49 protein-coding genes and 1 tRNA gene are annotated in these 54,675 nt (G+C 52.6%); 26 read left to right on the top strand and 24 right to left on the bottom strand.

From position 1 onward, the window contains the following. From NZM04_01480 to NZM04_01450, 7 genes are all read right to left on the bottom strand, one after another. Positions 1–415, bottom strand: a 415-nt coding sequence (locus NZM04_01480; GenBank protein ID MCS7062715.1) for an NAD(P)H-dependent oxidoreductase subunit E, incomplete at its 3' end; no start/stop codon positions are given. A 14-nt stretch (positions 416–429) separates the two neighbouring features. After that, positions 430–705 carry an outer membrane protein assembly factor BamE gene (locus tag NZM04_01475; protein ID MCS7062714.1) on the bottom strand — a complete coding sequence of 92 codons (276 nt, stop codon included), beginning with the start codon at positions 703–705 and terminating at the stop codon, positions 430–432. A gap of 4 nt (positions 706–709) precedes the next feature. Then, positions 710–1,360 (bottom strand): NAD(P)H-dependent oxidoreductase, encoded by a 651-nt coding sequence (locus NZM04_01470; GenBank protein ID MCS7062713.1) that lies wholly within the window; start codon positions 1,358–1,360, stop codon positions 710–712. Between the two features lie 102 nt (positions 1,361–1,462). Then, on the bottom strand, positions 1,463–2,980 hold the full coding sequence (locus NZM04_01465) for a glycosyltransferase family 4 protein (protein ID MCS7062712.1): 1,518 nt from the start codon (positions 2,978–2,980) through the stop codon (positions 1,463–1,465). Then, positions 2,951–3,023: transfer RNA gene (locus tag NZM04_01460), tRNA-Phe, on the bottom strand. Before NZM04_01460 ends, NZM04_01465 begins: the two co-directional genes overlap by 30 nt. Before the next feature lie 71 nt (positions 3,024–3,094). Continuing rightward, positions 3,095–3,709, bottom strand: a complete 615-nt coding sequence (locus NZM04_01455) for a hypothetical protein (GenBank protein ID MCS7062711.1) — start codon at positions 3,707–3,709, stop codon at positions 3,095–3,097. 29 nt (positions 3,710–3,738) lie between these two features. Then, on the bottom strand, positions 3,739–4,635 hold the full coding sequence (locus NZM04_01450) for a methylenetetrahydrofolate reductase (GenBank protein MCS7062710.1): 897 nt from the start codon (positions 4,633–4,635) through the stop codon (positions 3,739–3,741). A gap of 128 nt (positions 4,636–4,763) precedes the next feature. Here NZM04_01450 and NZM04_01445 point away from each other — a divergent pair, with 128 nt between their 5' ends. Then, positions 4,764–5,816: an LOG family protein gene (locus NZM04_01445; protein MCS7062709.1), complete on the top strand. Its 1,053-nt coding sequence runs from the start codon at positions 4,764–4,766 to the stop codon at positions 5,814–5,816. After that, entirely contained in the window at positions 5,806–6,312 is a 507-nt protein-coding gene (locus NZM04_01440) for a L,D-transpeptidase (GenBank protein ID MCS7062708.1), read from the top strand. Before NZM04_01445 ends, NZM04_01440 begins: the two co-directional genes overlap by 11 nt. A gap of 29 nt (positions 6,313–6,341) precedes the next feature. Here the strand turns inward: NZM04_01440 and ilvC are convergent, their stop codons facing one another. The 3 genes from ilvC to deoC all read right to left on the bottom strand — a co-directional run bounded on the left by ilvC (position 6,342) and on the right by deoC (position 9,325). Further along, the gene (gene ilvC, locus NZM04_01435; GenBank protein MCS7062707.1) at positions 6,342–7,373 is read right to left on the bottom strand and encodes a ketol-acid reductoisomerase; all 1,032 of its coding nucleotides are present in this window, start codon (positions 7,371–7,373) and stop codon (positions 6,342–6,344) included. 66 nt (positions 7,374–7,439) lie between these two features. Further along, positions 7,440–8,408 (bottom strand): class I SAM-dependent methyltransferase, encoded by a 969-nt coding sequence (locus tag NZM04_01430; GenBank protein ID MCS7062706.1) that lies wholly within the window; start codon positions 8,406–8,408, stop codon positions 7,440–7,442. Further along, entirely contained in the window at positions 8,408–9,325 is a 918-nt protein-coding gene (gene deoC / locus NZM04_01425; protein MCS7062705.1) for a deoxyribose-phosphate aldolase, read from the bottom strand. Before deoC ends, NZM04_01430 begins: the two co-directional genes overlap by 1 nt. Positions 9,326–9,442: 117 nt before the next feature. On the opposite strand from deoC, the gene NZM04_01420 reads away from it, so the two are divergent. Both NZM04_01420 and NZM04_01415 read left to right on the top strand, forming a co-directional pair. Continuing rightward, positions 9,443–11,620, top strand: coding sequence for a glutamine synthetase III (locus NZM04_01420; protein MCS7062704.1), 2,178 nt, complete (start codon positions 9,443–9,445; stop codon positions 11,618–11,620). Positions 11,621–11,830: 210 nt separating this feature from the next. Continuing rightward, on the top strand, positions 11,831–13,228 hold the full coding sequence (locus NZM04_01415) for a sigma-54 dependent transcriptional regulator (protein ID MCS7062703.1): 1,398 nt from the start codon (positions 11,831–11,833) through the stop codon (positions 13,226–13,228). 28 nt (positions 13,229–13,256) lie between these two features. Here the strand turns inward: NZM04_01415 and NZM04_01410 are convergent, their stop codons facing one another. The 4 genes from NZM04_01410 to NZM04_01395 form a co-directional block, all read right to left on the bottom strand. After that, positions 13,257–16,385, bottom strand: coding sequence for an efflux RND transporter permease subunit (locus NZM04_01410; protein ID MCS7062702.1), 3,129 nt, complete (start codon positions 16,383–16,385; stop codon positions 13,257–13,259). Continuing rightward, positions 16,382–17,569 (bottom strand): TolC family protein, encoded by a 1,188-nt coding sequence (locus tag NZM04_01405; protein MCS7062701.1) that lies wholly within the window; start codon positions 17,567–17,569, stop codon positions 16,382–16,384. The genes NZM04_01410 and NZM04_01405 overlap by 4 nt, the downstream gene beginning before the upstream one ends. 133 nt (positions 17,570–17,702) lie before the next feature. Further along, a complete protein-coding gene (locus tag NZM04_01400; protein ID MCS7062700.1) occupies positions 17,703–18,221 on the bottom strand; it encodes a nucleoside deaminase in 519 nt (172 codons plus the stop codon). Between the two features lie 19 nt (positions 18,222–18,240). Next, on the bottom strand, positions 18,241–19,314 hold the full coding sequence (locus NZM04_01395; GenBank protein ID MCS7062699.1) for a 3-deoxy-7-phosphoheptulonate synthase: 1,074 nt from the start codon (positions 19,312–19,314) through the stop codon (positions 18,241–18,243). Positions 19,315–19,405: 91 nt separating this feature from the next. On the opposite strand from NZM04_01395, the gene NZM04_01390 reads away from it, so the two are divergent. The 3 genes from NZM04_01390 to NZM04_01380 are packed head-to-tail and all read left to right on the top strand — an operon-like array spanning position 19,406 to position 20,830. Continuing rightward, positions 19,406–20,026: a type II secretion system GspH family protein gene (locus NZM04_01390; GenBank protein MCS7062698.1), complete on the top strand. Its 621-nt coding sequence runs from the start codon at positions 19,406–19,408 to the stop codon at positions 20,024–20,026. 9 nt (positions 20,027–20,035) lie between these two features. Continuing rightward, positions 20,036–20,587 carry a prepilin-type N-terminal cleavage/methylation domain-containing protein gene (locus NZM04_01385; GenBank protein MCS7062697.1) on the top strand — a complete coding sequence of 184 codons (552 nt, stop codon included), beginning with the start codon at positions 20,036–20,038 and terminating at the stop codon, positions 20,585–20,587. A gap of 9 nt (positions 20,588–20,596) precedes the next feature. Beyond that, positions 20,597–20,830, top strand: a complete 234-nt coding sequence (locus tag NZM04_01380; protein ID MCS7062696.1) for a hypothetical protein — start codon at positions 20,597–20,599, stop codon at positions 20,828–20,830. Positions 20,831–20,871: 41 nt separating this feature from the next. Here the strand turns inward: NZM04_01380 and NZM04_01375 are convergent, their stop codons facing one another. Continuing rightward, a complete protein-coding gene (locus tag NZM04_01375) occupies positions 20,872–21,468 on the bottom strand; it encodes an SIS domain-containing protein (protein MCS7062695.1) in 597 nt (198 codons plus the stop codon). 78 nt (positions 21,469–21,546) lie between these two features. Between NZM04_01375 and NZM04_01370 the strand changes: the two genes are divergently transcribed. The 7 genes from NZM04_01370 (at position 21,547) to NZM04_01340 (ending at position 30,309) form a co-directional block, all read left to right on the top strand. Then, on the top strand, positions 21,547–22,638 hold the full coding sequence (locus tag NZM04_01370; GenBank protein ID MCS7062694.1) for an LptF/LptG family permease: 1,092 nt from the start codon (positions 21,547–21,549) through the stop codon (positions 22,636–22,638). Positions 22,639–22,662: 24 nt separating this feature from the next. Next, the gene (locus NZM04_01365) at positions 22,663–23,151 is read left to right on the top strand and encodes a peroxiredoxin (GenBank protein MCS7062693.1); all 489 of its coding nucleotides are present in this window, start codon (positions 22,663–22,665) and stop codon (positions 23,149–23,151) included. Positions 23,152–23,229: 78 nt separating this feature from the next. After that, entirely contained in the window at positions 23,230–23,784 is a 555-nt protein-coding gene (locus NZM04_01360) for a nucleotide exchange factor GrpE (GenBank protein ID MCS7062692.1), read from the top strand. Between the two features lie 5 nt (positions 23,785–23,789). Next, a complete protein-coding gene (dnaJ, locus tag NZM04_01355) occupies positions 23,790–24,947 on the top strand; it encodes a molecular chaperone DnaJ (protein ID MCS7062691.1) in 1,158 nt (385 codons plus the stop codon). Between the two features lie 62 nt (positions 24,948–25,009). Beyond that, positions 25,010–26,908, top strand: a complete 1,899-nt coding sequence (locus NZM04_01350; protein MCS7062690.1) for a tetratricopeptide repeat protein — start codon at positions 25,010–25,012, stop codon at positions 26,906–26,908. 89 nt (positions 26,909–26,997) lie between these two features. Beyond that, a complete protein-coding gene (gene uvrA / locus NZM04_01345) occupies positions 26,998–29,868 on the top strand; it encodes an excinuclease ABC subunit UvrA (GenBank protein ID MCS7062689.1) in 2,871 nt (956 codons plus the stop codon). A 30-nt stretch (positions 29,869–29,898) separates the two neighbouring features. Next, positions 29,899–30,309 carry a hypothetical protein gene (locus NZM04_01340; protein ID MCS7062688.1) on the top strand — a complete coding sequence of 137 codons (411 nt, stop codon included), beginning with the start codon at positions 29,899–29,901 and terminating at the stop codon, positions 30,307–30,309. 164 nt (positions 30,310–30,473) lie between these two features. Here NZM04_01340 and NZM04_01335 read toward each other — a convergent pair whose 3' ends face one another. From NZM04_01335 to NZM04_01305, 7 genes are all read right to left on the bottom strand, one after another. Further along, the gene (locus NZM04_01335; protein ID MCS7062687.1) at positions 30,474–31,319 is read right to left on the bottom strand and encodes a zinc ABC transporter substrate-binding protein; all 846 of its coding nucleotides are present in this window, start codon (positions 31,317–31,319) and stop codon (positions 30,474–30,476) included. A gap of 198 nt (positions 31,320–31,517) precedes the next feature. Further along, on the bottom strand, positions 31,518–33,254 hold the full coding sequence (locus tag NZM04_01330) for an NADPH-dependent assimilatory sulfite reductase hemoprotein subunit (protein MCS7062686.1): 1,737 nt from the start codon (positions 33,252–33,254) through the stop codon (positions 31,518–31,520). A 366-nt stretch (positions 33,255–33,620) separates the two neighbouring features. Then, positions 33,621–33,938, bottom strand: a complete 318-nt coding sequence (locus NZM04_01325) for a hypothetical protein (protein ID MCS7062685.1) — start codon at positions 33,936–33,938, stop codon at positions 33,621–33,623. 144 nt (positions 33,939–34,082) lie between these two features. Continuing rightward, entirely contained in the window at positions 34,083–34,262 is a 180-nt protein-coding gene (locus tag NZM04_01320; GenBank protein ID MCS7062684.1) for a hypothetical protein, read from the bottom strand. A 51-nt stretch (positions 34,263–34,313) separates the two neighbouring features. After that, complete coding sequence (locus NZM04_01315) at positions 34,314–34,496, bottom strand: hypothetical protein (GenBank protein MCS7062683.1); 183 nt, start codon at positions 34,494–34,496, stop codon at positions 34,314–34,316. 404 nt (positions 34,497–34,900) lie between these two features. Next, positions 34,901–35,746, bottom strand: coding sequence for a hypothetical protein (locus NZM04_01310; GenBank protein ID MCS7062682.1), 846 nt, complete (start codon positions 35,744–35,746; stop codon positions 34,901–34,903). 25 nt (positions 35,747–35,771) lie between these two features. Beyond that, positions 35,772–36,887, bottom strand: a complete 1,116-nt coding sequence (locus tag NZM04_01305) for a permease (GenBank protein MCS7062681.1) — start codon at positions 36,885–36,887, stop codon at positions 35,772–35,774. 3 nt (positions 36,888–36,890) lie between these two features. Here NZM04_01305 and NZM04_01300 point away from each other — a divergent pair, with 3 nt between their 5' ends. Genes NZM04_01300 through rimO form a run of 3 tightly spaced genes read left to right on the top strand, consistent with a single transcriptional unit; the run spans position 36,891 to position 41,829 of the window. Further along, the gene (locus tag NZM04_01300) at positions 36,891–39,305 is read left to right on the top strand and encodes a DNA translocase FtsK (GenBank protein MCS7062680.1); all 2,415 of its coding nucleotides are present in this window, start codon (positions 36,891–36,893) and stop codon (positions 39,303–39,305) included. A gap of 15 nt (positions 39,306–39,320) precedes the next feature. Then, the gene (locus NZM04_01295; GenBank protein ID MCS7062679.1) at positions 39,321–40,394 is read left to right on the top strand and encodes a DUF4115 domain-containing protein; all 1,074 of its coding nucleotides are present in this window, start codon (positions 39,321–39,323) and stop codon (positions 40,392–40,394) included. Positions 40,395–40,410: 16 nt separating this feature from the next. Continuing rightward, complete coding sequence (rimO, locus tag NZM04_01290; GenBank protein MCS7062678.1) at positions 40,411–41,829, top strand: 30S ribosomal protein S12 methylthiotransferase RimO; 1,419 nt, start codon at positions 40,411–40,413, stop codon at positions 41,827–41,829. On the opposite strand, the gene NZM04_01285 is transcribed toward rimO, so the two are convergent. Together NZM04_01285 and NZM04_01280 are read right to left on the bottom strand one after the other, a co-directional pair. Further along, positions 41,818–43,701 carry an ATP-binding protein gene (locus NZM04_01285; protein ID MCS7062677.1) on the bottom strand — a complete coding sequence of 628 codons (1,884 nt, stop codon included), beginning with the start codon at positions 43,699–43,701 and terminating at the stop codon, positions 41,818–41,820. The two genes, rimO and NZM04_01285, sit on opposite strands and share 12 nt — an antisense overlap. Next, positions 43,688–44,077, bottom strand: coding sequence for a hypothetical protein (locus tag NZM04_01280; GenBank protein MCS7062676.1), 390 nt, complete (start codon positions 44,075–44,077; stop codon positions 43,688–43,690). The genes NZM04_01285 and NZM04_01280 overlap by 14 nt, the downstream gene beginning before the upstream one ends. 116 nt (positions 44,078–44,193) lie before the next feature. Here NZM04_01280 and NZM04_01275 point away from each other — a divergent pair, with 116 nt between their 5' ends. The 9 genes from NZM04_01275 to NZM04_01235 all read left to right on the top strand — a co-directional run. Next, positions 44,194–46,164 (top strand): O-antigen ligase family protein, encoded by a 1,971-nt coding sequence (locus NZM04_01275; protein ID MCS7062675.1) that lies wholly within the window; start codon positions 44,194–44,196, stop codon positions 46,162–46,164. A 17-nt stretch (positions 46,165–46,181) separates the two neighbouring features. Further along, positions 46,182–46,967: a ribonuclease PH gene (gene rph, locus NZM04_01270; GenBank protein ID MCS7062674.1), complete on the top strand. Its 786-nt coding sequence runs from the start codon at positions 46,182–46,184 to the stop codon at positions 46,965–46,967. A 114-nt stretch (positions 46,968–47,081) separates the two neighbouring features. Continuing rightward, positions 47,082–47,903, top strand: a complete 822-nt coding sequence (locus tag NZM04_01265) for a MotA/TolQ/ExbB proton channel family protein (protein ID MCS7062673.1) — start codon at positions 47,082–47,084, stop codon at positions 47,901–47,903. A 38-nt stretch (positions 47,904–47,941) separates the two neighbouring features. Then, positions 47,942–48,454 (top strand): biopolymer transporter ExbD, encoded by a 513-nt coding sequence (locus tag NZM04_01260; GenBank protein MCS7062672.1) that lies wholly within the window; start codon positions 47,942–47,944, stop codon positions 48,452–48,454. Positions 48,455–48,456: 2 nt separating this feature from the next. Next, on the top strand, positions 48,457–48,885 hold the full coding sequence (locus NZM04_01255) for a biopolymer transporter ExbD (GenBank protein MCS7062671.1): 429 nt from the start codon (positions 48,457–48,459) through the stop codon (positions 48,883–48,885). Positions 48,886–48,896: 11 nt separating this feature from the next. After that, positions 48,897–50,294 carry a DUF4159 domain-containing protein gene (locus NZM04_01250; GenBank protein MCS7062670.1) on the top strand — a complete coding sequence of 466 codons (1,398 nt, stop codon included), beginning with the start codon at positions 48,897–48,899 and terminating at the stop codon, positions 50,292–50,294. 137 nt (positions 50,295–50,431) lie between these two features. Continuing rightward, complete coding sequence (locus NZM04_01245; GenBank protein MCS7062669.1) at positions 50,432–52,024, top strand: VCBS repeat-containing protein; 1,593 nt, start codon at positions 50,432–50,434, stop codon at positions 52,022–52,024. A gap of 718 nt (positions 52,025–52,742) precedes the next feature. Then, on the top strand, positions 52,743–53,090 hold the full coding sequence (locus tag NZM04_01240) for a glycosyltransferase (GenBank protein MCS7062668.1): 348 nt from the start codon (positions 52,743–52,745) through the stop codon (positions 53,088–53,090). A 436-nt stretch (positions 53,091–53,526) separates the two neighbouring features. After that, a partial coding sequence (locus NZM04_01235; protein MCS7062667.1) for a hypothetical protein occupies positions 53,527–54,675 on the top strand: 1,149 nt, incomplete at its 3' end.

Raw genomic sequence — 54,675 nt, 5'->3', positions numbered from 1 at the left:
CGCAATCGGCGAGGCATTCGACGAATTCGACGGAGTAGTTGTGGTCTGGGGTGATGGCGAGGCCGTGGGAGTCAGAAGGCTGTGTGTTGAGACGTTTGCAAAGGTGGTGGTAAAGGCTGTAGGAGCCGGCGAGTGCGCAGGAGAGGGTGCGGCAGATTTTGATTTGGATTTTGCCTGCGGGGTGTTGGCGGAGCATGGGGTAGAAGGTGACGAGCTCGAGGATGTTGATGGGCTGGAGCTGGAGTTTTTCGGCGATCCACTCGATGCCTTGGGGGGAGATGTAGCCGAAGTGTTCTTGCCAGTGGTGGAGGAGGGGTAGGGCTGCGCTTCGTTTTGAAACGGGATAGCGGGCAATGATGGCGTCGGCTTCAGCTATGAATTCAGGGCTGATGGGGTGGGGTGTGGGAGCGGACATAGAGTGCAGAGAGACTAGAAGGTTCCTTGTTTAGAAAAGAGTTTGTCGTTGATGAGGATAATTTTCACCTGACGTTCTCCAGCTTGGTAGATGAGGGCGGTGGAGCGGATGCCGAGGGTTTCGGAGATTTCTGTGTGGTGGGGTTTGCCGAGGATTTGGGTGATTTGTTTTTCGGACATGCCGGGGGTGAGTTGGGAGAGGTTTTCGTTGGTGAGGCGATTGGAGGTGCATGCGGAGGGGATGAGGCTGAGGAGGAGGGTGAGGGAGAGTGGCAGGATGGGGGTGGGCATGTTTTTATTTTCGGATGATGAGGGTGTCGGGTGGGAAGCGAACTTTGGGGGCTGAGGCGTATTTGTCGTTGGGGGAGCGGTAGCCTGCGGCGCAGGCGACGGCTGTGGTGTAGCCGATGGCTGGGAGGTTGAGGATGCGGTTGTAGGCTTCGGGGTCGATGCCTTCCATGGGGCAGGTGTCGATGCCGAGGAGGGCGGCGGCGGTGATGAAGTTGCCGAGGGCGATGTAGGTTTGGCGGATGGCCCATTCGGTGGCGATGGCGGCGCGGGGGCCGTTGACGACGTCTTTGAGGATCATTTGGCGGTAGAATTCGAGGGAGTCGAGGGATTGTGCACGGGTATGGGCGATCGTTTCGATGAAATGGGCGACGTCTTCTGTGGAGATGCGAATTTTGGCAGCGAAGACGACGTAGTGGGAGCAGTCGGTGACTTGGGGTTGGTGCCAGGAGTGGGTGCGGAGTTCGGCGCGGAGGGCGGGGTCGGTGATGACGAGGAATTTCCAGGGTTGGAGGCCGTAGGAGGATGGGGTGAGGATGAGGGTTTGCTCGAGGCTGTGCCAGAGGGGGTCTTCGATTTTTCGGGTGGGGTCGAATTGTTTGGTGGCGTAGCGCCAGCGGAGGGCGGAGAGGAGGGTGTCTGGGGAGATGGGGTTCATGAATGTGTGTGGTCTTTGAGGGGTGAGGATAGCGGGGAGTGGAGGGATTTCAAATTTGAATTTTTGAGGCGGGGGAGAGGGAGGAGTTGTTGATTGTGTTATTTAGGCGAGGTCGAGGATGCGGGCCTTGATTTTATCGGCGATGACTTGAGGGGAGTAGAGGGTGAGGATTTTTTGGCGGGCGTTTTGGCCGATTTGACGAGCGTAGTCGGGGTCTTCAGCGAGTCGGATGATGGCGTGGGCGGCGTGATCGGTGTCGGCTTCGGCCCAGCGGCCGTGGGTGATGGTCTGGTAGGGGCAGTCTGGGGTGAGGGGTTTTAGGGTGTAGGAGATGGGGCAGCCGCAGTCGGCATCGAGGAAGTCTGTGTTTCCGGACCAGTTGGTGGCGATGACGGGTTTGCCGAGGAGCATCATTTCGGCGAGGTTGAGGCCGAAGCCTTCGCTGCGGTGGAGGGAGATGAAGGCGTGGACGTGGGATTGGAGGGCGAGGAGGTTTTGTGGGCTGAGGGGTTGAGTGATGAGGGAGATGTGGTGTTTGAGGTCGGCGATGGCGTGTAGGAGTTGTTGGTGGAGGTGGGGCTGTTGTTGGGTGTGGTGGGTTTTGATGATGAGGTGGAGGTGGGGGATTTTGTTTAGGGCGCGGCGGAAGGCTTGGATGGTGGCGAATGGGTTTTTTCGCTCGAGTGTGGAATTAAGGTCGAATGTGGTGAGGATTAGAAATTTTTTTTGTGGGAGATCGATGGGGGGAGGGAGGGAGGAGGGGTGGGGGTGAGGATCGAAGATGGGGTGAGGGATGACGAGGATGGGTAGGGAGAGGCCGAGTTTATTTGCGGCTCGGGCGATGGCGTCGCGGACGAAAGTGGTGGGGCACCAGATTTCATCGAGGTGGGTGAGTTCTTGGGACCAGCGTTGTGGGAGGTCTTCGAGTTCCCAAGCCCAGTAGCCTATGGTGCGGTAGTTGGCTTTGAGGAGTCTGGGCCAATATTTGCGGATGGCGTGAAATTCGGGGGCGTTGCAGTGGAAGAGGTTGATGGTGTGGTGGAGGGATTTGGTGGGGGGGAGGGGGAATGGGGGGTTGAGTTTTTCGCAGTTTTGGGGGAGAGGGATGCGTGAGAGGGTGTGGGGGATGGAGTGGAGTTGAAGGGTCTGGGCGGTGAGGCGTGCGCCTTGAGCGATGCCGTGGACGTAGTCGAAGAAACCGAAGAGGTTGATTCCTGGGGTGCGGTGTTTGGTTGGGATGAGAGAGGGGATGGTGTAGAGTGGGTCGTGCTGGACGTGTATGAGTCTGCAGGTGTGGAGGTGTGTGCGATTGGAAGCATCGGTAGAGGTGAATTGGAGGAGCTTGATGCCTTTTCTGAGGTAGATGGAGGCTTGGAAAGAGACTTTGTGGGGGTGAGGTTGGTTTGGTTGGTGGGAGTAGGTGATGGAGCAAGGGATTGTTTTTTTTCCGATGCGAACTTGTAGGGCTGCGGGTAGGTCTGATTTGTTCTTTGCGAGGCAGTAACCATGTATTGGGATGGGGATGGTGTTGTGAGTGGAGTGGAATAGGGGCGGGGACTTGAGCCGAAAGAGCAGTGCCATAGAAGGGAGTGGCTGGACGCGGAATCGAACCGCGGACACAAGGATTTTCAGTCCTCTGCTCTACCAACTGAGCTATCCAGCCTTTGTGTAATGGGGGTGAGGTTATTAACCAGAGTTTTTGGTGGAAAGCAAGTGGTTTATCTGGGAGAGGGTTTAAGGGGTGTTGTCGAGGGTGAGTTCGAGGGTGCTGTTTTGTTGGCTAAGCCAGGCTGTTTCGATGTGTTTGCGGATCTTGGTGAGGTCTTCTTTGTTGTGGAGACGATATTCGACTGTGCGAGCGTGTGTGGTGGCAGGGTAGTTTTTGTGAACTTGTCGCCATATAGGCTCGATGCCGGCGGTATCGGCGGCGAGCTCGGCTTTCTCCTGGAGGCGCTGCACGGCGCCTTTTATGACTTGACCGCTTGCTCCTTTGAGGGGCACGTATTTTTCTAGGTAGTAGAAGCGGATGAGGAGATCGGAGGTGGTGGCGATGTTGAGTTCGGTGACGCGGAAAAGTTCGTCGGAGATGTATTCGTGTTGGGCGATGGTGGTGACTTTTGTGAGATCGATTGTGAGTTTTCCTGCAGGGAGGGAGAGGCGCCAGAAGGTGATTTTAGGGTCTTTGGGAAGGTGCTCGTCTTTGTCGGCTGTGGGGCTTGGCTGGCTCGGGGATTGGGCTTGAAGGAATGAAGGGGAGAGGAGGAGAGTTACGCTAAGGAGAAATAGAGTGGGTGTGCGTCGTGGAATCAACATGAGATGATTATGGATTTTTTGGCTGAGGTGGGGCAAGTTTTTAGGATTGGCGTTTTGGATGGGAATCAATCGGCTTGGAGGAGTGCCTGGGTGGTCTCGTATCGGAGGAATGGGGTGATTAAATAGACGGCTGGGAAATGTTGTAGGATTTCTTTTTGAAGCGTGAGCGCATACTCGACGCCGAACCGCCATGCATCGGTTTCGGGAAGATGGCGGAATTTTTCACGGACGGAGTCGGGAATGGAGATGCCGGGGACGTGAGAGTGGAGGAACTCGGCGTTGCGAGAGTGAAGAATTGGCATAACGCCGATGAATACAGGGACGCGATAGGGAGCAAGAAGAGTCGCAGTGTTGCGGATTTTTTCGACTGAGTATAGAGGCTGGGTCATGATGAAGTGGGCGCCTGCGGAGAGTTTATCATCGAGTTTACGTAGCTGAGGAGTGAGGTTGTCGGTGTTGGGGTTGAAAGCGCAGCCGATGATGAACTGGGTGGCGTGGGAGATAGATTTTCCGGATGCTGCATGGCCTTGGTTTAAGTTGTGGAGGGTGCGAATGAGTGTGATTGAGTTGAGTTCGTAGATGGGACGGGCGTTTGGGTGGTCGCCTAATTTTGGGGAATCACCAGTGAGGGCAAGGACGTGACGAAAGCCGAGTGCGTATCGGCCGAGGGCTTCGGATTGGAGGGCGATGAGGTTTTTATCCCGGCAGGTGAGGTGGAGGATGAGGGGGATAGAAGATTGAGAACGGATGGCTGTAGCGGCGGCGAGGTTGGAGACGCGGAGGAGGGCGAGAGAGTTATCTGCGAGGGTGAGGGCGTCAGCACCGGATTTTTCGAGTTCTGAGGCGGCGTGGAGGTAGCGGGTTAAATCTGGATGTTTAGGGGGGTCGAGTTCAACGAGACGCAAGATTTTTTTTTGGTAAAGGGTGAGTAGGGAGGGCTCGGGGGGGGAGGGGAGAGGCATAATTATTTTTTTATATTATGATATGTTAATATGTTCTGGGTTAAAAGCCAAGTAGGAAGAGCAGCAAATTGGAAGATGATGAAGAAACTTGCGGGGGCTGAGGCGGGGCTCCATAAAGGTGTAATGGTATGAGTAGTGTTGGTGAATCAAAGCCGTTATATTCGACTGGCAAAGCGGAGCTCGATGCAAAAGTAAAGGAGTTGGTGGTTGCAGCAGGGATTCCAGAGGTTGCACAGCGAGATTACGAGGAGATGGTGATCAGCGTGCTGAGGCTTGCGTTGGAAGGGCAAAGTCCTGCGGATCGGCGATTGATTAATCAGGCACTGAAGGAAATACGATATGCGAGTAAGGTGTTTGCTCCTTATCAAGGGGTGAAGAAGATTTGTATATTTGGCTCTGCTCGTATCTCACCGCGAGCGCCAGAGTATCAGGCAGCAAAAGAGTTTGCGGCAATGATGCGAGATGCGGGGTATATGATTATCACGGGTGGTGGTGATGGGATTATGGGGGCAGCGCAAGCAGGAGCGGGGCGGGATAGAAGTTTTGGGTTGAATATACGGCTTCCTTTTGAGCAGAAGGCGAATCCTACGATTGAGGGGGATCCGAAGTTAATTAACTTTCGTTACTTTTTCACGCGGAAGCTTCATTTTGTGAAGGAGACGCATGCTATTGCGTTGTTTCCGGGTGGCTTTGGCACGATGGATGAGGGCTTTGAGGCGTTGACGTTGATTCAAACTGGGAAGTCGCGAATCTTGCCGATGGTGTTGATCGATGCGCCTGGAGGGAATTTTTGGCATACGTTTGAGAAATACTTACGGGAGCATTTGTTGAATGATGGTTTAATCTCTAAGGAAGATTTTAATTTGTTTAAGATCACGGATGACCTTAAGGTGGCGCAGCGTGAGGTGTTGAACTTTTACTACAATTTTCACTCGTATCGTTTTGTGGATCAGACGTTGGTGATTCGGATGCAACGGGAAGTGCCACCTGGTGCGCTGAGGCGGATTCAGATGGATTTTGAGGATATTCTTATTGATGGCGGAGATTTAAAGGTCTGCCCTGCTTTGCCACAAGAGATCAATGAGCCGGAGATAGCTCATTTGCCAAGGTTGTGTCTTAATTTTGATCGAAAGTCTTATGGTCGATTGCGGCAACTTATAGATCGGATCAATGAATTTTAACGGAATGCTCCACAGGGTGCCGGTAGCAGAAGGGGAAAGATGGCTGCGTGTCGTAGCGGCTGAGCAGCGGCTAGAATTGCGGCAGGGGAGAGAAGAAATTCTGCGAGTCTATGTCGTGAGCACTTCGCGATTTGGGCTTGGGGAGGGTGTGGGTAGTCATTGCACGCCGCGGGGATGGCATGTGGTAAGAGAAAAAATCGGAACAGGGGCACCTTGGGGGGCGCAGTTTATAGGCCGACAGTGGACTGGCAAAGTGTGGCCGAGGGATTTTGAAGAAAATGAGGGGCAAGATTGGATTTTAACGCGAATTTTATGGCTAGCTGGGCTAGAGGAGCGAAATAAAACCACTTATGAGCGCTATATTTACATCCATGGGACGGCAGATGAGCAGCATTTGGGCGCTCCACGAAGTATGGGTTGCATCCGAATGAGTAATGATGACGTGCTGGATCTTTATGATCGGGTTGAGGTTGGCACGCGGGTATGGATTGAATGAAGATAGGTGATGGAAGGGGATATTGGTCGTTAGCCTGCGAAATTGGCTTGTGCACCTTTGATATTGCGTTTAGGCATCCAGGGCATAAGGGCACGCAGTTTTTTTCCAATTTTTTCTATAGGGTGTTGTGCTCCTTCTGCGAGGAGGCGGTTGTATTTTTTTCTGCCGGTTTTGTGTTCATTGATCCATTCTTTGGCGAATTTTCCGGATTGAATGTCTTTGAGCACTTTGGCCATTTCGGCTTTGACTTTGCTGTTGATGATGCGTGGGCCGACGGTGAGGTCGCCGTATTTTGCTGTTTCAGAGATGGAGAAGCGCATGCCGCTGATGCCTGATTCGTAGATGAGATCGACGATGAGTTTTAATTCGTGCAGGCACTCAAAGTAAGCGCATTCGGGTTGGTAGCCAGCTTTTACGAGTGTTTCGTAGCCAGCGAGGATGAGGGCAGTGGTGCCGCCGCAGAGGACGGCTTGTTCGCCAAAGAGGTCGGTTTCAGTCTCTTCTTTGAATGTGGTTTCGATTACTCCTGCGCGAGTGGAGCCGATGCCTTTGGCCCAGGCGAGGGCGATTTTTTTGGCTTGTTTAGATGGGTTTTGATAGACGGCAATAAGGGCAGGCACTCCGCGGCCTTCGAGGTATTGACTGCGGACGAGATGGCCTGGTCCTTTGGGAGCAACCATGATGACGTCAACATTTTGTGGGGGGACTACTGTTTTGTAATGGATGGTGAATCCATGAGAGAAGAGGAGCGTTTTGCCGGGGGCGAGTCGGGGGGCGATGTCTTTTTCATAGACGCTGGGGATGACCATATCGGGGACGGCGACGAAGATGATGTCGGCCGCTTCTACGGCGTCAGCGGTGTTGAGCACTTGGAAGCCGTGTTTTTGGGCGACAGGGATCGATTTGCTGCCTTTGTATAGGCCGATGATGACGTTGGCGCCTGAATCCTTTAAATTTAGGGCGTGGGCGTGGCCTTGAGAGCCGAAGCCAATGACGGCGATGGTTTTATTTTTGAGGAGTTCAAAGTTTGCGTCTTTATCTTTGTAAATTTTTGCTGGCATAGGTTTATTACATTAGCCGACAGTGGCAGCTGGAAGAAAGCAGAAAAACATTATGGGTGGATGTTTTTAGTGGTGCTCTTTTAGTCGCACGAGGATGGATCGCACGAGCACCTGAATCCATTTGTGTGGAGAGCGGCTGGTGAAGCGTTGTTTTTTTCTAATGAGAGACAAAGTCGAAATAACCTGCTGAATTTTTTCTGCGGAAACTGTAAAGGTGATAGGATTATGCCGGCTCTCGGAAAAAGGATCCAGAGGTTTTCGCGCGTTTATTCGGATCGTAGAGTCAGAAGGCTGCGTGTAAATTTGCAGAGCCTCGAATCCAATATGTCTTAGAGCTTGGCTCAATGCCTCGGGGTGGAAGTGAACGATGTGGGCGCGATGGAATCTGGAATGGAAGGAGTGGCTGAGCGTAATTAGGTTAGGCACTTCGATGACGATGTAACCACCTGGCGCGAGCCATTCATAGCAGCGCTGAAGTGCTTGTAGCGGATTCGGCAGATGCTCTAAGACGTGAAACGCTGTGACGAGATTGCAGGCTCCAGATTGTATAGGGGAATCGTGGATGCTGGCTACGTGTAGCTTGGCTTGGTGGGCAAGATTCTTTAGGCGGGCTTGTGCAGTGTTGATGGCCTTTGCATCGGGGTCAAAGCCGAGAGCCTTCCAGCCCCGCGCGGCGAAAGCCTCAACAAGATAACCATAGCCACAGCCGACATCTAGCATCGAGCCAGATGCGGGAAGCGGAAGGGTGTTGAGGATAAACTGAAAACGTTTTTGGTTGACGCTAGCGATGCGTCTGAGGCGAAAGGCTGCCTCGGGGCGGCCTTTATACTGCTTGCGATAAGTGGTCTGGTGGTATTGCATGAACGCCTCAGCGGATGGGAGCGGATCAGTGTAGGCTGTGCCGCACGAGGTGCAGAGGTGGGTGATTTGCGGGCGAAAGAAGTTATCTACGCGTGTGAGCAGAAGTCCGTCATGGGAGTCGCAGAATGGGCAGGGCGAGTGTGCGTGGTGTGCAGGGAAGAGACGATTGGCCATTAAGGCAATGAGAAGTAGTCGAGGCTTTGGTAGCGGCCATCGATAGTTTTAGCGATTTGCAGGAGCACATCGTTGAGCAAGGCGCTGGCCCCGAATCGAAAGAGGTCTGGCGTGAGCCAGTCGTCGCCGAGTGTTTCTTTAACCATTACGAGGTAGGCTAAAGCTTCTTTTGCTGTGCGAATGCCGCCTGCGGGTTTTATGCCGATTCGAATTCCGGTGTCGTAGAAGAAATCGCGTATGGCTTCCAGCATAACGAGTGTGACAGGAAGTGTGGCCGCTGGAGTTACCTTGCCGGTGGAGGTTTTAATAAAGTCGGCGCCTGCTTCCATAGCGATTTGTGAGGCGATGCGGACGTTGTCGTAGGTGACGAGTTCACCTGTTTCCAGAATCACTTTGAGATGAGCAGAGCCACAAGCGGATTTGATAGCGGCGATTTCATCGAAGACCTGGTTGTATTCTCCTGCAAGGAAGGCGCCTCGATCAATGACCATATCGATTTCGTCTGCGCCTTCGGAAACTGCCAGCCGTGTATCTTCCAACTTTACGGAGAGCGGCATCTGGCCGCTTGGGAAAGCGGTGGCGACGGCAGCTACACGCACGGTGGAGCCGGCGAGTAACTTCTTTGCATGCCGGACGAGATTGGGATAGACGCACACGGCTGCGCAGGATGGGACTTGGTAGCGTGGATCAGCGGGTTGCAGTGCTTTGCGGCAGAGGTGAGCGACTTTGCCGGGGGTGTCTTTGCCTTCGAGCGTGGTTAGATCCATCATGGAGACAGCTAGGCGCAAACCGGCTAATTTTGCGGAAGACTTGATACTTCGTTTGGTGAACGAAGCAGCACGTTCCTCAACCATCACTTGATCGACAGTGGGCACATTTTTGTATAGGCGAGGGGTAGCTAAGATCGGGGCATTCATGGATACTTTCTTTGCCTTAGCAGAAATCGAAAGCAGATAAAGCCTACAAAATAACGTTTTTTGTAGATGGATGGCATGAAACCTGCTTTGCCATGCGACGCAAAACAACTAAAAACTATGAGCACACTCAATCCTAGACAAGCGGCTATCCAAGCCATCGCAGCAAATAGGTCCGTTACAAGTCAAATTCCTAACTACTCCGTTGAGGAGATATATGGCACGAATGTGTTTAGCCTCAGCGTCATGCAGCGTGTGCTTCCCAAAAACACTTTTAAGGCTATAAAACGCACGATCGAGACCGGAAGCAAGCTCGACCCGGCAGTCGCTGACGTCGTGGCCAGTGCGTTAAAAGAATGGGCGATAGCTAAGGGCGCGACTCACTATGCTCACGTCTTTTATCCGCTTACTGGCTCTACTGCAGAGAAACATGACAGCTTTATTGTGCCGACTAGCACCGGTGGAGCGATAACGGAATTTTCTGGCAAATCGCTTATTCAAGGAGAGCCGGACGCTTCGAGTTTCCCATCGGGCGGCATTCGTAGCACATTTGAAGCTCGCGGCTACACGGCATGGGACGTTTCTAGCCCTGCTTACATTCTTGAAAATCCTAACGGCACGACCTTGTGCATTCCTACAGCTTTCGTTTCATGGACTGGAGAGGCCTTGGATAAGAAAACACCTCTTCTCCGCTCCATGCAAGCGATTGATAAACAAGCGCGGAGACTGCTCGCACTGCTTGGACACAAGGAGATTAGCATGGTCTGTTGCACAGCTGGACCTGAGCAAGAGTATTTTCTGATTGATCGAAATTTCTATCTAAACCGACAAGACCTGCTGATCACTGGGCGCACACTTTTCGGCGCTAAGCCTCCTAAACACCAGCAGTTCGAAGATCAATACTTTGGCGCCATCCCAGAGCGCGTCCTGGCATTCATGCACGAAGTAGACTATGAGTTATATAAGCTAGGAGTGCCCGTTAAGACACGCCATAACGAAGTTGCACCCAATCAATTTGAGATTGCCCCCACGTTCGAATACGCCAACGTCGCTACCGACCATCAACAGACTATCATGCACACCCTTCGCCGCGTGGCCAAAAAATATGGCCTTGCCTGTCTCCTCCACGAAAAACCTTTCGCGGGTGTGAATGGCTCGGGTAAGCACCTGAATTGGTCTATTGGCAACTCTACACAAGGTAATCTCCTCGAGCCTGGAGATACACCTCATACTAACATGCAGTTTCTCCTCTTCTGCTCGGCCGTGATTCGCGCCGTCCACAAATATGGAGCACTTCTACGCGCTGTTGTTGCTCACGCCGGTAACGACCACCGCCTTGGTGCCAATGAGGCGCCGCCTGCAATTATCTCTATCTTCTTAGGAGAACAGTTGACCGATGTCTTCGAGCAGATCAAAAGAGGTAACCTCACAGGCTCAAAAGAAAAAGGCACGCTAACGGTCGGAGTAGATATTTTGCCCCCGCTGCCGAAGGATGCGGGGGATCGCAACCGCACCAGTCCGTTTGCGTTTACGGGCAACAAATTTGAGTTTCGCGCTGTCGGCTCTAGCCAGTCCATCGCGGGCCCACTAGTTGCGCTCAACACCATCGTAGCAGAATCTCTCGAATACATCTGCGACGAGCTTGAGAAAGCCACTGGCGGTGATCCAACGAAACTCAATAGCGCAGCACAAGCAGTCATAAAGGACATCATGGTCAAGCACGGTGCGATCATCTTTAATGGCAATAATTACTCCGAGGAATGGCACAAAGAGGCAGAGCGCCGCGGTCTTCCCAATCTCAAGACAACGGTAGATGCGCTTCCTGTTCTTACACAAAAAGAAATCGAAGACCTCTTCGAAAAATACGGTGTTCTCAGCAAACGCGAGCTCCACAGCCGTTACGAGATCTATCTTGAGCAATACGTGAAAACCATTACCGTCGAAGCCAAGACAGCCGTAAAAATTGCCCAAACGCAAATCCTCCCAGCCATCCTCCGTCACCAAGCTAATCTTGCGGCCTCTGTAGCAAGCCTCAAAGCAGCAGGTCTTAAGCCCGATATGGACCAGCTCACGCAGGTTACAGAGTTAGTCAGTCGGCTAGAGAAAAACATAGCCTCCCTCAATCAGAAGATCGCCCATCAGGTGGAGTCAGGACTTCTTGCTCAAGCCAAGCATCTCAGCACTGTAGTGCTATCAGCACTCGACGAGCTTCGCCAGACAGTAGATACGATTGAAGAGATTATCGATGACTCCCTTTGGCCCCTGCCCACATATCAAGAAATGCTCTTCATGATCTAAATAAAAAGTTAAGAGCAACAATATCCGCATAACAAAGGCGACACTCGGCCTCGGGTGTCGCCTCCTTATTTCCTGGTATAAAACAAAATTGCCCTTTTAGGGAAAATTTGGATTGACAAAAAATGCCTATCAGATAAATTTGCATATGCTAAAACAGCAAGAATAAGAAAAAAAGTTTCAAATAACTCATCCACCAACTGAAAAAATATCATGAAAATAGATAGAATTCTTCTGATTGACGATGACGATAACGTTCGTCGTGGCCTTACCGAACATCTTAAACGAGAAGGATATACAGTCCTAGGCGTAAGCTCAGAGCTCCAAGCGCGCGAAGCCATTGAAAAGGAAGAATTCGATCTGATTATCTCAGATCTCATGTTAACCAACGGCCCTTGCATAGATTTTCTCCGATGGGTTCGGCAGACACAACCTCGCGTTCAATTTATCATCATGACGGGTTATGCGTCGATCGAGACGGCGATAGAAGCTCTGCGCCTCGGCGTTTTCGATTACCTCCTCAAGCCCATTAACATGCGAGAACTCTCCATGGCCCTGCAGCGCCTTGAAACTTACGAGACTCTACGCATTGAAAATACCTATCTCAAAAAAGAACTCACCGAGAGTCTCTACCAAGATCAACCCGTCTGGGGCAAATGCCAGGCCATGCAAGAGGTGGTAAAGCTCATCGACCGCGTTGCCCCCACAGACGCCACAGTCCTCATTCAAGGCGAAAGTGGCACTGGGAAAGAAGTTGTAGCCTGCTCCATCTTTTCAAAGAGCACACGCGTTAATCAACCCTTTGTCAAGGTTAACTGTGCCGCTGTGCCAGAAGCTTTGCTTGAATCTGAATTTTTTGGACACGAGCGAGGCGCTTTTACCGGAGCGATCCAACGGCGCATAGGCCGATTTGAAATGGCCAACAACGGCACAATTTTCCTCGATGAAATCGCGGAAATCCCACTTTCCCTTCAAGTAAAGCTTCTCCGCGCGATTCAACAGCAAGAATTCGAACGCATCGGAGGCAACAAAACTATCAAGGTCAACATCCGCATATTAGCTGCTACCAATCGCGACTTAAAGGAAGAAGTCCGAAGAGGTCGCTTTAGAGAAGACCTTTATTACCGGCTAAACGTTGTCCCGATCGTCCTACCTCCCCTTCGTGAACGTGGACAGGACATCGAAATCTTCAGCGATTATTTCCTGAAACGTTTTGCGCAGAAACACGGCAAAAATATTCTCGGTTTCACGCCCCAAGCACGCGCCAAACTCGCCTCTTACGGTTGGCCAGGCAACGTGCGTGAACTCCAAAACGTTATCGAACGTGCAGTGATCTTAGCTATTCCAAACTCGCATCTCGACGCCAGCGACTTCGTGCTCACTGGATCACCTCGTGAGACCGGCACGTGGATGAGCGGCCCTCTACCGACGATAGAGGAAATGGAAATGCGCCTCATTGCGGTCATGCTAAAACGCACAGGCAACAACAAATCCCAGGCTGCAAAACAACTCGGCGTCAGCGTCCGCACTATCCGCAACAAGCTTGAGGAGTATGCAGCTAAGGGACTTAATATTAACGCCATCGCTGATGCCAGTGAAGGCATGTTCTGAAGCGCATCACCACCACTTCTAGCAAGTCCTACGCTGTGCTTGGCTTGAAGCGTTCGCTCCAAGCCAAGACGCGATATGCACACGGCACGACAAAAAGCGTAAAGAGAGTAGAGACTAAGACCCCACCGATGACCGTCACCGCCATAGGCACGCGGCTCTCTGCACCCGGCCCCCAAGCCAAGGCTGCAGGCAAAGCTGCTACGATCGTCGTAAATGATGTCATCACGATCGGCCGCAATCGCACCGCGCCAGCTCGCAAGATACTCTCTTCAAGTCCAAGTCCGTCTCGCGTGCGGCTGAGGTTTGTGAATTCGACCAATAAAATGCCGTTCTTCTTCACAATTCCCATAAGCAAGATCAGGCCGATGAAGCTGTAGATATTAAACGTTTGGCCTGTCACAAACATAGCGCCGAAAGCACCGCTCACGCTAAAGGGTAAAGTCAACAAAATCGTAAACGGGTGCACGAAGCTATTAAACTGTGAAGCCAGCACCATATAAGCTACCACTACGCCCAGAAACAGCGTGAAACTTAAATCCGCAAAAGCCTCCTTGAAAGCCTGTGCGTTATCAGAAAGGACAAGGCGATATCCTGGGGGCAAGACTTCCTTTGCGTAATTTTGCACCCGTGCCAGAGCCTCGGCTTGAGTGATGCCAGGCGCGTTGTTGGCGGAGATCTGGATTGCGCGCTCGCGGTTACGTCGTGTGATAACTTGGAAAGAATCTCTTTTCTCGACCGTTACGACGTCTCGCACGGCTACCAGCTCGCCGTAAAGGTTGCGCACTTTTAGTGAAAGCACATCTTCCAAAGTCTGCCGTTGTTTATCCTCTACTTTTACTCGCACGTCATAGCGCCGCGCGTCGTTGGTAAACTTCCCTGCACGCACGCCACCGACGGCTACATTCAACGTCCTACCCAAAGCTTCCATTGTCACTCCACGGCGGGCAGCCTCGACGCGGTTGGGAATGATGTGCCACTCGGGTTGGCCAAGCTTGAAATCCGTATCAATGTCCACTGCAATCCTCTCTCTTTTCATCATCTCGATAAACTGGTCTGAGATCTTTTTCAAAGTGTCATGGCTCGGGCCTTGCAAAGAAAACTGAATCGGCAAGTCCCTGGCTCCGCTGGTGAAACCTCCACGCGAAAGATCAACTGGTTGGACGAATAAATCTTCTATGCGGTTGAGGTCGCGGCGATATTCCTCGATAATAGCTTGTTGGCGGAGCTTTCTCTGGGAAGGCGGCACGAGTGTCACAAATGCTATGCCTGTATTCACCTCACCGCCGCCAAAGCCGCCTACCGCAATGAAATATCTTAAGGTGTCTTCTCGGCGCTTCAGATAAGCCTCGACTTCCTCCATCTTTCCCACGGTAAATTCAAGGGAAGAGCCCACTGGAGTCTGAAACCGCACAAAGATGATGCTTTGATCTTGCGCTGGAGCAAACTCCTTCGGGACCCAACTGAGGATTTGAAGCGAAATGAAAAAAAGAGCAGCACATCCGGCAAGCACTTTCCAACGATGTGCGATTGCGATCCGAAGCGCCTCGACATAACGGGCGCTCAGCCAGTGAATCAGTGCATCTACACCGCGCGTTAAAAAGTTCACGCGTCCTACTTGTAAAAATTGAGAGCAACGCATCGGCGTCAATGTGATCGCCTCTACATACGACAGCAAGACGGCTGCAGAAAATGTCACGGCAAATTGAAACAAAAATTCCCCTACGATTCCTGTGGTAAAAGCCAGTGGAAAGAAAATCGCCACAATGGAAAAGGTGGCAGCCAATGCTGGAAAGGTGATCTCTCGAGCTCCATCCAAAGCCGCTCGCCAGGAACTTTTGCCCATCTCTTTGTGACGGACGATATTTTCTAGCACCATGATCGCGTCATCTACGACAACGCCGATGGAAAGGGAAAGGGCCAGTAGCGTAAAAAAGTTTAGTGTAAATCCGCTGAAATACATGATAATGAAAGTCCCTAAGACAGATGTCGGGATTGCCATGATGACGTTCAACGTAGAAGTCCACGATCCCAAAAAAATCCAGCAGACCAAAGAAGTCAGAATCGCGGCCAAAATTAACGTGAACTCCGTCTCGTGCACAGCTTCTCGAGTGAAGACGCTTTGATCAAAATTCACCTGCATGTTGATCGATGGTGGTAATCGTTTGCGAATTTCTTCGACACGTTGTTTCACACGATCGCTAACAGCCACAGCATTTGCGCCGGGCAATTTGCGAATACCAAGGCCTATGCCGCGAAACCCGACCACATGTTCCCCTGGTTTAAGCTGAGCACCGTATTTTTGGGTGTAGATCGTCTTGTCGAGACCGATTTTTGAAACGCGGCGGATGTCATTGAGGTCATCCTCGATGCGAGCGACGTCTCGGAGACGGATCGTTGTGTTGTAAATGGGGCGACCGCCGCGCTGGGTAATCAGAATCTCGCCCACCGATTCGGGCGATAAGCCTTCGCCCATCACCCGAAGATTGATTTCCTGTTGAGGGTTCTCAAGATAACCTGCGGCGACCTCGATATGCTCACTTTCCAGGGCGCGTTGGACATCGAGAGCTGTAAGTTCATATTGCTCGAGTTTATTGCGGTCGATCCACACGCGAAGATTTCGTTCTGAAAAGCCGCTCAAAATGATTTCACCTACGCCCGGCAAGGTCTGAAATTGATCGCGCAAATTGAGGTCAGCATAGGCGATCAGCTCCGCAAGGCTCATCGAGTCGCTATTAACCCCTATCCACATAATCGGATTATCGCTGGGGCTGTTGCGAGTGATGATCGGGTTGTCGGCTTGATCGGGCAACCGCACACGGCTGACTCCGGACTGCACCTCAAGTATAGCGGCATCAGCATTTGTGCCGGGGTAAAGTTCAAGTGTGATATTGGCAATGCTCTGACGTATGGATGAGTTGATTTCTTTAACGCCGACGACGGAGACAAGGGCTTGTTCCAGACGATCGACTATTTCAGTCTCCATCACCTCGGGTGCTGCGCCGGGCCACGTCACGCTGATGTTAATCGACTGGGCTTCTATATCGGGAAAAAAGCTTATACCGAGACGATTGAAGGTGATTGCACCAAATATGATCAGGGCGGACATCAGCATCCAGGCGAAGACGGGACGTCGGATGGCGATTTCTGATAAAGTCATAAACGCGATCCTCCTGCAGCGACATGAAGGCGTTCATATTCGATTAAAGCTTCTGTCTCTGCGCTGATCTTTTGGCGTTGAAGATCGAGTTTACGACGCAAGGCATCAATGACGTCGAGGTTTGTTACACGGCCGAGTGTGTAGTCCTCTTCTTGGACTTTGAGGTTTTCAATGGCGAGGCGCTCGGCTTCGCGGAGTTCGACAATTTGGGCAACAAGAGCATTAAAATTGCTAAAGGCGGTGCGAACTTCTTGATCGGCTGTGCGACGTAGGCGCTCGAGAGAAAGGCGTGATTGTTGAAGGGCTGCTTTCTGTTCTTTGACTCGTCCGCCGATCTCGATGAAATCAAAGATAGGAAGTGCCGCAGATAAAAAGACATTCCAGTCCCGCGGCGCTTTTGGGTCCTCGTAAAGATAAATATGGGTCTCAATATTTATGGATGGATAGGTTTCAGCTTGTTTGGCTTTGAGAAGAGATCGTGCTGAGCGTTCCGCTTCGATAGCAGCGAGGAGGTCAGGACGAGTCTCTGTCTTTTTTAGGTATTCCTCTAGTGCCTCTAGTCTTGGCCAACTCCAATTGTCTCGTAATGTCCAGGATGAAGCGGGTAGGCCGATTAAAAATGCCATCAATTCTCGTGAGGCGTGTAGGAAACCTTGAATGCGCTGAGTCGTAACGCGTAAATTAGCCACTTCACTTTTTGATTGAAGCAATTCACCGGGACGGGACTGGCCGAGTTCCACGCGACGTTTTAGGTCTTCTACACGGCGATTGAGGACTTGCTCCATTTCAGCCAAAAGTTTCAGGTCTTTTTCGTAATATAAGATTTGGCGTCCGAGCGTAATGATATCGATATATAGCTCCTGCCGCGCTCGCACCTCGTCAAAAATGCGTCTGCGGATTTCAGCACGGCCTGCAGAGGCAGCATGGAATTCGCGGAAACCATTAAATAGAGGCTGGCGTATCCATAAAGACAGACTGGTAGAAGTCTCTTTGGGCTCCGCACCGAAAGCAAAGATCGGTCGGTCTTGCCACTGCGCTCCTGTGCGGATGACGACTTTAGGGACTAATGTTGCTATGGCTTGTTGATAGCGACCTTCCGCTGCGCGGATTTCTTCACGTGAAATTCCTAGACGCTCACTTTGTCGAACGGCACGTTGATAACATTCTTGCAAAGATAAAGTCAAAGCGTGTGTAGTAAGCGGATTTGAAGCAAGAAGGGCTATTGAAGAGAAGAATATTATGTGATAAGTGCAGAAATAGTTCATGACGTAAACATTTTACATTATAAATAAAGCCTGTCGAGTGCGGCTAAAAGTCTCACAGGCGTTTTTCTTGAAAGAATGCTTGGAGAAGCTCGCGGCAAGGGGTTTCCAAAATGCCGATACTTACTTCTAAGCTATGATAGAAAGAGGGGATCGTATGTAAGGCTGTAGCCCCGCCTAAGCATCCTAATTTTGGATCGGGGATGGCGAAGACGACACGCTTCAGCCTAGCCATGATGCTGGCCCCGGCACACATCGGGCAAGGTTCTTTAGTCACGTATAGAGTGGCTTCGTTCAGACGCCAGTCGCCGATGTGGGCAGCAGCTTGGCTAATAGCAAGGATTTCAGCATGAGCTGTGGGATCTTTTAACTGCTCCACTTGATTGTGAGCTTTTGCAATGATCGAGCCAGCAAATTCAACAACTGCACCTACAGGGACTTCATCGAGTTCCCAAGCTCGACGCGCTTCATTGTAGGCGTGGATCATAAAGTAAAGATCATCGTGAACTAATTCAGAGGTGTGGAGGGGAGGAAAAGGGCAGCTACGTTTCTTCGTATCTTTTCTATGGAGCATCGTGAAATTACAGGCCGCCTCAAGATTGAGCTTTGCGTAGAATGGTAGCGCCTTCGATGAGCATTTGCTCGGTCATTGGCCAACTGATGCACGGATCAGTGATGGAGACGCCATAGATGAGTTTTTCGATAGGGGCAGGAGGTTGATTGCCTTCTTCTATGTAGCTTTCGATCATAGCGCCTATAATTTCGTGGTTGCCCTTAGTGCGTTGATCGAGAATACTTTGCCAGACAATTTGTTGTTTAACGGGGACTTTGTTGGAGTTGCCATGGCTGCAATCAATCATCAGCGTAGGAGGTAGATTGGCTTTGCGTAGAGCTTCTTGAGCCGCGTGGATTGAGCTGGGTTCATAATTCGTGCCTTGTTTTCCTCCGCGTAAAATGATGTGGGTATCAGTGTTGCCGCGGGTTTTCACGATGCAGGTGCGACCTTCTTCATTGATGCCTAGAAAACTGTGCGGGTTGCGGCTGGAGACCATGGCGTCTATGGCGTTTTGCACACTACCATCGGTGCTGTTTTTAAAACCGACAGGCATCGAAAGGCCACTGGCCATTTCACGGTGAGTCTGTGATTCAGTCGTGCGAGCTCCGATAGCAGCCCAACAGACGAGATCGGCGATGTATTGAGGCACGATTGGGTCGAGCATTTCTGTGGCAGTGGGCAAACCAAGCTCAGCAATTTCGAGAAGAAGCTTACGGGCAATTTCTAAACCGCTGTTGATGTCCGTTGTGTTGTTGATGTGGGGATCGTTGATTAATCCTTTCCAGCCGATTGTTGTTCGCGGTTTCTCGAAATAAACGCGCATCACTAGGTAGATTGCATCTTCAATCTTCGGACGGAGCTGAACAAGTCGCTGGGCATAATCCATAGCTCCTGTTACGTCATGAATCGAACAGGGGCCTACGATTACTAGCAGTCGTCGATCTTGGCCACGGAGAATAGCCTTAATAGTCTCACGGCCTTGATGCACGATTTCTGCCGCACGATTTGAGATGGGGTAGCGTTGGTGGATTTCCGCTGGTGTGATCAACGGAAGAAAATCGCGCACTCGCAAGTTTTCAAGATGTAGCGCTTTGGAAGCGAGGGAAGACATACATGATTAGACTAACACAAGGCACTGCTATTTACAAAAGCTAATCCTGGTAGGATGCTCGTATAGGCGCCCATGCAGGACTTTGCGAACTTTGAAAACACGTTGCAAGCCGCGTAAAAACTTCTTAGCATCCAAATTACTGCCACGCCTAAACGCCATGTCCCTACTCTCAAGAATGTCGAGGAACCCCAAGATACAAGCTTTTACGCTCGTTGAACTACTTGTTGTAGTCGCCATCATTGGGATACTTCTCTCGCTGGCGGTTGCCGTGGTTCCGATGGTCATGAAACGTGCCAAAAGTGTAGAAGCACTCACAATAGCTCAAAATATGGTCAACGGCTTTACTCAATACTTAGCCGAATATCAAAGATGGCCTCTTGCAGTGGGTAGTCAGGTTGAGCCAACACAAGCATACGCGATGCTTTCTGGAGCAGAAGCCTCGCCTCTCAACGCACGGCAAATTGTCTTCGTCGAATTCCCCGTTAAATACCTAGATAACCCCAATCCAAAACTAGCAACTAAGGTTCTTGATCCGTGGAAAAACGATTTCCAGATCCGTATCGACGATAATCTCGACGGAGTCATCACCGACCTTCCAGATGTTCGCAATGTAAGCGGCTACGTTTCGATTAATGCGACTGCGGCAGTCTGGAGTTTAGGTCCGAAAGGTTTAAAAGAAACCAATCAACGCAACTTCATCGTCACGTGGTAGGATAAACGCATGTCCCTTCCAAAAATCTCCCTTACACGACAGAAGGCTGGCTTTACGTTAATCGAATTACTCGTAGCTATGGCAGTTGTGGGCCTACTGGCAGGCATAATAGCAGGCATAGCACCACTCGCTCTCGAAAAAGGGAAACGCAGCCGAGCTCAAGCTGAAATCGCAGCGCTTGAGCTAGCGCTACAAAGCTACAAAGATGAGCAAGGCGATTACCCTGAAGCCAGTGTTCCTCAGGCCGGTGAAGCTTACACCACAGAAACGAGTGCTTACATTTCAGCTGGCAACATACTCTACGGCGCGTTGCGTGGAGGAGATCCCAACATCCCCCCTCAGGCCACGCCCAGCTCTCCTTCCATTCCCGTCTATTATCAAGCCAAACTCAACCATGTCTCCTCTACACCTCCCTATCATTTTATCGATCCTTACCGCCGTCCTTATGGTTACTCGAGTCTCACGCAGGCACGTTTTAACCAAGGCCTCTACGACCTTTGGAGCCTTGGGAGTAAGCCTGAAAATGTCCATCAATGGATTAAAAACTGGACGGGCAACTGATTCCACAATATGCCGATTCCTGATCCCGCGACTCCATCACTTTCTCACCAGGCACGACGTATTGCTCACGACATGGCGAATGATCTCGCCTGCATCGTGCTTGAATTTTCACTTATTGAACAAGACGTTGCCTCCATTCCTTCAGTCCAAGAAAATATTAAACAAATTCGTTTAGCTATAGATCGCCTTTCACAAAAGATGCGTGAGCTATCAGCCACCTGCCGCGCGCTTGCCGGCGATTGATTTCGCACCTTCAGATTGGCGCCGGCACCCTCTTTTGAATCTTACTCATAAACTGCATCTACGCATTCTAAAATGCAGTGCAATGCCCACGTGTGCATCTCCTGAATGCGCGCCGTCATCTCGCTGGGAACGATCCATTCCAGATCCGCATGTCCTGCGCACATGCCTCCTTGTTTCCCTAAAAAAGCAATTGTCTTAAGGCCTTTTCTCTTTGCCACTTGCAGAGCAAGAAGCAGATTTTTAGAATTTCCACTCGTAGAAAAAATAATCAACGCATCACCCTTACGGCCCAATCCCTCTACCTGCCGCGCAAACACATCCTCAAACCCATAGTCGTTAGCAATGCAAGTTAAAGCAGTGCCATCCGCACATAAAGCCAATGCAGGTAATGAAACCCTATTCTTGGCGTAGCGCCCAACAAACTCCTCTGCCATGTGCAGAGCGTCAGCCGCGCTCCCGCCGTTGCCAGCAGTCAAAATTTTCCCCCCTTCCCGCAATACCTCTACCACGCACACAGCAATCTTCTCTATCTTCAAAAGAGCTGACTCCGAAGCTTTGACGACTCGATCCAGACTTTCATATTGCCTCTGAATGAGCGAAGAAAAAACTGACACATTAACATTGGCTGACGCTTCCATGCCGGCCACTATGGCTAGTGTTACGCCTCACGAAAACAACAAACATCCTACCTCAATATGCCATAATACCATGATACCATGATAACTCGTATCGAACGTTATCTTCTGCAATCCTTCGCTCTCCCATTTATTTTCAACCTTCTAGCGCTCGCCTCCCTGTGGATTATCGCCGATCTATTTGGCACCCTAGACGATTTTCTTGAACACAAAACACCCCTTGCCCGCGTCATTTCTTATTACACCGCACAACTCCCACTCCTCACATATACTACCCTCCCGATAGCGCTTCTCTTCGCGATACTATATTCCTTAAATCAACTTCGCCGACGCCAAGAGCTCACTGCGATCCTCGCCTGCGGAATTCCAATCACAACCCTAGCGCGTCCTTATCTGCTTCTGAGTGTCGGTGCTACAACTATCCTCTATCTCTTTCAACAATCTCTTATTCCCGAAAGCCAAGCAGTGCGACGCGCTATACTCGATGAGATTCGTTCCCGCAACAGAGATGACGACTGGCTCTTCAACCTCATCCTGCGCGATCCTGAGAAAGATCAAATATGGTTTTTTGGACGCTTTCATAGACGTGACCACTACGCTGAAAGTGTAGAGATTCTACAACGACACAACGGCCGAGACCTCTGTAAATACTTCGCCCGGCGTGCCTCATGGGACGGCCAATCGTGGCACTTGCAAGAAGTGAAAACACTCCACTATTCCCCACAAAACGCCACCAACCAAGAATCCTGGGATGAACAACTCTCCGTCCCGACCCTCACCCTCAACCCCCACACAATCTTATTAACCAAGACACCCGCCCCGTTCCTCACCAACCGCGATCTACAACACGTCATCGACATCCACACCCGCACTCACCACCCTGATCGGTTTCTTTACATGACCGAATATGCTTTTCGCTACACGGCCCTGTTCATCCCCTTGATTTTTTCCACAGCCGCATTTGTGGCAGGCTTTGCAGAATTAGCCTCACGACGACCAATCAACGTCACCGCAGCAATTTTCATCCTGCTAGCCTACTGGCTCATTCAGGAGCTTAGCCGCGCAATGGGCTCCAGCGGGAGGTTCCACCCTTATCTCGCAGCCGCCCTCCCTGTCATCCTCTTCCTGTCTCTTGCTAGCATGCAATTCTATTGCAAAATAATCCGCGCTTAAAAAAAGCAGAACCACAAACGAGCAATGAAAACAAAAGACCCTATCGCATTGCAGCCCGGATCCCGTGCACCTGACTTTTCAGCCCTAGACCAGCACGGAAAACTCCACACCCTGCACTCCCTTCTTGCAACAAAGCGGCCACTTGTCCTCTATTTTTATCCCAAAGACCACACCCCTGGCTGCACACGCCAAGCCTGCGCATTTCGAGATCTCTACTCTTCATTTGCAGCGATCCCCGTTACCCTCTGCGGCATCAGCCCTGATTCCACTGCCTCCCATGCGCGATTTGCTGAAAAATACCAACTCCCCTTCACACTACTATCTGATGAAAATAAAACCATCGCCCAAGCCTATGGCACCTACGTTCAAAAAAAACTCTATGGCAAAGTGCACATGGGAATCGAACGCACCACCTTTGTCATCTCACCAGACGGCAGCATACGATACATCTTCCGACGCGTCTCTCCCGATAGCCACCCACAAGAAATTTTAGAAACGCTGCGCCAAGCCTAAAAAGCGGCTTACATATACAACTAGTCAAGCAAGCATTTTTCGCTACAATACCTTTTGATTCTTGTTTACCCAGCGCCTATGCAAAATTCACATGCCTCTGATAAAACCGACAAAAACAAAATCGGCCAGCCTCCACCCGCATCAGATTCAATCCCAGAACCAGCATTCACACTCATAGCTACGTCCGTCCTCAAAGCCCTAGACCAAGCGCAAGAAAAACATCTCCGCGTCCTGGCCGAGTGGGACAACGCACGCAAACGCCTCATTCGCGAAAAAGAAGAGGCCATCCGCTACGCCGCAGAGACCCTTCTAGAAAACCTCTTACCCATCATAGACAACTTCGAACTAGGTCTCCAAGCCGCTGAAAACGCCGGCGACCAAAATATCCTACTCGGATTCAAAATGGTCCACGGACAGCTCCAACAGTTCCTGAAGGAAAACGGAATCACACCCATCGATGCAGTCGGGCAACCTTTCGATCCTCACCTACACGAAGCCTCCCAACACATCCCCACCAATGAATACCCTGAAGGAACCGTCATAGCACAAATCCGTCGTGGCTACAAATTGCACGATCGCTTACTGCGACCTGCCTTAGTCAACGTCGCCCAAAAAATGCCTCCTAGCTCATAGACACTATGCCGGCCGCAGAAGAAGATTACTACCAACTCCTCGAAGTCCCCCGCAACGCCTCGACAGAAGAAATTAAAAAGGCTTACCGACGCCTTGCCATCAAATACCACCCCGACAAAAACCCTGGCAACAAAGCCGCTGAAGAAAAATTCAAAAAAATTACAGCAGCTTACGAAGTCCTATCCGACCCCGAAAAACGCGCCGCCTATGATCGCTTCGGACACGCAGCCTTCTCCGGCGCAGGAAGCGGCGGCTCTGGGGGATTCAGCGGCTTCCATGACCCCTTTGAAATATTTCGCGAAGTCTTCGGCTCAGCAGCCGGCGGCTCATCCTTCTTCTCATCCATCTTCGAAGAAGCATTCACCGGAAGCACAGTCGGACAATCGCAAGCCCGAGGCGCAGACTTGCGTTACGATTTACAAATTACCTTCGATGAAGCCGCACGCGGCTGCGAAAAAGTCATTCGAATTCAAAAAATGGACACATGCCTCACCTGTCACGGCAGCGGAGGAGCGCCCGGATCCCGACGCATCATATGCCCAGTATGTCATGGCCGTGGACAAGTCCGCACCTCACAAGGATTTTTTTCTGTCGTCCAAACATGCCCCCGCTGCCATGGCACAGGCCAAATCTATGAACAACAATGCCCAGCCTGCCACGGAGAAGGCCGCTCTCTACGGCAAGTAGATATCCCCATCAAAATACCCCCAGGCATACAAGACGGCACGCGCCTCCGCCGCAGCGGAGCCGGCGAAGCAGGATTAAACGGAGGCCCGCCCGGTGATCTTTACGTCGTGGTCCACGTCCAGCCGCACTCAATCTTCGAGCGAGACGGCAATGACCTCTTCGTCCAAATCCCAATCCCCTTTGCTAAAGCCATGGTCGGTGGAGAGCTCAAAATTCCAACTTTAAGCGGTCCAGCCATTCTAAAGTTACCTCCAGGCACCACCACCGGAAAAATCTTTCGTTTCCGAGGACGCGGCCTTCCAGATCCGCGCACAGGCGAGCAAGGTGACCTCAACGTTCGCGTCACAGTCGAACTTCCCACCAACCTCACTGCAGATCAGCGCGCAAAACTTCAAGCCTTTCTCTCTGCATGCAACGAAAAGAATTACCCCGCCCACTTTGACTTCATGGAGAAAGCTAAGCCATTCCTCAAATAAACTCACACAAACAACGCAATTTTCCCTCACCACCGTATCGTCCCACCTCCCCTCCATAACACGTGAAACGAGCGCCCGCTCAGCAACCCATACCCCTACAACACACCCTCGCAATCACAATCCTCATCCTCATCACCTTTGGGCATAACCTCACCCACCACTTCGTCTGGGACGACGAGCTGATGACCCTTGTCCAAAACCCCTACCTTAACCCAGCGCGATTAGAAAATCTCTCTGCATTCTGGTCAGGCGCCTACACCCTAGCGACAGGCCTTTACACACCACTCATCTACTCCGCTTGGCTTTTCATCGCGATTCTCTCGCAGTCGATATTTCCCCCATCACCTGCAGCTCCAGCAGGTCTTCATCCCACGATTTTCTCAGCCTTCAGCCTCCTGCTGCATCTGATCAACACATTACTCGTATACAAACTAGCAGCACACCACCTCGCAACACCCCCACTTTCCCCCCACACACCCCAGCAGTCCTCAAACCAAGCAAATAAACTACGCCCGCTTCTCGCCAGCCTTCTATTCGCAGTTCATCCCGTGCAAGTAGAAACAGTCAGTTGGATTTCTAATGCCGGCACCCTCCTCGCAACCCTCTTCTGCCTACTTGCCCTCGGCGAGCTAATCAAAACACCAGCCCCACCTTCCTTACTCTCAGCCACATACCTCAAAGCTTCACTTTATTTTACCCTAGCGCTCACCTCCAAACCCCAACACGTCAGCCTCCCACTCTGCGCCTTCGGCATACTCCTCGCCTCACAAAACTTCACCATCAAACGTCCGCAAGTCCTGCTCCTCATCCTCTGGCTATCCATCGGCCTAGTTTGGACTCTTATCACCAAACAATCACAGCCCGATTGGCTCATCGAGCACTTCCCCTCCCTTCACCAACGCCTCTGGATCGCCTTCGATGCCATCGGATTCTACGCAAAACACCTCCTCTTCCCCTACCCCATCATCCCCGACTACGGACGCACACCGCCTGTCGCCCTTCAATCGCACGGCTACGCAGTCACTGGCCTTCTACTACCTATTCTCCTCGCATTCATCGCCTGGCGCATACCGCGCACGCGTCCCACAATACTGCTCATATTCTCCGCCAGCACTCTGCTTCTTCCAGTGCTCGGCCTGATCCCTTTCAGCTCCCAAAACTTTTCCACTGTAGCAGACCGCTACCTCTACCTATCGATGTTCCCGCTAGCATTAGTCGCCACCCAAGGACTCTCACGCCTACCTACGCTAACTTTCCCCATAGCAGCCATCATCCTTACAGCTCTCCTCTACACCGCTCCACAAGTAACCCACTGGAAAAACAACCTCACACTCTACCTCCACACCGTCCGCCACAACCCCAACAGCGCCATCTTTCTCCACAACCTAGCCCGAGAATTTCAAAAACAAGGCCAAAATCAAAAAGCCCTCCCCCTCTTAGAGCGCGCCTACCAACTCAAAAAAAAATCGCGCCGCTACGCCCCACAAATCAGCAAAAGCCTCGCCTCACTCTACCTCGACCTCGGTAAACTCGATGCCGCAGAAGCCACCCTCCGCGAAACACTCACCATAGCCCCCGACCCAGCCGAAATCTGGATAGAAATCGCCATCATCTACCTCCGCCGACGAGACCTGCCCCAAGCCAACGAAGCCTACAAAAAAGCCATCACCTCCACAAATCAACCCCTCCCCATCATCCTTCGCTATTTTAACGCCCTAACCCAAGATAACCTAAACGCCCTTGCCCTCAGCCTCATACAAGAAGCCGCACAAAAACTCCCCCCACATCCAGACATACAAAACGCCCTAGCAGTCGCCCACCTCAGAAACGGCAACCCCACCCAAGCCCTCCTCCACATCCAAGAAGCCATCCGCCTAGCCCCACAAAATCCCGGATACCACCACAACCTTCGACTCATCCAACGCGCCCTACCCCCCACTCCCCTACCCGCTCAAAGATAACCCCCCCAAGCCAAAACCACCCAACGGTTACGAAACTTTCACAATCAAATCATTGGCCCACCCTCCACCTCGACTATCATCACCCATTTATGCCAATTGAGGAAATCCGCATAGTCGGTGCACGCCAACACAACCTCAAAAACCTCAACCTCACCCTACCTCGCAACCGCCTCATCGTCATCACCGGCGTCAGCGGCTCCGGCAAATCTTCACTCGCCTTCGATACCCTCTACGCCGAAGGTCAACGCCGCTATGTCGAATCCCTCTCCGTCTATGCCCGACAATTCCTCGATCAACTCGAAAAACCTGACGTAGACGCCATCGACGGCCTCTCCCCAGCCATCGCAATCGAACAAAAAACCGTCAGCGGCAGCCCCCGCTCCACCGTAGGCACCTCGACTGAAATTCACGACTTCCTCCGCCTCCTCTTCGCCCACGCCGGCACCCCACATCACCCCAAAACAGGAAAACCCCTCGAGCGCTGGACCGTCCAACGCATCGTCGATGAAATCCTCAAATGGAATGAAGGCACCCCCATTCACATACTCGCACCCCTCGTCAACAATAGCGAAGGCGAATGGCGCGACATCCTCGAGCGCGCCCGCCGCGACGGCTTCGTCAGAGCAAGAATAGACGGAATAGTGCGTGAGCTCGAAGGCCTCACTAGCCTCGAGCGAGGCCGCCGACACACCGTCGAAATCGTCGTAGATCGCCTACGTGTCCATCCAGCCGCACGTGAACGCCTCACCGATTCCATCGAGACCGCCCTCAACTACGGCGAAAAACGCATCCTCATCCTACGCGGCGCACTCTCAGAAAATCCCCAAGAATGGTGGGTAAGCACGCTCAATTTCGACCCCGAGACAGGCTTTACGTTTGCCGAGCTTACCCCACGACACTTTTCTTTTAATAGCCCAGACGGAGCCTGCCCACATTGCCACGGCCTCGGCACAGAACTTGCAGCAGACCCTGAACTCATCGTCCCCGACCCCGAAAAAACACTCGAAGAAATGCCCATCGCCCCCTGGCGCCGCCAAAATGCCAGCCTCGCAACGGGCTATCAGACCATCCTCGAAACTCTAGCCAAACATTTCCGAGAACCCATGACGCGCCGATGGAAAGACACCAGCGAAGCCTTCCGCAAAACAGTCCTTCACGGCAGCGGAAACACCCCACTCCTCCAGACAAACAAACCCAACGTATTACGCCCATTCGAAGGCGTCATCCCCCTCTGCGAACGCCTCTACCAACAAAGCGAAAGCGAGCTCACCAAACGCCGCCTAGAAGCCTTCTTCTCGCGAAAACCTTGTCGTGTCTGCCTCGGCGCACGACTACGCCCAGAAATCCTAGCCGTTCGCATCCCCTCAAAAAATCAAAAAAACTTAAACATCCACGAAGTCAGCAACCTCACCATCAATGAACTCCTCCAATGGCTCGAAGACCTTCAACTCACCAACTACCAGCAACACGTCACACGAGAAATCATAAGAGAACTCCGCTCCCGCCTAACCTTCCTCAAAGAAGTCGGCCTAGGCTATCTCACCCTCAACCGCGAAAGCAGCACGCTCTCCGGCGGTGAAGCCCAGCGCATCCGACTCGCAGCCCACCTCGGCTCGCGTCTCACAGGCGTCCTCTACATACTCGACGAGCCCAGCATCGGCCTCCACCAACGCGACAACGACCGACTCATCCGTGTGCTCCAACAACTCCGCGATCTCGGCAACACCGTCATCGTCGTCGAGCACGATGAAGATATGATGCGCGCAGCCGACCACATCGTAGACATGGGCCCCAAAGCCGGCGCACGCGGAGGAGAAATCGTTGCGCAAGGCACGCCCCATGAAATCATGAGCCATCCCCAGTCACTCACAGGACGTTTTCTCAGCGGAGAAGAGCGAATCCACGTGCCAAAAATCCGCAGAAAACCATACATCGGCTGGCTGCGCGTAATCGGAGCACGCGAAAATAATCTCAAAAATATCACCGTCAGCTTCCCCCTCGGCCTCTTCACATGCGTTACAGGCGTCAGCGGCTCAGGCAAAAGCACACTCGTCAATGACGTCCTCTGCCGCGCCCTCTTCCGCCGCATCTACGGCAGCAAAGAAAAACCAGGTGACCACGATCGAATCGAAGGCTCAGAAGAAGTCGATAAAGTCATCGTCGTAGATCAAAGCCCCATCGGCAAAACGCCCCGATCCAACCCCCTCACCTACGTCGGCGCATACAACAGCATCCGCGATCTCTTCGCCTCCACACCCGTTGCCCGCGTGCGCGGCTACGGCCCAGGACGCTTCAGCTTCAACGTCGAGGGCGGCCGTTGCCCCCACTGCCAAGGCGATGGAGTCATCAAAATCGAAATGAACTTCCTCCCACCTACTTACGTCACCTGCGAAGTCTGCAAAGGAAAACGTTTCAACCGCGAAACCCTCGAAGTCCTCTACAAAGGACGCAACATCGCAGACATCCTCGAAATGACTGTCGATGAAGGCATCAATTTCTTCCGAGCTATCCCCGGCGTTAGCGATAAACTCCTCGCCCTCGCCCAAGTCGGCCTCGGCTACCTCAAACTCGGCCAACAAGCCACCACCCTTTCCGGCGGTGAAGCCCAACGCATCAAGCTCGCCGCTGAACTCGCCAAAAAAGCTACCGGCCGCACCGTTTACATTTTCGACGAACCCACTACAGGCCTCCATTTCACTGACGTCCAAATGCTCATCGAAGTCTTCTACAAACTTCGTGACGCCGGTAACACCCTCATCGTCATCGAGCACAACCTCCACCTCATCAAATGCGCCGATTACATCATCGATCTCGGCCCGGAAGCAGGTCGCGACGGCGGTTACTTAGTTGCGTGCGGCCCACCAGAAAAAATCGCACAACACCCCACCAGCATCACCGGTCACTATTTGAAAAAAGTCCTCAATCAAGAATTCCCAAGCGAAGCCCAAAGAGAGAGTTGACGACAGCGGTTATAAAAATAAATTTCCCATGTGCATCTCTCGATACGTCCTTCTCTACTTAGTCAAATCACTAGCGTAGCTTTAGCTTGCACACTACTTGCAGGGTGTGCGACTGAGCCATCCCCCGGCACGAGCACCGTCCTCGGCGGTGCAGCCATCGGTGCAGCCGTCGGCGCCGGTATCGGATCCGTCGCAACCGATGGCGACGACCGCGCTGCAGGCATGGGGGCTCTAGCCGGTGCTGCAGCCGGCGCACTCGCTGGCGTCGCCGCCAATCAAGTAAATCAAAAGCGCACCGTCTATCCTGTCGCAGAACGTGACAAAAAAAATCCGCGCTACGTCATCAGTCCCTTCGACAATAGCAAGCTCTACGTCGGCAACATTGCTTCTGGCGAAAAAGTTCGCGATCCACAAGGTCGCGTTTTTGTCGTGGGAGAGTAATCTCAAAAAACCGCCCGCGTTTTGCGGCTCTCTATTATCTTATATCACAGCACGCCAAGAAACTAATCACGCCTATCATAAGGTGAGCAGAAAACCCTATCTCTATAGCTCTACTTAAGCCATCGAACGCAACGGCACCGATAACCTCTCCATCTTGGGTCTATCTAGCTCCGGGGCTTGGTAAGCGCCTCCACGATCGTCTCCATGTTGTAACGCATCATTCCCTCATACCGATCCACCTCATAGCCACGTCGCCGTTCTCCACGCGCTCCGAGGGCATCCGAAAAAAGCTCGCCCCCAATCGTCACGCCTGCTTCTTTGGCCACGCGTCGAATACCGGATGGATTGACGCTGCTCTCCACAAAAATAGCAGGCACCCGCTGTTCATTTATCCATCGGACAAGGCGCACTATGTCCGCAAGCGATGCTTCCGACACCGTTGAAATTCCCTGCAATCCTACCACCTTAAAGTCATAAGCTTTTCCAAAATAATGAAACGCATCGTGGCTGGTCACTAGCACCCGCTGCTCCTTCGGCACACGCGCCGCCTGCTCACGACACCACGCGTCAAGCTGTTTCCAACGTTCCGCCAGTTCTTCTGCTCTCTGCCTGTAATACAGAGCTCCTTCTGGATCGACCTCAGTTAAGACTTGCTCGACTACTGCAATCCCTTCACACCACAAACTCACGTCATGCCAGACGTGTGGATCGTAAAGTTTCCCTTTCGCATCCAAAGCTATGAGTCGCTCTATCGGCAGGCGCTCTGCAAGCGCGACCACTCGTTTCCCCTGCTTAGACAGAGCCTCCAACACGCTCGTCATCCGCCCTTCAAGAAGCCATCCGTTGTAAAACACCAACTCGGCCTCTTTGAGCCATTGCACGTCTTGCAATGTCGCTTTGTAACTATGCGGATCGACCCCGGGAGCCATAAGAGCGCGACACCCCACACGCTCTCCGCCTACTTCCCTTATAATCTCAGCAATCATGCCAGTCGTGCACACGACTCGCATGCTTTGAGACCTTTGTTTTTGCTCCACTGCCGTGCTTCTCACGACGCCTAGCCACACGCTCACTCCCAACAAAAGCAACCAAGGAAAACAAACACATCTGCTTATAGCACACATAACAATGTGTAGCCTAAGCTACAACTTTTATTTAAAAAGCAAAGACACGATTTTTCGGAAAAACCTTTGTATAAAAGACGCAGCTTACTCCGTCTCTACAAACTTCTTCCCACTCTCACTGCTTGGGATATGGAATTGCTCAGGCCGCGGAGCTGGCCCGTTCTTATGCGTCCGCCCCCAGTAAGCAGAAAACGACTCGCCGGGCAATCGTTCTCGTGCATATTCGCTGAGATATTTCTTCACCGCAGAGGGAATATCTGATTCAGATAGCACTTTCTCTTCGAGCCCAGCAAGCCGATCGCCGACGTGCGAACCCCCTACATAAAACGCATATTTTCCAGGAGCACGTCCTACAAAGGCAAAGTCAGCATTGTAAGGGCGTGAACATCCATTTGGGCACCCACTCATGCGAAACAAAATCCTCTCTTGCGACAACCCAAGCTCAGCCATCACAGCATCAATTTTTTCCATCACTCGAGGAAAGACGCGCTCACTCTCTGCTAAGGCTAATCCACAGGTCGGCAAAGCCACACAGGCGTGCGCGAGTCCTCGCGAAGGAGACAGATCGATCGGGTTCAAGCATCCGTGGCGCGTTAAGATATCCTCCACGACGGCTCGCTCTTGAGCCTCTACGTCGGTGATATAAACGTTGCAATTCGGTGTGAAAACGAAGGTTTTTTTCAACGTAGTGGCCAACTCCCGCAAGGCAGCCCGCATTCGCCGCCCCTCTCGGTCTTTCACACGTCCCATCTCGACCCACAATCCATAGAAAAACCGTCCATCGCCTTGCTCGTGCCATCCGAGATCGTCCGCGACGGTTGTAAATTTTACAGGGCGCGGCGCTTCATACGGGGTCCCTGCAGGCATCCGTTTCACCACTTCTTCGCGGAACCAATCGACGCCCTTGGTTTCGATCACGTATTTTAGACGTGCACGTTTACGATCCGTGCGGTTACCGTGATCGCGTTGTGCGGTGACAACGCCAATTGCGGCGGCTAGCGCATGCTCGCGTCGCACGTAAAATAGCGGCTTAGCGAGCACGGGATACGTATCCAGTTTCCCATGGCTCATCCCAAATCCGCCGCCGACTGTGACGGTGTATCCCTCCACTCGGCCATCATCGCCTATATGAGCAATGAAGCCTAGATCCTGGGTGTAGATATCCACATCATTTCGTGGCGGAATCGCAATACCGATCTTGAATTTTCGAGGCAAATAGTGGCGTCCGTAAATCGGCTCTTCCACTTCCTCTGCGGGCTCTTCGCCGAGCCGTTCGCCGTTGATCCAAATGTCAACATAAGCTGACGATCTTGCCAAAAAGGTGTCGCTGATCTCCCGCGCCAAAGCGTGAGCATCTTTGTAAGCAGGGGTGCGGTAGGGAGTGGCTGGTGCCATGGTGTTGCGCACCACATCACCACAGGCCCCCCAGGTCGTGAGTCCTGATCGATTGACTGCAGCGATGCACTCCTTAAGCCCCACTTTGAGCACGCCGTGAAACTGGATGCCCTGTCGGGTCGTGATGCGTAAGGTTCCGTTGGCTACCTGATCGGCGAGAGCATCCAGCGCGAGGTATCGCTCGGCGGTGATTCGTCCGCCGGGCAACTTCACGCGGGTCATAAATATCCAGGCTTTGTCTGCGCCGGCGGCTTTTAATGCAGCGCGCTGGTCGCGGTCATCTTGTTGATACGTGCCGTGAAACTTGAGCAAGATCGCATCGGCTTCATCAAAATGAGTGGCTTCAGGATTAGCAAGCGTCTTAGCTATATTCCCGCGCAATCCATGACTCGACTCCTTGATTTGCTCAATGTTTAACGAAGACATATCACTGAGGTTAACCGGTCTCTTTGCGTTTAGCAAATGACAAAAGATAAGTGACACCTTCTCGGGCATCTCGATACCAACTCAAAAGTGAGACACAATCAGCACAGTAGATTAGGCCGGTATCGAGTTTGAGTGTGGCCGGGCCTCCCGCCACGAAGTCGGTGAATGGGAGACAGGCAGGTCCTTTTATTTTGGGAGGGAAGAAGCGATAGAACTGGCTCAGTGAATAGGTGGCAAGCAAGTCCCTTTATGTTGGACGTGGCCAGGGCAGCTTGCTTTGAAGTCAGTGATGATGGTCCAGCATCTCTTCTCACGTTAAAAGTGGCAGTCACCTTCTTTGGAGTGCGCCGTTTTTACAACGGCGTTTTAACAATGGCGTTTTTCTTGGACTGCGGCGGCTGCCGTCGGCGTTTTGTTTAGAGTGCGCCGACTGTTGTCGGTGCTTTTCAAAGCGGCAGCAAGGTTGCCGCACTCCAAAATGCAAAGTGTTGGCCTGGCCGATCGCTCATCTCGCTCCTCCAGGATCCGAATTGCTTTGGGCGTCTGGCTGCAGAGGCGATAGACGTGCTCGTCAATTTTGCGTTCGATGGAGGTGGTGTTGGCAGCGGGGTTGGCCCGCTTGACCGCCAGGATGCGCTCGACCAGACCCTCCAAAGCGTCGTGCTCCGCCCACTCTGAGGCCACACCGAAATGGATCGAGCGGATGGGGAGCTAGCGGATGAGGTGTGATTTGTAGTTGAACCAGCCTCCGCGCATCCGCGTCGCGATTCGGTGATAGAAAATTCGAGCAAACGGCTGTTGGGCAGTCCCAAGATGAATTGGGAACGGTCAGGCGGGTGAACTAAAGACGCCGTTTGCCCCCGCCACGCCTCCTGTAAAGAAGGGCTCCCCGGTAGAATCGAAGGAGAATAACGCGATCGGAGCGATGTCGGGTGTGAACAGTTTGGGAAGTGGCATGACCTCGAGAGCCTGCGTCCGACCGTGGCTCAACCACCGGTCGTCTTTCATGAGGCCACCTTCGCGAGCTTCAAGCGCCTTCTCGTTTGCGTTCAGATAACGTCACGTCAGCGGCAGCGTTTGCTTGAGTTGCTGTTCAGGGATCAATTCTCCGTCTGCGTAGGGAAACACGATGAGGCGGTTCGTAGTGGTGAGGCAGTAGTGTTTGCTGTCCTCGCCTTTGATGAGCCGGTGCAGGAGGTCAGGCGCGAGTTCAACTTCCTTCTCGAATTCGCAGGGAAACACGCAAGCCAGGCGAGGAGGTCGTCGGCGCGTATCTAGCGGCAGGCTTCGGCGGCGTTGGCAAGGAAGATAAGGCAGACGTGGTTGGTGGCGCCGGGGAAAATCTGTTGGTCGCCGAGGTGGACGACGTGGCGGAGGTGGCGACCTTTGTTAAGGAGTTCGCGGAGGGGCTGACCGTATTGGGCGTTGAGGAATTTGTGGAGGGAGGATGGAGACGAGCTGGCGGCGGGCGTTGAGGAGTTGAAGGGCGCGTTTGACGAAGACGACGTAGTCGCAGTTGTCTTTGGCGACGCTGGCTTAGTGTGCTTTCGGTCGGGCGTTTTTTTGTGGGATAGAAGGGTGGCTGGTGAGGCGGAGGGTAAGTGGGGTTGTGGGTGTGGAGTGATGGGAGGGAGGTAGGTTGGAGGTTAATAAAGAAAGGGTTGGCGAGGGGGTGGAGTGGGGGTGATGTGCTCGACTTCGATTTTGGGTTCGAAGGGGATGCGGTGTTGTGCGGTGGGGAGTTGGAGGTCTTCTGGGAGGGGTTCGTAGTAGAGGCGGCCTGTGATTTTGTGCCAGCGTGAGGGGGACTCGGGGAGTTCGCCTATGGCGGTGATGGAGAGGGGGACGGCGTCGGCGGCGCAGCAGAGCATGAGGAAACGGGAGATGTGGAATGTGGTGGGGGTGAGGGGTTGGGTTTGGCCGATGACTTCGACGCGGCGACCTTCGAGGATGGAGCGGCCGTGAGGGTCGGCGCCTGCGAGGAGGATTTCGCGGACGTCGAGGGGGATGGGGTCGTCGTGGGGGATTTGTTGCCAGGTGTGGATGAGGTCGGCGAAGGATTGGGCGGTGGTGCGTTTCCAGAGGTCGGCGGCGTTGGGGAGGGCGCGGTTTTGAAGGACGATTTCGGAGAAGGTGTCTGGGGCGAGGATTTTAGCGGTGAGGAGGGGTAGGGTGAGGAGGAGGATGAGGAGAGTGGGGGCTAGTTGGGAGGTGAGGCGAAGGCGGGCGGGGGTGGGTTTGAGATGTGTGAGGGGGAATTCTTCTTGGCCTGTGGGGTCGGCTGGGAATGGGGGAGAGGGCGGGGTGTCGGGAGGGGGGATGGTGTAGTAGAGGAGGAGGAAGGAGAGGGTGAGTAGGATGAGGCTGGCGGAGAAGATGATGGGGATGAAGATGGGGTGGAAGAGGGCGGTGGTCTGGCCTGAGAGTGTGGCGTGGAGGAGGAAGGTTCCCCATGTGGCAAGGATGAAGGAGGCAGGGCGGGCTTTGAGCATCGTTAGTGGGAGGATGGGGTGGATTTCATGTTGTAATGAGGGGGGAGAAAATGAGGATGAGGATCCAAGTGAGGAGGGTGAGGGTGAGCCAGAGGAGCGTTACAAAGCGTGTGGTGAAGAGGCTTCTGTAGAGGATGAAGAGGCGGATGTCGATGAGGGGGCCTGCGATGAGGAAGGCTAATTTGGCGGGCAGACTGAGGCTGAAGAAGGCGACGATGATGAAGGCGTCGGTGGTGCTGCAGAGGCAGAGGAGTTGGGCAAGGAGGATGGAACCGAGGGGGGCGAAGAGGGGATGGGTGAGGGCGTGTTGGGCGGTTTCGCGGTTGATGCCAGTGTTGAAGAGTGAGGCTAGGACACAGCCGAGGATCAAGTAGGGTAGGACGGCGATGAAGCTATGGGCGGTGAGTGCGAGAAAGCGTGGGAGACGGGGGTCGGCAGCGGGGCGTGTAAGGCTAAGAAGGAGGGTTTGGCAGGCTGGGGGCGGTTGGTTGTGGGTGGTGAGGAGGAGGTTGAGGTTTAGGAAATGGGATCGTCGGTAGGTGAGGATGAGGATTGTGAGGAGTAGGGTGAGTAGGCCTAAGCCGACGCGCCACAGGGCGATGATGAGGGGGGATTGACCATAGAAAGCTATGAGGGTGCTGAGGAGAGCGAGAGGGTTGATGAGGGGGGAGGCGAGGAGGTAAGTGAGCGCGCCGACGGGTGGCACTCCACGGCGGAGTAGCATAGCGGCGATGGGAACGGCGGAACATTCGCAGACGGGAAAGAGGAAGGCGAAGAGGAGGGCGATGGCGATGGATTTGGTCTTGGATCCGCGGAGTCTATGTGTGAAGGCATCTAGGGGGACATACGTTTCGATTGCTGATGAGATTAAGGCGCCGAGTAGAAGGAATGGTGCGCTTTCTAGGGTTAGTGCGAGAAAAGAGAGGAGGAAATCTGGGAAGGATAGGGTGAACCATAGCGTCTGGGTGGAGCCGAAAAAGGGGTCGTCCATGAGGGTGAGGGATATGGTAGATGGGGGAGCGGGGAGTTGCATTAAAAATTCGTAGTGGCTGTGGATGAAGTTGTGGCGGGGTGTGGTGGGAGGATGGGTGTGGTGGTGTTTTTGAATTTTAATTAGGGCTTGGAGGTAGTATAAAAGCAAGGTATGGGACGGCGTAAGATAGAGAGAGGTGGGAGTTGGTGGTTGGCGGTGTATGGCGAGGTGGTGGCGTTTGTGGTGTTGGGTGTGTCGATTTTGACGGTGTTGAGTTTGATTAGTTATACGCCAAGTGATGTGGGGTTTAATAAGTTTCCGCCGAATACACGGCCGGTGAATTTTGTGGGGAGCTTTGGGGCGTTGTGGAGCTGGGGTTGCTTGAGTTTACTGGGGCTGGCGGCGTATTGGATACCGGTGTTGATGATGGGGGCGGTGGTGGCGTTGCTGCGGAAGACGCAGACGGAGTGGGGGGTGCGAGTGCTTGGGGGAGTGGGGTTGCTGTTGGGGCAGGCGGGGTGGCTGGATTTGACGGGGTGGTTTGAGACGGGATTGGTGCAGAGGTATAATTTGGTGTCGGCGGGAGGGTTTTTGGGGAGTTTTTTGAACGAGGGTTTTTTTGAGAATTATTTTGGCCAAGTGGGTGCGGGGATTGTGTTTGGGGTCTGGAGTGTGGGATGTTTTTTTGTGGCATTTAATTTGCACCCGATTCGCTCGAGTCTGGCGGTGTGGTATTTTGTGGAGGATTTGTGGGAGAGGTGGTGGGAGGAGCGTTTGATGAGGCAGGGGGCAGAGGGGAAGATACAGGCGGAGATTTTGCGTGCGCAGCGCGAGCAGCGAAATAGGAGGGGAAGGCGTGCGCTGCTTGGGGGCGAGGAGGTAGGAGATGCGGCGAATTTGGAGGGGGAGGAAAACAAGCTGCCAGTCTCGACTCGACCTACGGAGATTATTGATAATACGGTGCCGAAACGGCGGAAGGAGCCGAGTGGAGGAGCTCTTGAGAAAGAGGAGAGGGAGTCTGGGAAGAAGATGGAGGAGGTCGCGTCGGCGAGTATTGAGGCGATTAAGAATTATGAGTTGCCGCCGTTGCGTTTGCTTGAGGAAAACAAGCATTCACGGGCGCGGAGCGAGAGTTATCAAAGTGAGACGGAGAGTAAAATGGGTGTGATAGTGAGCACGTTGGCGGACTACAAGATCATGGTGGAGCCGGGTCCTGTGACGATTGGGCCGACGTTTACACGGTATGAAGTTGTGCCTGCGAAGGGCGTGCGAGTGAGTGAGATTGTGAATTTGAATAAGGATTTAGCGCGGACATTGCGGGCTGTGCGTGTGAATATTTTAGCGCCCGTGCCTGGAAAGGATACGGTGGGGATTGAGATTCCGAATGAGGAGAAGGCGAAGGTTTTGCTGCGAGATATTTTTGAATCGGATGAGTGGCGAAATACTAAAGCGAATATTCCGATAGCTATTGGCAAGGATGTGAACGGTCGGCCGATGATAGCGGATTTGTCGAAGATGCCGCATTTGCTTGTGGCGGGGACGACGGGTTCGGGCAAATCCGTGTGTGTGAATTGTATAATAATGAGTTTGATTTTTCGGTTTCGGCCGGATGAGTTGCGGCTGTTGATGGTGGATCCCAAACAGGTGGAGTTGACGATGTATAATTCACTGCCGCATTTGGCGTTGCCTGTATTGACGGATGTTAAGAAAGTGCCGCGGGCGATGAATTGGCTTGTGCGGGAGATGGAAGCTCGATATTTGTTGCTTGCGAAGGCTAAGGTAAGGAATATCACAGAATTTAATGAGCGAAAGAAGACGGAGAAAAAACTAGCGGAGACTGATTTTACTGACACGCTTTTTGAAGGTGTAGAAACAGGGAAGAGCGAAGAGGATTTGCCGGATCGGTTGCCTTACATTGTGCTCTTGGTGGACGAGTATGCGGATCTCATGCAGACTTCGCCGAAAGAGGTGGAAGAGGCATTGGATCGGCTTGCGCAGAAGGCACGGGCTGCGGGTATCCATGTGATTTTGGCGACGCAGACTCCGCGTAAGGAGGTGATTACAGGCGTCGTGCGCGCAAACATACCTGCTCGAATTGCTTTGCAGGTGGCGAACAACATGGAGTCGCGGTTGATTATTCACACGGGTGGGGCGGAAAATTTAGTGGGCGCGGGGGATTTGCTATTTTTGAACTCGACGAGTCCGAATCCTGAGCGTGGGCAGGGGCCTTATGTTTCGAATGAGGAGATTATGCAGGTGGTGCGTTTTTGTGCGAGGCAGGCGCCCCCTGCGTATGAGCAGGAGATTCAACAGAAGCTTGCGGAGAAATCGGATGAGGAGACTTTGGGGCGGGAATTAACACCTGAAGATGAAGAATTGATTCGCAAGACACTTGAAGTGATGAAGGCGGAGGGGCGAGCGAGCACGTCGTTGATTCAGCGTCGGCTTCGGATTGGATATGGGCGCGGGGCGTGGATTATGGATTTCTTGGAGAAACGCGGTATTGTCGGTCCAAAGGATGGGAATAATGACAGGGACATCTTGATAGATTTGGAAAGTTTTGATATAGAGTCCATTTTTCGTTGAAGTGAGTGATAGGTCATGGTCGCGATGAAATCTATAGGTCAACAACTTCGTGAGGCTCGGCTGGCTCGCAAGATGACCCTTGAGGCGGCTTCGAAAGCAACCAAAATTAAGGTCGAGCAACTCATGGAGCTGGAAAATAACAATTATTCGCGATTTGCTGCCCCAGCTTATGCGCGGGGGTTCATTCGGATTTATGCGCGAGCTTTGGGGCTAGATGAGCATCGGTTGATTGATCAGCTGGATGGATTTATTAATGAGCAGGATGAGGAGATTTTTTTGAATTCTAATCCGGTGAATTACATACCTGAGGAAACGGGGGATAAGCATCTTCGTTTTACTAAGAGAGAGATAGGGATGATGATAGCGGGGGGGATAATGTTGTGCATTATTGGGATATTGCTTTACAAAGTGTTTTGGGTTGATCTCCACACGCCAGGAACAGGGCTTGCTACGAGGCAAATCGATGCACGGAGCGTGGCATCGACTCCTATAGAGCAAGCTAATCAATCAGAGGAGCGTGTTGCGCCTGCAGCTCCAGTTAATCCGTGGTCAATACCGAGAAATTCAACAGAGGTCGCGTCTGGCGAGGAAGAATTGGGGATTCCTCGCGCGCTTCCCTTGAATCCTGCTTTGGGGAGTGCGGTGGGAGGCAATGCTGAGGGTGAGCCTATTGTGGCGCGCGCAATTCCTGTGGGTGAGGTCGTAGGTGAGGGAATTGTTGCTCCGCGGGCTCAACCTGTTAATCCATCGGTGGGGGCGTCTAGCGAGGTAAAGCCATCAGAGGCAGGTTCTTCCGCCGATGGGACTGCTTCTGCCAAGCCTAGTCTGATTTCTTCGGGGTTGAGGCAGTTGACGTTGGAGACATCAGAGCATAGCTGGGTGCGGGTAACGGAGGTGACATCGGGCAAGGCTGTGGAGGTTTTTAGTGATGTGATGGAACCAGGGGAGAGACGACAGTTTCAGGCAGAGCGGTTTGTGCTGACATTTTCTGTGCCTGCAGCGGTGAAGGTATCTCTTGATGGTAAGGAGTTGGGTGTATTGAGCGAGGAGCGTAGCCCGATGGAATTTCAAATTCCTAAAGCTGAATAAGGAAGGGCAGGGAGCGATGCGCGGCGGGAGTGGGTTTGGTCTTAAGGTGGGTTTGATTTCACTGGGGTGTGCCAAGAACTTGGTGGATACGGAGGTAATGGCGGGGCATTTATTTAGGGCGGGGATGTCGTTGACGCAAGATGCTGATGAGGCGGATGTGTTGATAATTAATACGTGTTCATTTATCGATGCGTCTAAGGAGGAGAGTATAGAGACAATCTTGGAGGCTCATAGGCGTCGTGGGATGGTTAAGCGGCGGCGCCGTCAAAAGCTGATTGTGGCGGGTTGTATGGCACAACGGTTTTCTAAGGAATTGCCGCAGGCGTTGCCTGAGGTGGATGCTTTTATTGGTTTGGATGAAGTGCCGCGTGTGGCGGAGGTGATTGCTGGATTGATGAGTGGAGATGAGGAAGTGCAGCGACGGCATAAAGGGGAATTTGTAGTGGGGCGGTCTGTCTACGTCCCGGATTATGATACTCCGCGGTTTCGATTGACGCCGCGGCATTATGCGTATGTGAAAATTGCTGAGGGGTGCAATCATCCTTGCACGTTTTGTATCATACCGCAGATCCGTGGTCGGCATCGTAGTCGAACGGTGGAGTCTGTGGTGAACGAGGTGCGACGACTGGTGGCGGATGGGGTGCGGGAGTTGAACTTGATCTCGCAGGATACGACTTATTTTGGAATGGATCGGTGGGGGGATCGGGTTGGTCCGCGGACTCCTGTTGATTCGAGCAGAGGGGAGAGTTTATCGACGTTGTTGAGGGCTTTGCAGGGGATTGAGGGGGATTTTTGGGTGCGGCTTCTTTACACGCATCCGGCGCATTGGAGTGAGGAGTTGATCGCGACTATTTCTGAATGCGATAAGGTGGCGCGGTATGTGGATATGCCTTTGCAGCATATTTCTAACTCGGTTTTGGAGCGGATGCGTCGAGAGACATCGGGGGAATACATCCGAGATTTGGTGAAGAGGATTCGTAGAGGGATTCCTGGGGTGACGCTGCGGACGACATTTATAGTCGGTTTTCCTGGTGAGACAGAGGAGGAGTTTGAAGAGCTTTTGGAGTTTATCTCGGAGGTGCGTTTTGAGCGGGTGGGGGTCTTTCGTTACTCGCAAGAGGAGGGGACTCGCGCGGCGAAGATGAGCGGCCAAATCTCGGATGAGGTGAAAGAATTGCGCTGGCATCGGGCGATGGCGTTGCAACGCGATATCGCCTTGGAAAAAGCTAAGGAGGCGGTGGGGAAAACGCTGCGAGTGTTAGTTGATCGGCCGGGGATAGCTCGATCGGAGGGTGATGCGCCGGATGTGGATGGGGTGGTTTTTGTGGCGAAACATTTGGAGGTCGGTGCGTTTCATGAGGTGCGTGTGGTAGATAGTCGTGAGTATGATTTGGTAGCGGATGGGGGCTCGGTGGGGGTGGATTTAGATGGCTAGCATTTTGCGTGTTGTCTCAAGGAGTGTATCGGGGAAGTAGGGTTTTGCGATGAAGGCGGCTTGGCCGAGGAGTGGGTTTTTGCCTTCGATGAGGTCTTCGCTGTAGCCGGTGCAAAAGATGATGCGAGTCTGGGGTTTTTCTTGGACGAAGGCGGCAGCCATTTCTAGGCCGTTTTCTTGGCCTGGCATGACGATATCGGTGAAAACGAGGTCGATTCGGTCTCGTTCTTTTTCCCATATTTTGCGGGCTTGAGCAGGGGATTCTGCTTCGAGGATGGTGTAGCCTGCTTTTTGAAGGGTGAGGCGGGCGAGGCGGCGAAGGTTGGCTTGATCTTCGACAATGAGGATTGTCTTGGTTGGCGGAGGGGTGTGAGTTGGAGGGGGGGGGGTGTGGAGTGCTGAGGGAATTGAGTTTTGGGAGATTGTCTCTGTCGGGTTCTGGTAGGTTGGTAGGTAGATGGTGAAGGTTGTGCCTTGCCCTGGGGCACTTTTGAGTTCGATCCAGCCGTTATGTTGTCGAACGATGCCTTCGACGACGGCTAATCCTAGGCCAGTGCCTTTGCCGACTTCTTTTGTGGTGAAGAATGGTTCAAAAATTTTGGATTGGATTTCTTGGGGGATGCCGCAGCCGGTGTCGCTGATGCTGAGAGAGACGTGGGGGCCGGGTGTGCGGATTTTTGGGTTTTGATCTTCTGTGAGATTGGCAGTAGAGAGGGCGAGGGTGAGGGTGCCTCCTTGTGGCATCATGGCGTCTCGAGCGTTGACGCAGAGGTTCATGACGACTTGCTCGATCATGTTTTCGTCGGCGTAGATCAGTGGGATTTTGTGGTCTTCGCGAAATTGGATGCTAATGCGTTCGCCTAGGAGTGGATGGAGGAGATCGATGAGACGCAGTAAGGTGGCGCTGAGATCGAGGGGCTTGGGTTGAGCAATTTGGCGTCGGCTGTAGGCGAGCAGTTGGCGTGTGAGGGAGGCAGCGCGCTGGGTTGTAGAGATGATTTCCTGGGCGTGATGGCGGATGGATTCTGGGGATTGCGGGTCGCGCTCGATCATTTGGGCGTAGCCTTGGATGACGGTAAGGAGGTTGTTGAAATCGTGGGCGATGCCGCCTGCGAGTTGACCGATGGATTCAGTTTTTTGGACTTGTCGGAGGTGTGCCTCGAGGCGCACGCGGTCGGTGATGTCGATGCCGTGTGCGTGAACGATTTGGTGTTCGCGGATGGCAAAGAAGTGCCATTGAAAGATGTGTTCGCAAAGGGAATGTTCGAGGCTTTTTGAAATGAGAGGAGTTTGAAGGAGTTCGCGGGTGATTTCGGGGTATTGTGGGGGGAGGAGATGTTTGGGGGTGGGGAGGTGGAGTTTTTCGGCGGTTTGTTGGGCGGCGGTGTTGGTGTAGAGGATTTGGGCTTGGCGGCTGATTTCGAAGAAGGGGTTGGGGTTGAATTGAGCGAATGCGGCGAGCCGTGCGATAGCGATGGCGTGTTGTTTTCGTGTGGTGATGTCTGTGACATGGATGCAGAGGGTTGTGGGGGTGGGGTAGATGTGGAATTCAAGGTTGCGAGGGGAGGCTTTGTCTTTGTGGGGGAATTCGTCTTCGAAGTGAAGCGGCATGCGGTCTTGCCAAGCTTGGATGAGCATGGAGCGGAGTAGGTCGAGTTGCTGGAAGGTGGGGTGATGCCAGATGTTGTGAGCGATGAAATTTTCTCGGGGCAGATTTAAGAGGCGTTGGGCTTCACGGTTGATGAATAGGCCTTGCCAGTCTGGTGCTGGGGCGATGAGGAGAAAGCCTTCTGTGATGCTCTCGATGATTTCTGGCCAGTAGGAGACTAGTGAAGGATGGTCGTGGGCTTGGGCGGGGTCAGTGGACATCATACCAGTTTTTCTGCTGTGTTTTTTCAGCAGGTGGGGGTGTGGGGGTGGGGTTGTTTTTTGAATCGAGGTAATGTTTGAGTGTGCCTGCAAGCCCTAGAAGGCCGCTTGTGCCCGTGATGGTGCTGGGGAGTGCGGTGGGGATAGCTGTGAGGATACCGAGAAGGAGGGCTTTGCTGAGGGCTAGGGGCGTGGAGTCGTGATAGGCGTGGCGTTGGAGCAGGAAGACAGGAATTGTGAGAGCGAGGCCGACAAGGCTTGAGATGAGCCATCCTGCTGGGCCTAGTAAGGTGTCGTTACCGAAGAGCATGAGATCTACGGTGAGTAGTGCAAAAGCAGAAAGCGGATGGATGCCGAAGAGTTGTAGGAAGCGAGACATAACTTTTCTTGGTGACTTGCTAAGTGTAGCGAAAGAGGAGGGTGACTGGCAAAACTTTGTGGGAGTGAAATGATGTTTTGCCATTATCGAGCTTTTCTCATAATTAGGAACGAAGGATGGAGACATCGAGTAATTCAGATTTTCAGACGACGGATTATGAAGAGCGTCGGCAAGGCGAATCTCATGGAGGGAAGAGGGAGCGGAAACGACAGCGACGACGGAACGATACGGGGGCGTCTTTAGCTACGGCAATATGGGTCGGAGTAATCCTGGCGATAGGTCCGCTGGTGCTGGGCGGGGCGAGGCCGTGGATCTGGCTGCCGGTGTTGGGACTGGGTATCGGGTTATTCGTTTTCCAATGGATCCGTCTGTGGCAGGCGAGGGAGAGCTTGAGTTATCGGCCTGATTGGGCGGATGGTGCTGTGTTAGCGTTTGTTTTTTATGCAGGGTTGCGGTATTGGACGGCTCCTGTGGAGTATGAGGCGAGGCAGGAGTGGATGAATATTTTGATGTATGCTGGGTTGTATGGAGTGTGCCGTTACGGCTTTAAAAGGACGTGGCACGGGCTTTTGGTGATGGGGATAGTTTTAGGGGTGGCCTGTGGAGTGGCGCTGTTTGGTTTTTGGCTTAAGGCGAATATGGATTTTCTTCCGTATGGGGAGAAATTACACCAATATTATGCGCCAAGGCTCGTGGGGACATATGGTTGCCCTAATCATGCAGGGGCGTTGTTTTATTTGGCGATTCCGATAGCAGTGGGATTTTGCTTATTTGCGGAGAGGTATAGCTGGCCGATTAGGATTGTGGTGGGATTTCTTGGTTTTGTGGTGCTGCCTACTGCGTTGCTTTTGACGCTTTCGAGGGGCAGTTATCTGGCTCTGGGGGTGGTCGGGGTAGTGGGACTGATTTTTTTGGTGCGACTCACAGTGGTGCCGTGGTGGGTGCTAGTAGGTTTTTTAGTGGCGGGTGGAATGGGGGGGGTATTGTTTGTTTTGAATAGTGAGGCTATGGCGCCGCGATTGGCGGAGGTGCAGAATGTGATAGCAAATAATCAGTGGCTGAGCTATGTGCGGGTGCAACTGGCACGGGATGCGTTATTGATGTTTCGAGATTATCCGATTTTTGGGAGTGGACCGGCAACGTTTGGATTGCTTCATCCGCGTTATCACGGGGATGATTATTCGACGCTGGCGATTTATACGCATAACGATTACTTAAATTTGCTGACGGATTATGGGCTTGTGGGATTTTTGATTGTAGCTGTGTTTATAGTGAGTGCGACGGGCAAGCTTTGGAAACGATTGGAGTGGACAGATCCTTGGCGGTTGAAGGTAATGCGATTTGCGGTGAGCGCGGGCTGGGCTGGGATATTGTTGCATTCGTTTTTTGATTTCAACATGCACATTCAAGGGAACGCGGCGATAGTTTGTGCGTTGATAGGGCTTGGCATTAGAAAAAGTGATGAAGGGTATGATGAGCAGAGCACATCTATGGTAGTGAGTCGGGTATGGCTGTGGGTTTTGCTGGGCTTGCTTATAATTTTTGCGTATTTGTGGCAGATAACAGTGCGGACGTATTTTCCGCTAGAGTCCGCGCGGAGGCTGATGCAAGGGAAACCGGAGCCTTCACAAGTGCAGCGAGCTATCGAACTTACGCGAAAGAGCATCCAGGCAGATCCTCGTAATCATCATGCTGCAGGCTTCTACGGTGATTTGATGCGGACGCAGTGTGCACTCAGTGAGAATCCACAATATCGTGAAGATCTCAGCAAGATTGCGCTTGAGGCTTACAGCCATGCGATACGTCTGAATCCGCTAGATGATACACTTCTGGTCAGAAAAGCGATGATGTTCGATCTTATCAAGAAATATCCTGAAGCTCTAGAGCTGTATCAGCAAGCCATCCGCAACCAGCCGCATAATGGTTTCTTTCACAATGCCCTTGGCAATCATTACTGGCGCACAGGTAACCTTGAAGAAGCTCTCAAAGCATTTGAGAAGGCTGATAAAGCACCCTACGGGCAACAAGATGCCGCCAAAGCTATCCAGATTTTGCGTCCGATTGTCGAAATTTTAAAGATGCCTTAGAAAGTTGAGATCGCTATATGTCAACTCAGGCTCCGCTTGCACCTTCTCCCATCAGTGGTCCCTTCTGCCGCAAAAATGGACGGTCCGCAGACGCTTTTAGAGTTTTGCAGTGTAGAACCGGGATCATTCGTGCTGCGGCGGGGTCGGTTTTAATCAGCTACGGAGACACCGAGGTGATCTGCGCTGTGACCTATGAAAATCAAGTTCCGCGCTGGATGAAAGAACAAGGATTAAAAGGAGGCTGGCTTACGGCCGAATATTCCATGCTTCCATATTCGACGGCGACACGCAAACCTCGAGACATTACCAAAGGCAAACTTGATGGCCGTAGTGTTGAAATCCAGCGGCTTATCGGTCGTGCTCTGCGGGCTTGTCTGGACCTTGAAAACATGGAGCCTATCACCCTTACAGTTGACTGTGATGTGCTCAATGCCGATGGAGGCACACGGACGGCTGCAATTACCGGCGGTGCAATTGCTTTGAGTCTGGCTATTGATAAACTCATCCACGATAAAATCCTCTCTACATCTCCCCTGCGCGCCTTGGTCGCAGCCGTTAGTGTCGGAGTCGTGCATGGGCAAATCCTGCTCGATCTCGATTACATCGAGGACAGCCAAGCCTCTGTCGACATGAATGTCGTTATGGACTCTCATCACCAACTTATCGAAGTCCAGGCCTCAGGCGAAGAATCCACATTTTCTGAAGCCCAGTTTCACACTATGCTAGAGCTTGCGAAAAAGGGTATTCGCAGCTTGACTCAATGGCAGAGTGAAATCCTCGCCCAATCAAAAATCAAGATCTGACCACCCAGACTAACTTTCTTAGGATCTCGCCCTCCGGACTTTCTAGCTCTTCAATAGTAAAAATTAGATTGCCAACTTCGCAAACTTCGTAATTGTAACTTAACTGTAATATCTATGAAAAACTTCATCACCGCACTAGTTGTCTCCTTTTACCTTATCACAACAACATTCACCCCAGCGCCGATCCATGCCCAAGCTGCTCCAGCTCCAGCAGCAGAAGGAGCTAAGGTAATCAAACCACAAGAGACTTTCTGGGACATTATGAAAGATGCAGGTGTCGCCGTATGGGTCTGTGTTGTCCTCTCCATTGTCGTTCTAGGTTTGATAATCGAAAGTTTTATGAAATTCCGAGTGCCATCGCTCGTTCCAGAGCAGCTCTACAACCAAATCAAAGCCGAGATGGCATACGGCAACTACCAAAATGCTTGGCAACTCGCCCACGCCAGTAAAACGTATCTTGGAAAGCTTGTAGCCGCCGGACTTGAACGCATTGGCCGCGGAAAAGAAGCAACGGAATTTACCCTCGAAGAAACCTCCACCCAACAAGCTGTCATTCTCAAAACTAACATCAACTACCTATCCGTCATAGGCGTAGTTGCACCTATGATCGGTCTCACAGGGACCGTCATTGGAATGATCGAAGCCTTCAAAACCCTCTCTGCTTCAGGCATAGCCGATCCGGCTGCACTCTCAGGCGCAATAGGACGCGTGCTCTTGGCTACAGCAGCCGGCCTCATAGTTGCCATACCAGGATTCGTTTTTTATTATGTATTTAAAGCCATGTCTCAGACGGCCATACTCATAGCGAATTCCATGATCTTCCGGCTATTTGAAGACATCCCCTACGACCAAATCTACGGTCTCACCATCGGAGAGCGAGCTCAGGCCTCAACCCAACCGGATCAAGTCTACTCTCAAGCAGCTCCCACAGCCTGAGCACAAATACGGTTTGTTCCACACAAACCCCACTCTCTATGTCCAGAGCTGTCATCAAACGACGCAGAAAAAAAATGGAAGCCGTCTTCAGCGATGGCTTCGAGCCAGAATTCCAAGTCGCTCCCATGGCAGACCTTCTCTTTGTGCTACTCGTCTTTTTCATGAGCATCACCACCACCGAGGTCCTCCGCGTCGATAAAGAAATTCGCCTGCCAGTAGCCCCAGACGCCACTGATGCCAAAGAAAAAGCCTCACAAATTGTCCTCAACGTCGCATGGCAACCCACCGCCCGCACCGGCACAATAAAAATAGACGAAATCCCCTACCCCAACCCCGGACAAATCGCCCCCGTCCTACAGAACCGCATCAAAGCCAACCCCCTCATACGTGTCCTTATTCGTGCTGACCGCTCCGTCGAATACGGCTACATCGCAGAAATCATGCGCATCTGCGCCCAAAACGGCATAGCCAACGTCACCTTTTCCGTCATCACCAAAGAAGAAAACCCCGGCGGCACTGCCGTCGCCATAAATACCCACGGAGGACTCTAGCTATGTCTGGAAGTGCAGGCGGAGACGAAGGCGAATACGGCTTACAGATAGCACCTCTACTCGATCTCCTCTTCGTCCTACTTCTCTTCTTTATGGTAAATGCAGGCTCCAGAGCCAGAGAAGCCGAGCTCGGCATCCGCATCCCAGCAGCAGGGGTTTCCCAGCCCGGCACACCCCAGACCCCTGTAAATATCGACATCGACGCCTCAGGAGCCGTTTTTTTTAACAAAGCCCCCATAGACTCTCCACGCAGCAAAGAATTACCCCAACTCAAAGCTCGCCTCAAAGACGTCATCGCCCGATTCAACGATAAACAACCCGTCATCATCACCCCCACCCGTCAAACGCGACACGAACGCGTCATGGACGTCCTCAACGCTTGCGCCGCTGCCGGCGTCCGCAACCTCGCCTTTGGCTCCTCACCTTACTGACTCAATCGACCATGGCCACCAACCCCTACGAAGAAAAAGAGTCACTCATCCAAAGACTACTCAAGTCTCGCTACTTCCTCTACGCCCTCCTCATCCACGCACTCATCTTCATCATCTTCGGCGGAAAAGTCATCTTCGAAGCCGTCATACAAAAAGCAGAATTTGAAACAGCCACCTACATTGCCGGCGGTGAAGGAGGGCCTCCCCCCCCCCCAGCTACTACATCCATTGAACAATCCCAACCCCTTGAAGAGGTCTCCGTCTCTATCCCTACCCCCTCTACCGCCCCCACCGACGTCATCGCACTCTCCATCCCCACACCAGACGCACCGACCATCGCAGTCTCCATCCCCACACCAACACCCGTCACGACCAACGTCACCACCACCACGCCTACTACCTCCATCTCCCGTTCATTCGACGCACGCGCCTCCGCCATCCGCAGCAACATGGAAGCGTGGGGAGTAGGGGGCGGAGGCTTAACAGGCGTCGGCACTGCCGTCCGCGCACGCTTCGTATGCTACGTCGCCAAATACGAAGACGGCGGCGCCGGCTGGTATCCACAGGACGACGACATCCGCGAAATTCGCGACGGCAAAATCTTCGCTGGCCCCATCCCCAACCTCATGAACATGGTCAACCAACTCTCCCGCGGCAACATCGTCGCCGAAGTCATCGCCACCCCCCTCAACCTCTCCTCCCAAGAAATCTTTGAGAAAAAGCCACCCTTCATATACTTCACCGGCAGCCGCAATTTCACACTCACCGATGCCGAAATCGAAAACCTCCGCAAATACCTCATCAACGGCGGCGCCATCTGGGGAGACTCCCGCCTCGTCGGCCCAGGCTCACCATTCGACGTCGCCTTCCGCCGAGAAATGAAACGCATCGTCCCCGATGCCGACAAACCATTCGTCCAAATCCCCAACTCCCATCCCCTCTTCACCAAAAGCTTCTACCCCATGCCCAACGGCGTCCCCCCTGGCATGCAATTCGCACGCTACCCCCTCGAAGCCATCAAAATCGACGACGAAATCGCCGTCCTCTACTCCATGAATAACTACACCGACCTCATGCGCGCCGCCCTCATCACCGACCCCGTCACCCGCCGCCGCATCGTCGACGTCAACTACGGCCCCAACAAACGCTTCGTCACCCCATGGAACCTCTGGCAAATGCGCGAAATCTTCTTCCGCAACTGGACCCCCGAATCCGCCGAAGCCGCCTTCCAACTCGGCCTCAACATCATCGTCCACCTCCTCACCCGCTTCCAAGAACGTCTCCTCCTTGGCCACAACCCCGCCGCGACACCATCCGCCCCCGCTACACTCTCTACCTCCATAGTTTCCACTGCCCATACACACCTCTCGCAAGTGAAAGTAAAAGAAACACACACCTTCAATCCCTAATCCCCACCCAAATGCCCAGCTCCCCCCCCATCCCACATCGCCATCGATTGCTCCGAATATTCACCATCATCCTACTCCTCACGCCGATACCCCCCCATCTACTCAAAGCCCAAAATAACCTCATCGCCTCCGGCGACATGGAACGTTTCAACAGCTCCCACCACCCCTACATCGCCGTAGACCAACAAGGCAACGCCCGCGTCGAACCTCGCGCCGACGCCCTCACCGTAGATGCCTCCGGAAAAATCAACCGCGACACCCAAATCTCCCCCACCCTCGACGCCGCCGACCTCAACGGCGACACCCTCCCCGACCTCGTCGCCGCATCCTCAGAAGGATTCCTCTACTACTATGCCAACATCGGCACAAAAACCGAACCACGCTTCGACACCCCAGAAATCATCCCCGTCTGGCTCCAAGACACCCCCCCAGGCCTCGACCGCATCCCCGCAGTCGTAAACAAAATCCACCTCGTCGACATAGACGACGACGGCCGCACCGACATCGTCTGCGGCGACTACCTCGGAAAAATCTACTACCTCACCAACAGCGGCACACGCACCGCACCCAAATTCGACCAGCCCAATAACCCCCGCGACATCGAAATCCTCACCTCCAAAGACGGCCCCTGGGGCAACTACTTCGCCCCATTCCTCATCGACTGGGACGCCGACGGCCAAAAAGACCTCATCCTCGGCGAAGGCACCTACTCCGCCAACAACATCTACTTCCTCCGCAACCGCGGCACCTCCACCTCCCCACGCTTCGAAAACCTCGAAGACCGCATCACCCTCATCCAAGGCGTCGGCCGCATGCACCTCGTCCCCTTCATCCTCGATTGGAATGCCGACGGCAAACTCGACATCGTCATGGGCGAACGCGACGGCACCATCCTCATCTACCTCAACGAATCCCCATCCCCTCAAGGCCCCTACAAATTCAAAGACCCCATCCCCCTCACCGCAGGAAACATGAACCGCTTCTACAGTTACTCCCGCCCCTCCTTCCGTGACCTCAACGGCGACGGCCTCCCCGAAATGCTCCTCTCCATGCCCAACGGCCGCCTCCAAATCGCCAAAAATATCGGCACCCCTGGCAACTTCCAATTCGAACAACCCCAAGACATCAAACTCACCCCATCCCCCCCCTTCTTCATCCCATCCCGCTGGGAAACCCATCTCGGCGTCGCCTGGAACACCCGCCAACGCCGCGTCCCCGCCTTCATCCGCGGCGTCAGCAACGAAGAAGGCACACCCCACTTCGACCCCGACTTCTCCCCTCCCCCCGAATCCAAAGGCCGCCGCGCCCTCAAGCTCGAATGGCTCGACCTCCGCAACCAAAAAACCTTTCCAGGCCGCTTCATCATGGACAAATCCGACTTCATGCGCATCAAATACCTGGAAAAATTCACCCTCAAACCCCGCACCAACTACGAACTCACCTTCGCCTACCGCGGCGACGGCATCGAATGGGCACGCATGCTTGTCCTCGGCCGTGAAGTCACCGTCGAAAAAGGCCGCGGCGGCGAAGATGAATACCGCGAAGAAGAATTCAAATTCTCCGAAGACTTCCCCGTCTCCTCCTCCTGGAGCACATTCAAAAAACGCATCAACTTCACCAAAAAAACCGGCGATCCCTCCGCCCCCGTCAATAACTTCGAACTCTTCATCGAAGTCAACGGCAACGGCTACTTCTACCTCGACGACGTCACCCTCACCGAGCGGCAGTAATACCCCCTGACTTGCTTAAATATAGAAATTTATAGAATATGGGTATATGGCTGAATCTAATTATTTCACAGTTCTGCATAAGGTGGGAGGCTTGAATGATTACAGTTGGATAAAAAATGGACCCGTTGTGTCTAGCGATGATTTCAGTAATATAAAAAAACTTTTATTAAGTGGAGAATTCGATTTTATATTTTTTCCATATTGCAAAGACCCCTATTGGCATACTGGGCGCAGCATAGCTAGAAATGTTGCTCGCTTCACCAAAACCTTGATAAACAACCGAGGATCATTAGCTTATTATTGGGTTGTAAGATGGCTAAAAAGAAGTCGTTCTAAATTAGTAGTTTTCAATACCCACGACGCGCCCTTTATTCCGCATCGCGATGAAGTCTTACTTCACCATTGTCACTGTTAATTCCTGCGTGAGTATCCACAAAATCCAGCGTATGCCTTTCTCAACACTACAGCCAAAAATGAATGTGCTGCAAATATTTTAAGACAACACAAAAATCAATTATACCTCCAAAAAATTAAACCTATATCACTAGGTATAGATGACGTATTATTCCGGAAATGTAGTGCTATAGAAACAGATAAAAAATATGATATTTTCTTCGCAGGAAGTGGAAGTGTCAATAATCCAATTCGTAGTGAGGGTCTTTCGGTAATCAAAAAGCTAGGTCAAGCTGGTTACAAAGTCTATATTCCAGATCAGCCTTTGTCTAAAGATGAATTTTTCCATGCTTGTGCCTCATCATATCTGACATGGTCGCCCGCAGGCTTAGGTTGGGACTGCTATCGCCACTATGAATCTATAGCTTGTGGTTCTATACCTGTAATTAACTATCCCTGGATACGAATGGCTCATCCATTTGTAGATAGAGAGCATGTGTTTTACTATGATGCTGCAGACCGAGAATCGCTAAGCCAGACTATTAAGCGAGCGCTTGAAAATAAACATAGACTTTTAGAGATGACACAAAAAGCTCGTGATTATATACTTAAGCACCATACACATACAGCAATTTTACGTTATATTCTGGAAACAATTAGATCTATAAATTGATTGATAATAAACTTCGACCCCTTGCCGCAACGCGACCGCCGCAGAGTTCGCGTCCCGACCTTTGTCGTTACAATCTGCTCGCAAGATCCTTTTACAAGCTCTTCCCAATCCTTTTCCAAAGCGTAAAAAACCGATCGTATCGGCTAAAGCAGAGCCAACTACTGCCCACCACAAACAGCCGACTGAATCCAGAGACCATATCGTATGCAGCTCTGCTAGCCCCATTAGGACGCATTTTGCAAACGTGCTAAGTGTAGCGACTCAACCACATTGCCGCCGTCTCCCTTTCCCTTGAGCGCGTGCGACTCTACAAGCCACTATCGCCGATGGGGAGCTGCGACGTGGGCGCATCCAAGAAGCGATTCAAGCTTATCGTGCTGCTAGACAGACAGCCGCTACCGACCCTCGTGCGTGGCTTCGCCCAGCCCTCGCCGAAGTGATCACCCTCATTCAGCAAGGGCAAATTCAGTCCGCACAACAAGCTGCTCAAGCCATACTTCAAGAGTCTATTGCTAAGCAAAACACCTACCAAAACACCCTCTCTACGCTCCTTACTCAGGCGCAAAACGGTCAAGTTGTCCAGCCACCGATCCGTCCCCACCGTCCGCCAGTTGTCGCTATACGCTTAGCCAAGCAGTTTCATCTCGCTGGGGCATCAGATATCGCGCAGTTTTTCTATCAAGAAGCCTTACGCCTCAATCCCCTAGGCGCAGTGCAAGCTAAAGCAGGGCTATCAGAAATTTTATTAAAACAAGGAAACATCCAAGAATCAGTGAAGCTTGCTCGCGAGAGCCTTCGAGCAGGTAAAGGCAAACGCCATGCCCTCGGAATATGGGACACAATTATCAAAGCGGAGCAAGCTAACAAGGGAGCCATAGACCTCAATAAGGCCTTTGCAATTCTAAAACAAGCCACTCCTAGCGTCCGCGCTCGCCAAGTCCACGAGCTTGTCAAGGCCCTCCGCCGCAGAGGAGACGACCGCTGGAAGCAAGTCATCATCGCATGGCGTCAGCTTCGTCGCCCCGCGCAAAGAGGCAATAAAAATCGTCCCCCGATCGTCATCGAGTCACAAGAGTTTCCTGAAACAGATCTCAACCTCGCCAAACTCGAGCTAGCCGACGCAAAACGCACCTACCCGCAAGACCCTCGCCGCATACAAGCCCTTTGCCAATCTATACTTGCCAATCCTGCCTTAAGCAGCCGCGAGTTTGTCCAAGTAGCCAAAGACCTCGTTCGAGTGCTTCAGCCAGGAGAACAAACATCCGCCATCCTAACCATGCTTGAAACTGCAGAGAAACGTTACCCCAGCCCGACCGCGCAACTCGCCATCCGTCATAGCCTTGCCAAAGAAGCAGCCGCCCTGGGGCATGACGCCCTAGCCCGCACCTTATGGCAGCGAACACTCGCACAGACATCATCTGGTTCAGAATACTGGGGCAAAGCTCTATGGTCTCTTGCAAAGCTGGAGAAGAAAACGGGAAATTGGAAAATCGCTGCAGAAACGTTCGACACCTACGCCCGCACCCCTGGCGTGCCTTCTGCACTCGCCCTAATGGCTCGTATAGAATGGCTTGATGCGTTGCTC

Source organism: Candidatus Methylacidiphilales bacterium (genome assembly GCA_025056655.1).
GTDB lineage: Bacteria > Verrucomicrobiota > Verrucomicrobiia > Methylacidiphilales > JANWVL01 > JANWVL01.
Note: the sequence above shows the minus strand (reverse complement) of the source record. Positions and strands in the feature narration are given on the sequence as shown.

Coding starts and splice junctions, on each gene's coding strand:
- NZM04_01445 (MCS7062709.1), top strand. CDS start 4,764: ATGAGTAGTGTTGGTGAATCAAAGCCGTTATATTCGACTGGCAAAGCG.
- NZM04_01300 (MCS7062680.1), top strand. CDS start 36,891: ATGGGACGGCGTAAGATAGAGAGAGGTGGGAGTTGGTGGTTGGCGGTG.
- NZM04_01360 (MCS7062692.1), top strand. CDS start 23,230: ATGCAAAATTCACATGCCTCTGATAAAACCGACAAAAACAAAATCGGC.
- NZM04_01265 (MCS7062673.1), top strand. CDS start 47,082: ATGAAAAACTTCATCACCGCACTAGTTGTCTCCTTTTACCTTATCACA.
- NZM04_01320 (MCS7062684.1), bottom strand. CDS start 34,262: ATGAAAGACGACCGGTGGTTGAGCCACGGTCGGACGCAGGCTCTCGAG.
- NZM04_01385 (MCS7062697.1), top strand. CDS start 20,036: ATGTCCCTTCCAAAAATCTCCCTTACACGACAGAAGGCTGGCTTTACG.
- NZM04_01255 (MCS7062671.1), top strand. CDS start 48,457: ATGTCTGGAAGTGCAGGCGGAGACGAAGGCGAATACGGCTTACAGATA.
- NZM04_01285 (MCS7062677.1), bottom strand. CDS start 43,701: ATGATGTCCACTGACCCCGCCCAAGCCCACGACCATCCTTCACTAGTC.
- ilvC (MCS7062707.1), bottom strand. CDS start 7,373: ATGCCAGCAAAAATTTACAAAGATAAAGACGCAAACTTTGAACTCCTC.
- NZM04_01260 (MCS7062672.1), top strand. CDS start 47,942: ATGTCCAGAGCTGTCATCAAACGACGCAGAAAAAAAATGGAAGCCGTC.
- rph (MCS7062674.1), top strand. CDS start 46,182: ATGTCAACTCAGGCTCCGCTTGCACCTTCTCCCATCAGTGGTCCCTTC.
- NZM04_01280 (MCS7062676.1), bottom strand. CDS start 44,077: ATGTCTCGCTTCCTACAACTCTTCGGCATCCATCCGCTTTCTGCTTTT.
- NZM04_01475 (MCS7062714.1), bottom strand. CDS start 705: ATGCCCACCCCCATCCTGCCACTCTCCCTCACCCTCCTCCTCAGCCTC.
- NZM04_01430 (MCS7062706.1), bottom strand. CDS start 8,408: ATGGCCAATCGTCTCTTCCCTGCACACCACGCACACTCGCCCTGCCCA.
- NZM04_01395 (MCS7062699.1), bottom strand. CDS start 19,314: ATGTCTTCCCTCGCTTCCAAAGCGCTACATCTTGAAAACTTGCGAGTG.
- NZM04_01250 (MCS7062670.1), top strand. CDS start 48,897: ATGGCCACCAACCCCTACGAAGAAAAAGAGTCACTCATCCAAAGACTA.
- dnaJ (MCS7062691.1), top strand. CDS start 23,790: ATGCCGGCCGCAGAAGAAGATTACTACCAACTCCTCGAAGTCCCCCGC.
- rimO (MCS7062678.1), top strand. CDS start 40,411: ATGCGCGGCGGGAGTGGGTTTGGTCTTAAGGTGGGTTTGATTTCACTG.
- NZM04_01310 (MCS7062682.1), bottom strand. CDS start 35,746: ATGCTCAAAGCCCGCCCTGCCTCCTTCATCCTTGCCACATGGGGAACC.
- NZM04_01335 (MCS7062687.1), bottom strand. CDS start 31,319: ATGCGAGTCGTGTGCACGACTGGCATGATTGCTGAGATTATAAGGGAA.
- NZM04_01275 (MCS7062675.1), top strand. CDS start 44,194: ATGGAGACATCGAGTAATTCAGATTTTCAGACGACGGATTATGAAGAG.
- NZM04_01295 (MCS7062679.1), top strand. CDS start 39,321: ATGGTCGCGATGAAATCTATAGGTCAACAACTTCGTGAGGCTCGGCTG.
- NZM04_01410 (MCS7062702.1), bottom strand. CDS start 16,385: ATGACTTTATCAGAAATCGCCATCCGACGTCCCGTCTTCGCCTGGATG.
- NZM04_01440 (MCS7062708.1), top strand. CDS start 5,806: ATGAATTTTAACGGAATGCTCCACAGGGTGCCGGTAGCAGAAGGGGAA.
- NZM04_01370 (MCS7062694.1), top strand. CDS start 21,547: ATGATAACTCGTATCGAACGTTATCTTCTGCAATCCTTCGCTCTCCCA.
- uvrA (MCS7062689.1), top strand. CDS start 26,998: ATGCCAATTGAGGAAATCCGCATAGTCGGTGCACGCCAACACAACCTC.
- NZM04_01375 (MCS7062695.1), bottom strand. CDS start 21,468: ATGGAAGCGTCAGCCAATGTTAATGTGTCAGTTTTTTCTTCGCTCATT.
- NZM04_01415 (MCS7062703.1), top strand. CDS start 11,831: ATGAAAATAGATAGAATTCTTCTGATTGACGATGACGATAACGTTCGT.
- NZM04_01380 (MCS7062696.1), top strand. CDS start 20,597: ATGCCGATTCCTGATCCCGCGACTCCATCACTTTCTCACCAGGCACGA.
- NZM04_01450 (MCS7062710.1), bottom strand. CDS start 4,635: ATGCCTCTCCCCTCCCCCCCCGAGCCCTCCCTACTCACCCTTTACCAA.
- NZM04_01470 (MCS7062713.1), bottom strand. CDS start 1,360: ATGAACCCCATCTCCCCAGACACCCTCCTCTCCGCCCTCCGCTGGCGC.
- deoC (MCS7062705.1), bottom strand. CDS start 9,325: ATGAATGCCCCGATCTTAGCTACCCCTCGCCTATACAAAAATGTGCCC.
- NZM04_01400 (MCS7062700.1), bottom strand. CDS start 18,221: ATGCTCCATAGAAAAGATACGAAGAAACGTAGCTGCCCTTTTCCTCCC.
- NZM04_01365 (MCS7062693.1), top strand. CDS start 22,663: ATGAAAACAAAAGACCCTATCGCATTGCAGCCCGGATCCCGTGCACCT.
- NZM04_01330 (MCS7062686.1), bottom strand. CDS start 33,254: ATGTCTTCGTTAAACATTGAGCAAATCAAGGAGTCGAGTCATGGATTG.
- NZM04_01420 (MCS7062704.1), top strand. CDS start 9,443: ATGAGCACACTCAATCCTAGACAAGCGGCTATCCAAGCCATCGCAGCA.
- NZM04_01245 (MCS7062669.1), top strand. CDS start 50,432: ATGGAACGTTTCAACAGCTCCCACCACCCCTACATCGCCGTAGACCAA.